The organism is Paenibacillus sp. FSL H7-0737 (genome assembly GCF_000758545.1).
Classification (GTDB): Bacteria; Bacillota; Bacilli; order Paenibacillales; family Paenibacillaceae; genus Paenibacillus_AQ.
In genome coordinates, this window is record NZ_CP009279.1 from 1,326,446 (window position 1) to 1,384,116 (window position 57,671).

General features: G+C 42.9%; 58 protein-coding genes, 5 tRNA genes and 1 pseudogene (2 of these 64 running past the window's edge). 53 read left to right on the forward strand and 11 right to left on the reverse strand.

The genetic code is table 11. The annotated features are described in order from the left end of the window. A protein-coding gene (locus H70737_RS29680; protein WP_052404182.1) for an S-layer homology domain-containing protein crosses the window boundary here: on the forward strand, positions 1–660 show its 3' end. It extends 6,168 nt beyond the left edge of the window; only the last 660 of its 6,828 coding nucleotides appear in the window; its start codon lies beyond the left edge, outside the window; it ends in the stop codon at positions 658–660. A 200-nt stretch (positions 661–860) separates the two neighbouring features. On the opposite strand, the gene H70737_RS05755 is transcribed toward H70737_RS29680, so the two are convergent. Continuing rightward, complete coding sequence (locus H70737_RS05755; protein ID WP_042185510.1) at positions 861–1,292, reverse strand: Lrp/AsnC family transcriptional regulator; 432 nt, start codon at positions 1,290–1,292, stop codon at positions 861–863. Positions 1,293–1,418: 126 nt separating this feature from the next. Between H70737_RS05755 and H70737_RS05760 the strand changes: the two genes are divergently transcribed. The 10 genes and pseudogenes from H70737_RS05760 to H70737_RS05805 all read left to right on the forward strand — a co-directional run bounded on the left by H70737_RS05760 (position 1,419) and on the right by H70737_RS05805 (position 6,559). Beyond that, positions 1,419–2,171: an MBL fold metallo-hydrolase gene (locus H70737_RS05760; RefSeq protein WP_042185512.1), complete on the forward strand. Its 753-nt coding sequence runs from the start codon at positions 1,419–1,421 to the stop codon at positions 2,169–2,171. 153 nt (positions 2,172–2,324) lie between these two features. Then, positions 2,325–2,400: transfer RNA gene (locus H70737_RS05765), tRNA-Asn, on the forward strand. A 7-nt stretch (positions 2,401–2,407) separates the two neighbouring features. After that, positions 2,408–2,496: transfer RNA gene (locus H70737_RS05770), tRNA-Ser, on the forward strand. A gap of 312 nt (positions 2,497–2,808) precedes the next feature. Further along, the gene (locus H70737_RS05775; RefSeq protein ID WP_042185514.1) at positions 2,809–3,270 is read left to right on the forward strand and encodes a CDI toxin immunity protein; all 462 of its coding nucleotides are present in this window, start codon (positions 2,809–2,811) and stop codon (positions 3,268–3,270) included. Positions 3,271–3,366: 96 nt separating this feature from the next. Then, positions 3,367–3,558: a hypothetical protein gene (locus tag H70737_RS05780; RefSeq protein WP_042185516.1), complete on the forward strand. Its 192-nt coding sequence runs from the start codon at positions 3,367–3,369 to the stop codon at positions 3,556–3,558. 645 nt (positions 3,559–4,203) lie between these two features. Beyond that, positions 4,204–4,629: pseudogene (locus tag H70737_RS05785) on the forward strand (GNAT family N-acetyltransferase). Positions 4,630–4,677: 48 nt separating this feature from the next. Continuing rightward, positions 4,678–5,283, forward strand: coding sequence for a class I SAM-dependent methyltransferase (locus H70737_RS05790; protein WP_042185518.1), 606 nt, complete (start codon positions 4,678–4,680; stop codon positions 5,281–5,283). A gap of 234 nt (positions 5,284–5,517) precedes the next feature. Further along, positions 5,518–5,976 carry a DinB family protein gene (locus H70737_RS05795; RefSeq protein ID WP_042185520.1) on the forward strand — a complete coding sequence of 153 codons (459 nt, stop codon included), beginning with the start codon at positions 5,518–5,520 and terminating at the stop codon, positions 5,974–5,976. Positions 5,977–6,398: 422 nt separating this feature from the next. Next, positions 6,399–6,470 (forward strand) — tRNA-Glu (locus H70737_RS05800). 6 nt (positions 6,471–6,476) lie between these two features. Further along, positions 6,477–6,559 (forward strand) — tRNA-Leu (locus tag H70737_RS05805). A 75-nt stretch (positions 6,560–6,634) separates the two neighbouring features. Here H70737_RS05805 and H70737_RS05810 read toward each other — a convergent pair. Next, positions 6,635–7,258 (reverse strand): nitrogen regulation protein NR(II), encoded by a 624-nt coding sequence (locus tag H70737_RS05810; RefSeq protein ID WP_042185522.1) that lies wholly within the window; start codon positions 7,256–7,258, stop codon positions 6,635–6,637. A 229-nt stretch (positions 7,259–7,487) separates the two neighbouring features. Between H70737_RS05810 and H70737_RS05815 the strand changes: the two genes are divergently transcribed. Both H70737_RS05815 and H70737_RS05820 read left to right on the forward strand, forming a co-directional pair. Beyond that, positions 7,488–7,853, forward strand: coding sequence for a helix-turn-helix domain-containing protein (locus H70737_RS05815; protein ID WP_042185524.1), 366 nt, complete (start codon positions 7,488–7,490; stop codon positions 7,851–7,853). An 83-nt stretch (positions 7,854–7,936) separates the two neighbouring features. Then, positions 7,937–8,019, forward strand: a tRNA-Leu gene (locus tag H70737_RS05820). A 176-nt stretch (positions 8,020–8,195) separates the two neighbouring features. On the opposite strand, the gene H70737_RS05825 is transcribed toward H70737_RS05820, so the two are convergent. Beyond that, positions 8,196–8,675: a glutathione peroxidase gene (locus tag H70737_RS05825; protein WP_042124801.1), complete on the reverse strand. Its 480-nt coding sequence runs from the start codon at positions 8,673–8,675 to the stop codon at positions 8,196–8,198. A 339-nt stretch (positions 8,676–9,014) separates the two neighbouring features. On the opposite strand from H70737_RS05825, the gene H70737_RS05830 reads away from it, so the two are divergent. The 14 genes from H70737_RS05830 to H70737_RS05895 all read left to right on the forward strand — a co-directional run bounded on the left by H70737_RS05830 (position 9,015) and on the right by H70737_RS05895 (position 21,968). Beyond that, entirely contained in the window at positions 9,015–9,293 is a 279-nt protein-coding gene (locus H70737_RS05830) for a hypothetical protein (RefSeq protein WP_042124803.1), read from the forward strand. Between the two features lie 93 nt (positions 9,294–9,386). After that, complete coding sequence (locus tag H70737_RS05835; protein ID WP_042185526.1) at positions 9,387–9,806, forward strand: thiol-disulfide oxidoreductase DCC family protein; 420 nt, start codon at positions 9,387–9,389, stop codon at positions 9,804–9,806. Between the two features lie 74 nt (positions 9,807–9,880). Further along, positions 9,881–10,789, forward strand: a complete 909-nt coding sequence (locus H70737_RS05840) for a copper amine oxidase N-terminal domain-containing protein (protein WP_042185528.1) — start codon at positions 9,881–9,883, stop codon at positions 10,787–10,789. Positions 10,790–10,825: 36 nt separating this feature from the next. Continuing rightward, entirely contained in the window at positions 10,826–11,260 is a 435-nt protein-coding gene (locus H70737_RS05845; protein WP_042185530.1) for a DUF6526 family protein, read from the forward strand. Positions 11,261–11,447: 187 nt separating this feature from the next. Then, positions 11,448–12,611 (forward strand): P-loop NTPase family protein, encoded by a 1,164-nt coding sequence (locus tag H70737_RS05850; protein ID WP_042185532.1) that lies wholly within the window; start codon positions 11,448–11,450, stop codon positions 12,609–12,611. Further along, positions 12,604–13,845 carry a TadA family conjugal transfer-associated ATPase gene (locus H70737_RS05855; protein ID WP_042185534.1) on the forward strand — a complete coding sequence of 414 codons (1,242 nt, stop codon included), beginning with the start codon at positions 12,604–12,606 and terminating at the stop codon, positions 13,843–13,845. The genes H70737_RS05850 and H70737_RS05855 overlap by 8 nt, the downstream gene beginning before the upstream one ends. A 22-nt stretch (positions 13,846–13,867) precedes the next feature. Beyond that, a complete protein-coding gene (locus H70737_RS05860; protein WP_042185536.1) occupies positions 13,868–14,671 on the forward strand; it encodes a type II secretion system F family protein in 804 nt (267 codons plus the stop codon). A gap of 10 nt (positions 14,672–14,681) precedes the next feature. Next, positions 14,682–15,557, forward strand: a complete 876-nt coding sequence (locus H70737_RS05865; protein ID WP_042185538.1) for a type II secretion system F family protein — start codon at positions 14,682–14,684, stop codon at positions 15,555–15,557. 13 nt (positions 15,558–15,570) lie between these two features. Next, the gene (locus tag H70737_RS05870) at positions 15,571–15,759 is read left to right on the forward strand and encodes a Flp1 family type IVb pilin (RefSeq protein ID WP_042185540.1); all 189 of its coding nucleotides are present in this window, start codon (positions 15,571–15,573) and stop codon (positions 15,757–15,759) included. Further along, positions 15,756–16,430, forward strand: a complete 675-nt coding sequence (locus tag H70737_RS05875; protein ID WP_042185542.1) for a TadE family protein — start codon at positions 15,756–15,758, stop codon at positions 16,428–16,430. The genes H70737_RS05870 and H70737_RS05875 overlap by 4 nt, the downstream gene beginning before the upstream one ends. A 60-nt stretch (positions 16,431–16,490) precedes the next feature. Beyond that, positions 16,491–18,749 (forward strand): hypothetical protein, encoded by a 2,259-nt coding sequence (locus H70737_RS05880; RefSeq protein ID WP_042185543.1) that lies wholly within the window; start codon positions 16,491–16,493, stop codon positions 18,747–18,749. 18 nt (positions 18,750–18,767) lie between these two features. Then, positions 18,768–19,760 carry a TadE/TadG family type IV pilus assembly protein gene (locus H70737_RS05885; protein WP_042185545.1) on the forward strand — a complete coding sequence of 331 codons (993 nt, stop codon included), beginning with the start codon at positions 18,768–18,770 and terminating at the stop codon, positions 19,758–19,760. A 24-nt stretch (positions 19,761–19,784) separates the two neighbouring features. Next, a complete protein-coding gene (locus H70737_RS05890; RefSeq protein WP_042185547.1) occupies positions 19,785–20,294 on the forward strand; it encodes an A24 family peptidase in 510 nt (169 codons plus the stop codon). Positions 20,295–20,312: 18 nt separating this feature from the next. Further along, positions 20,313–21,968: a DUF6382 and FHA domain-containing protein gene (locus H70737_RS05895; RefSeq protein WP_042185549.1), complete on the forward strand. Its 1,656-nt coding sequence runs from the start codon at positions 20,313–20,315 to the stop codon at positions 21,966–21,968. A gap of 28 nt (positions 21,969–21,996) precedes the next feature. Here the strand turns inward: H70737_RS05895 and H70737_RS05900 are convergent, their stop codons facing one another. Beyond that, positions 21,997–22,902 (reverse strand): TIGR01777 family oxidoreductase, encoded by a 906-nt coding sequence (locus H70737_RS05900; protein ID WP_042185551.1) that lies wholly within the window; start codon positions 22,900–22,902, stop codon positions 21,997–21,999. A 40-nt stretch (positions 22,903–22,942) separates the two neighbouring features. Then, positions 22,943–23,407, reverse strand: a complete 465-nt coding sequence (locus H70737_RS05905) for a DUF2621 domain-containing protein (RefSeq protein ID WP_042124904.1) — start codon at positions 23,405–23,407, stop codon at positions 22,943–22,945. A 172-nt stretch (positions 23,408–23,579) separates the two neighbouring features. On the opposite strand from H70737_RS05905, the gene H70737_RS05910 reads away from it, so the two are divergent. The 15 genes from H70737_RS05910 (at position 23,580) to H70737_RS05975 (ending at position 40,092) form a co-directional block, all read left to right on the forward strand. Further along, positions 23,580–24,689, forward strand: coding sequence for a deoxyribonuclease IV (locus H70737_RS05910; RefSeq protein WP_042185553.1), 1,110 nt, complete (start codon positions 23,580–23,582; stop codon positions 24,687–24,689). Between the two features lie 65 nt (positions 24,690–24,754). Further along, entirely contained in the window at positions 24,755–25,654 is a 900-nt protein-coding gene (gene purU, locus H70737_RS05915) for a formyltetrahydrofolate deformylase (protein ID WP_042193405.1), read from the forward strand. A 178-nt stretch (positions 25,655–25,832) separates the two neighbouring features. After that, positions 25,833–26,573 (forward strand): SAF domain-containing protein, encoded by a 741-nt coding sequence (locus H70737_RS05920; protein WP_042185555.1) that lies wholly within the window; start codon positions 25,833–25,835, stop codon positions 26,571–26,573. A 12-nt stretch (positions 26,574–26,585) separates the two neighbouring features. After that, positions 26,586–27,650 carry a CpaE/TadZ family protein gene (locus H70737_RS05925; protein WP_042185557.1) on the forward strand — a complete coding sequence of 355 codons (1,065 nt, stop codon included), beginning with the start codon at positions 26,586–26,588 and terminating at the stop codon, positions 27,648–27,650. Next, positions 27,647–29,092, forward strand: a complete 1,446-nt coding sequence (locus H70737_RS05930) for a P-loop NTPase family protein (protein WP_042185559.1) — start codon at positions 27,647–27,649, stop codon at positions 29,090–29,092. Before H70737_RS05925 ends, H70737_RS05930 begins: the two co-directional genes overlap by 4 nt. Before the next feature lie 12 nt (positions 29,093–29,104). Further along, positions 29,105–30,154 (forward strand): hypothetical protein, encoded by a 1,050-nt coding sequence (locus H70737_RS05935; RefSeq protein ID WP_042185561.1) that lies wholly within the window; start codon positions 29,105–29,107, stop codon positions 30,152–30,154. An 11-nt stretch (positions 30,155–30,165) separates the two neighbouring features. Further along, positions 30,166–31,035, forward strand: a complete 870-nt coding sequence (locus H70737_RS05940; RefSeq protein WP_042185563.1) for a hypothetical protein — start codon at positions 30,166–30,168, stop codon at positions 31,033–31,035. A gap of 56 nt (positions 31,036–31,091) precedes the next feature. Further along, positions 31,092–31,301, forward strand: a complete 210-nt coding sequence (locus H70737_RS05945; RefSeq protein WP_042185565.1) for a hypothetical protein — start codon at positions 31,092–31,094, stop codon at positions 31,299–31,301. A 7-nt stretch (positions 31,302–31,308) separates the two neighbouring features. Further along, positions 31,309–31,452 carry a hypothetical protein gene (locus tag H70737_RS30615; protein ID WP_156113062.1) on the forward strand — a complete coding sequence of 48 codons (144 nt, stop codon included), beginning with the start codon at positions 31,309–31,311 and terminating at the stop codon, positions 31,450–31,452. Positions 31,453–31,467: 15 nt separating this feature from the next. After that, positions 31,468–31,848, forward strand: a complete 381-nt coding sequence (locus H70737_RS05950) for a hypothetical protein (RefSeq protein ID WP_042185567.1) — start codon at positions 31,468–31,470, stop codon at positions 31,846–31,848. Between the two features lie 20 nt (positions 31,849–31,868). Next, positions 31,869–32,366: a hypothetical protein gene (locus tag H70737_RS29685; protein ID WP_052404183.1), complete on the forward strand. Its 498-nt coding sequence runs from the start codon at positions 31,869–31,871 to the stop codon at positions 32,364–32,366. Between the two features lie 35 nt (positions 32,367–32,401). Then, positions 32,402–33,055: a hypothetical protein gene (locus H70737_RS05960; protein ID WP_042185569.1), complete on the forward strand. Its 654-nt coding sequence runs from the start codon at positions 32,402–32,404 to the stop codon at positions 33,053–33,055. An 11-nt stretch (positions 33,056–33,066) separates the two neighbouring features. After that, complete coding sequence (locus tag H70737_RS05965) at positions 33,067–35,373, forward strand: PKD domain-containing protein (RefSeq protein WP_042185570.1); 2,307 nt, start codon at positions 33,067–33,069, stop codon at positions 35,371–35,373. 13 nt (positions 35,374–35,386) lie between these two features. Further along, positions 35,387–39,217 carry a PKD/REJ-like domain-containing protein gene (locus tag H70737_RS05970; RefSeq protein WP_042185572.1) on the forward strand — a complete coding sequence of 1,277 codons (3,831 nt, stop codon included), beginning with the start codon at positions 35,387–35,389 and terminating at the stop codon, positions 39,215–39,217. 95 nt (positions 39,218–39,312) lie between these two features. After that, the gene (locus H70737_RS05975) at positions 39,313–40,092 is read left to right on the forward strand and encodes a GNAT family N-acetyltransferase (protein ID WP_042185574.1); all 780 of its coding nucleotides are present in this window, start codon (positions 39,313–39,315) and stop codon (positions 40,090–40,092) included. A gap of 66 nt (positions 40,093–40,158) precedes the next feature. On the opposite strand, the gene H70737_RS05980 is transcribed toward H70737_RS05975, so the two are convergent. Next, positions 40,159–40,791, reverse strand: a complete 633-nt coding sequence (locus tag H70737_RS05980; RefSeq protein ID WP_042124922.1) for a hypothetical protein — start codon at positions 40,789–40,791, stop codon at positions 40,159–40,161. Positions 40,792–41,093: 302 nt separating this feature from the next. Here H70737_RS05980 and tkt point away from each other — a divergent pair, with 302 nt between their 5' ends. Continuing rightward, a complete protein-coding gene (tkt, locus tag H70737_RS05985; RefSeq protein ID WP_042185576.1) occupies positions 41,094–43,136 on the forward strand; it encodes a transketolase in 2,043 nt (680 codons plus the stop codon). 33 nt (positions 43,137–43,169) lie between these two features. Next, positions 43,170–43,487: a pyrimidine/purine nucleoside phosphorylase gene (ppnP, locus tag H70737_RS05990; RefSeq protein WP_042185578.1), complete on the forward strand. Its 318-nt coding sequence runs from the start codon at positions 43,170–43,172 to the stop codon at positions 43,485–43,487. Positions 43,488–43,677: 190 nt separating this feature from the next. Here ppnP and H70737_RS05995 read toward each other — a convergent pair whose 3' ends face one another. Continuing rightward, entirely contained in the window at positions 43,678–44,577 is a 900-nt protein-coding gene (locus H70737_RS05995; RefSeq protein WP_042185580.1) for an NAD(P)-dependent oxidoreductase, read from the reverse strand. A gap of 234 nt (positions 44,578–44,811) precedes the next feature. On the opposite strand from H70737_RS05995, the gene H70737_RS06000 reads away from it, so the two are divergent. From H70737_RS06000 to H70737_RS06010, 3 genes are all read left to right on the forward strand, one after another. Further along, positions 44,812–46,167 (forward strand): glucose-6-phosphate isomerase, encoded by a 1,356-nt coding sequence (locus H70737_RS06000; RefSeq protein WP_042185583.1) that lies wholly within the window; start codon positions 44,812–44,814, stop codon positions 46,165–46,167. Positions 46,168–46,298: 131 nt separating this feature from the next. Further along, positions 46,299–46,931 carry a YigZ family protein gene (locus H70737_RS06005; protein ID WP_042185585.1) on the forward strand — a complete coding sequence of 211 codons (633 nt, stop codon included), beginning with the start codon at positions 46,299–46,301 and terminating at the stop codon, positions 46,929–46,931. Positions 46,932–46,935: 4 nt separating this feature from the next. Beyond that, positions 46,936–47,517, forward strand: a complete 582-nt coding sequence (locus H70737_RS06010; RefSeq protein ID WP_042185587.1) for a TetR/AcrR family transcriptional regulator — start codon at positions 46,936–46,938, stop codon at positions 47,515–47,517. A gap of 141 nt (positions 47,518–47,658) precedes the next feature. On the opposite strand, the gene H70737_RS06015 is transcribed toward H70737_RS06010, so the two are convergent. Beyond that, positions 47,659–48,060: a secondary thiamine-phosphate synthase enzyme YjbQ gene (locus H70737_RS06015; protein WP_042185590.1), complete on the reverse strand. Its 402-nt coding sequence runs from the start codon at positions 48,058–48,060 to the stop codon at positions 47,659–47,661. A 206-nt stretch (positions 48,061–48,266) separates the two neighbouring features. Here H70737_RS06015 and cysT point away from each other — a divergent pair, with 206 nt between their 5' ends. The 5 genes from cysT to H70737_RS06040 all read left to right on the forward strand — a co-directional run bounded on the left by cysT (position 48,267) and on the right by H70737_RS06040 (position 53,332). Continuing rightward, positions 48,267–49,082 (forward strand): sulfate ABC transporter permease subunit CysT, encoded by an 816-nt coding sequence (gene cysT / locus H70737_RS06020; protein WP_042185592.1) that lies wholly within the window; start codon positions 48,267–48,269, stop codon positions 49,080–49,082. Further along, positions 49,079–49,876 (forward strand): sulfate ABC transporter permease subunit, encoded by a 798-nt coding sequence (locus tag H70737_RS06025; RefSeq protein ID WP_042185594.1) that lies wholly within the window; start codon positions 49,079–49,081, stop codon positions 49,874–49,876. Before cysT ends, H70737_RS06025 begins: the two co-directional genes overlap by 4 nt. A 1-nt stretch (position 49,877) precedes the next feature. Further along, a complete protein-coding gene (locus tag H70737_RS06030; protein WP_042124940.1) occupies positions 49,878–50,942 on the forward strand; it encodes a sulfate/molybdate ABC transporter ATP-binding protein in 1,065 nt (354 codons plus the stop codon). Between the two features lie 320 nt (positions 50,943–51,262). Further along, entirely contained in the window at positions 51,263–52,330 is a 1,068-nt protein-coding gene (locus H70737_RS06035; RefSeq protein ID WP_042185596.1) for a sulfate ABC transporter substrate-binding protein, read from the forward strand. A 210-nt stretch (positions 52,331–52,540) separates the two neighbouring features. Then, positions 52,541–53,332: an MBL fold metallo-hydrolase gene (locus tag H70737_RS06040; protein WP_042185598.1), complete on the forward strand. Its 792-nt coding sequence runs from the start codon at positions 52,541–52,543 to the stop codon at positions 53,330–53,332. A gap of 29 nt (positions 53,333–53,361) precedes the next feature. Here the strand turns inward: H70737_RS06040 and H70737_RS06045 are convergent, their stop codons facing one another. Beyond that, entirely contained in the window at positions 53,362–54,579 is a 1,218-nt protein-coding gene (locus H70737_RS06045) for a sugar efflux transporter (RefSeq protein WP_042185600.1), read from the reverse strand. Positions 54,580–54,861: 282 nt separating this feature from the next. Here H70737_RS06045 and H70737_RS06050 point away from each other — a divergent pair, with 282 nt between their 5' ends. Continuing rightward, positions 54,862–56,661, forward strand: coding sequence for an ABC transporter ATP-binding protein (locus H70737_RS06050; protein ID WP_042185602.1), 1,800 nt, complete (start codon positions 54,862–54,864; stop codon positions 56,659–56,661). 176 nt (positions 56,662–56,837) lie between these two features. Here the strand turns inward: H70737_RS06050 and H70737_RS06055 are convergent, their stop codons facing one another. Beyond that, complete coding sequence (locus tag H70737_RS06055) at positions 56,838–57,641, reverse strand: Cof-type HAD-IIB family hydrolase (protein WP_042124947.1); 804 nt, start codon at positions 57,639–57,641, stop codon at positions 56,838–56,840. A gap of 12 nt (positions 57,642–57,653) precedes the next feature. Beyond that, positions 57,654–57,671: the end of a DMT family transporter gene (locus H70737_RS06060; RefSeq protein ID WP_042185604.1), read on the reverse strand. It continues 930 nt past the right edge of the window; the window shows 18 of its 948 coding nt (coding positions 931–948); its start codon lies off the right edge, out of view — the gene reads right to left on this strand; the stop codon is at positions 57,654–57,656.

Below are 57,671 nucleotides of genomic sequence, written 5' to 3' on the forward strand. Positions count from 1 at the left end.
TATGTACCTGCATTATTCGAGATCGTAGGCGGGTTGACCAAGGTTACTGTTAAGAGCAGCAGTGCTAGCGGGATATTCGTCGTTGCACAACATCCTGTAACTTTTGGAGATATTTCTTCACACTGGGCAAAGAACGAGATCGAAACGCTTGCCAGTCGACTGATCTTGACCGGACAATCCACAGATAAATTTGCACCTCAGAATTCCGTTAGTCGTGCTGAGTTCGCAGCTATGCTAATTCGCTCTTTAGGCCTAGCCGCTGCGAACACAACGAAGACCTTCAGTGATGTGTCTGATTTATCATGGTATGCTGCAGACGCCAGAGCTGCAGCAGCCTTAGGACTGGTTCAAGGCTATGAGGATGGAACCTTCCGTCCGAACGCCCCTATTACACGGGAGCAAATAGCTGTTATGGTAGCTAGGGCACTGAAGCTGTTAAACCTTGGAGCAGGAGAATCGGGAGCTAACCCTGCGACAAATGTATTTACAGATTCATCTGCTATTTCTACTTGGGCTAAAGAGGCTGTGAATGTCTTAACAGCAAAAGGAATCATGAAAGGCCAATCGGCAGATAGCTTTGCGCCTGGCAGTGATACTAGCCGTGCAGAGGCAGCCATGATCCTAACAAGATTACTTAAAGCTGCCGGATTATTGAATTAAATTTCTACTAAAAGAGCAGCTATTCTCCAGTAATTGGAGAATAGCTGCTCTGCGTTTTTTGGACGAAGGCTGTCTGCCAGAACATATTTGGTTATTTTCATGCCAATAGCGACTAGAGGGTCCGTTAGTATGCCGAATATTCGATTATGCTGCGTAAAAGGTCAACTGGCTCCGATAGCGGCCTCATAGGCGATACAGCCTTATTTAAGCTTCCCCATCGACAAATTGACTCTGTAATTTCCGAACTTTAGCAGCTCGTCGAGAAAGATATTCAAATCCTCTTGGCTTCCGGCACGAACGCGTATCCAATAGCAGCCTTCTCCACTGACGCGATGCATTTCTTTTACGCTGTCATGCTGCTTTGCGAATGTTTGAAAGGCTGGATGTACCGTATTCGAACCTAGAAAGACCGTTATAAAGGCATTGATCGCCTCACCAACTTTATCTGGATTCCAGCGGACGGTGTAGCCTTCAATCACTCCGGTGTCCTGCATTTTGCGAATACGTGCGCCCACAGCTTGGCCTGTCATATGCACTTGCTGCCCAATGTCTCTGTGACTGATCGTGGAATCATCAATAAGAAGCTGTAGGATGCGAAAATCCACATCATCTATGGAATAAGAACTCGTCATTATTTAAAATCCTTTCTGCGTGAAAGTAGAACAGGCCAATCTCTTTCCAATCTCAATGTATTCTGTTTCAAGGTCCAACTATAATTAATTGTAGCAGAAGATATCTGAAAGAAAGAAGGGCTTACGATGAAAATACAGCATATTCGCAACGCGACCCTATGGATGGAGTATGGGGGAAGTACATTTCTGATCGATCCTATGTTGAGTGAGCAGGGCGCTAATCCTCCCATTTTTAATACGGAAAATGACCGTCGGAATCCGCTTGTATCGTTACCGGGATCAGTAGACAAATGGCTGAATCCTAATGCAATAATAGTCACGCATCTTCATCCAGATCATTGGGATGAAGATGCCGTTTCCTTGCTGCCGCATAATCTACCGTTATTTTGTCAGGAGGGGGACAAGCATACCCTAGTAGAGCAGGGATTTGAGAACGTCTCGGAAATCACCGATAAGCTGACATTCCAAGGAGTAACTATAACACGTACCGGTGGACAGCATGGAACCGGAGAGATTGGCAAGCTGATGGGGAAGGTATCCGGGTTTGTCTTTCAGGCGGAAAACGAACCAGCTGTATATTTGGCAGGAGACACGATTTGGTGTGATGAGGTGAAGATTGCACTCGATGTATTTAAACCTGAGGTAACGATCGTTAATGCTGGTGGAGCGCAGTTTTTAACCGGAGGTCATATCACAATGAATGAGCAGGATGTCGTAGACTTATGCGAATATGCTTCTTCTACTAAGGTGATCGCTGTACACATGGACGCCATCAACCATTGCCTTGTTACCCGGGATAAGCTAAAAGCTCACTTGGAGAAGGAGGAGCTACAGGATCGAGTACAGCTTCCGCAAGACGGGGAATGGTGTTACGCATAAACTAAAGGGGGGAGTGATCCCCTCTTATATCTAGCTAATGGCAGAAATAATGCATGAATTTGAAAACGATCACAAAAATTATTTTACCTGCTTGACTAGACCTTGAAATCATGATAAATTAATTCATGTTCACTTCTAATTTACTTCTAATGTTCCCTGATAGCTCAGTTGGTAGAGCACTCGACTGTTAATCGAGTTGTCACAGGTTCGAGTCCTGTTCGGGGAGCCATTTTTATGGAGAGATACCCAAGTGGCTATAAGGGGACCCTCTGCTAAGGGGTTAGACTGCGTAAGCGGTGCGTGGGTTCGAATCCCACTCTCTCCGTTCTGAATTACATAAGAAGAGCTTCCATTATGGGGGCTCTTTTTTTGTTGTGTAAAATTATTTTTTCGGTGGCTAAATTCGAATTATCAGTGATTATATTCTATATTTTGGAAGGTGAATAGAGTGAAAAAGGCGAAAGTTTACTGAAGTATACGCAAAATAGAAGACGTTTGAGAAATCGATTTTAGCATCAAATACATCAGTGGTATCCTGAATCTAGAGACTATTAGACTGTATAGGAACAGATGATTAGGTGAGTGGTAGTTTGGAGTTGTGGGAGATTGACGAAAAAATTTGAAATGAGGAAAATTCATGGATACCAAACATAGGCAGGATCGACTTCAATATCTATTACAACATCAAGACAAAAAGAATAAAAAGATTATAACAAGTTCTTTGTTTGATGAATGCATACAAACTCTTGGAAAGCAGACCCTTATATTTAGTTCAGAGAAATCAAAGGAAATATATAAAGATTTTAGTGCAGAGTATGAAATCACATTTTATGGTCGAATCGAATGGTCAAATTATGATTTTATAGAAATAACGGCAGAAGTAATAGAAAACAACACGAGATATATTGATAGATCAAAAGAGATGTATGTACTGTGGAGTCATGGCGAAGATCCAGTTATACAAACTACGTTAGAATCTGCATTAAAGAACTTAAATAATATAACTGCGGTCTCACCAGATATATGGTTTTATCGACCAAATGAATTTGTGATTGAGATCTTTCATGATGGAGTAATAAGAGGACATAAAAAATATTGAAATATTGTTTATGTGATTCATGAAGTCGTCAGCAAGACGAATTATATTCATGATCAAAAAGGCGATCATAAAAAAACATCTGTGGGAGCGTAATTAATGGATAATATATTATTGATAACATCTGGAGTTCTTCTTTTATTATTTAGTTTTTCAATGTTTATATTAATAATTCGAAGTGCAATTGATGGATCAAATATGTCAAAAAAAATGGATGTTTTAATTGATGAAATTAGAATGCTTAGAACAGAAATTAAGAACAACAAACATATAATTGATAAGAAAATTTGAGAGTGTTCCATTGAAGTAGAAACTTTCGATAGCATAGCGTCTACGCATCGTAGTCTTACTGATGGTCCACTCAAGGAATTTCGAATAGAGTTGAATCAGGAGAATAACCCTGCGAGGCTACCTACGTAAAACACATAAAGTTCATAGGATCTGCAAGGTGAAGTTTTTTTGTATGAATTCTATGCGTCTTTGAGCTTTGAAAAAAGGAAATAACCAAAAGGTGAACAAGCATTATAAAGGCGTAATCAAGGCAGAATTAACCTGCGGATAACGTCGCATTTCTGCTTCGTAAATTAACCGATGCTACGCACCTGAAGCGGCTTGGACGTCAGAAATGCATATGCATACGACTTAATCTGAAAGGGTTTTATAATGCCATATCATAATTTTATTGTTGGAATACAGTCACAAATTCATTTAGCCTTAAAACCAGAAGGTATTGATCGTTAAATGAATCACTTTGATCAAAATTCTGAGAATTCAATATCCTGGTTTGTTGAAAAATAAAGTTTGAGACAATTCGAGAGGCACAGGAATGGGTTTCTAGTGGTCACTTAAATGAGATAGGTTACTATTTATAATAGAGTGGTTAACCACTCAGAAACGTTAGTCGAAATGTTAGAGATAAACCATCAGGAGGAACTTATGTCGATTAATCCTAAGATATTTTATAGCACAAATGAAGAAACAGATTACGTCAGAAAAAAACTTATTGAATTTAACTCTAAACAAGTACCAAACGGCATTTATGAGGAGATAAATTTATGCTTGAAGGATGATAATGGAGATATTGTTGCCGGTATCAACAGTGCGATTTGTTGGAATTGGATGGAAATTGGTATTTTGTGGGTGGATGATAACTATCGTAGTCAAGGTTACGGGAAAAGATTATTGGAAGAAGCAGAGAAAGTTGCCAAAGCAAAGAAATGTACTTTTATCAAATTAGATACATTCAGTTTTCAAGCGCCCGAATTTTATAAGAAGTATGGATAAAAAGTAATTGCAACTATCGAAGATGCTCCGCTTGGAAGTAAACACTTTTACTACAAGAAGGATCTTAGCTATGATTAAGGTGGCTTGAGGAAGGCATAAACCTAAAATCAAAGGAGAGAAACAACTGTGGAGCTTTTTAAACAAATACCCTTGTACAGATTTTTGGCTTTATGTAATGAAAGTGGCATGGAAAAGACCATATTAGATTGTGGGGCAGGAGGGGATACTCCTCCACTAAGTTTGTTTGCGAATTATGGATACGCTACATATGGAATAGAGATGAATGTTGAACAAATGAACAGAGCTAATCAGTTCGCAGCAGAAAGAGGGCAGAATTTAAACATACATCAGGGTGACATGAGACAGTTGGCATTAAACGATGAGTCGATGAGTTTTGTGTATTCTTATAATTCTATTTTTCATATGAGAAAACAAGATGTGAAAGAAGCGATAAATGAATTGAAACGGGTGCTAAAACCTGGTGGATTATTATTTGTTAATTTTTTAACCCTTAAGGATTTTCGAGTCGGTGACGGAGTTGATTTAGGAGAACATCAGTATGAGCAAATGGAAGATGATGAATTAGTAATTCACTCTTATTATGATTATGATGAGGCGGACTCTATGTTTTCTGATATGCAATTAATATATAAAGAAGATCGAGTGCTTGAAAGAAAGTTTGAAGGCGAATGGATACGGCAAGGATTTATCGATTACATATATGAAAAATAGCAAATAATGCATTCACATTGCAGACCATAAGCTCTTGGATTGACAGCTTCGTTTATCTACGCTGTTCGAACGTCAGGAATGTGCAATGCTATGGGGAATTAGCGTAAATTAATAAGTACGATGGAGATCTGATAATGTCTAAATCATCTCTTGTAAAGCGGGTTACTAATATTGCTCGCAATTAAATGTGGATACTTTCAAGAGGGTTATGATGATAAAAAAGGAGATGTGCCAATGAATAACAGATCAGATTTGCTAAATCAGTTTAAGGAATGGAATGGATTTGTTCTAGAAATTATTGATTTAGATTGGAAAACATCCATCGCTGAAGGAAAATGGACAATTCATGATGTTGTTAGTCATATTATGTTATGGGATAAATACTTCTATGAATCGACGATAGAACCGATAGCATGTGATAAAGCGATAACACTTCAACTTATTGATTACGATCAATTCAATAATGATGCTGTTACATATGGTAAGACAAAAACCAAAGATGAATTAATAGAATTGACTATGAAGTATCGTAACTTACTATTAGATTGTATAAGTAGCCTTGAAGAGGGGAAATACTCGGGGAAATATGTTGACGGAAGGTTTTCCTTTGAGTCCTATTTAAAGGATTTTATATCGCATGACCGACATCATATGATGCAGATTAAAGAATTGGAATTAAAAGGGAGAATATGAACAACTTATTCTCCTTCCGTTTATCGGTTGGGAATAAGTTTTTTTTGTATGTACCAATGAGACAAATGTTATATCCAATCTAGTAGCCTCCTTAATATCTCTTGTTCTTACACAGACAGCTATACTTTCGTTTACACATCAAGGAGATATGTCTTATCATAACGGTCTTGCGGCGTGAATTTTTCTATTCGTTACGAGGATCATGGTCCTAGAAGGAAGCTTCTTTATGTTCATGAGATACACAGCGACTCCAGGGAACAATATGAGGAGATCAAGGCAAGGATTAGACGTGATTGGGATATAGAGATGATTGAAGAATCGAAGAATGCTACAGGCTGAAGTGATATGAAAAAAAGTGCTTGCCATGTCCTTATATTTCTGGTATCATAATTTTTGTTGTCACGTTAAGACAACCTTGCTAAGGCCCGTTGGTCAAGGGGTTAAGACACCTCCCTTTCACGGAGGTAACATGGGTTCGAATCCCATACGGGTCATATTATGCGGTAGTGGTGGAATGGCAGACACGCTATCTTGAGGGGGTAGTGGGTGTATACCCGTGGAGGTTCGAGTCCTCTCTACCGCATACAAATAAAAAAGTAAGAAATCCTTTGCTTCGCAGAGGTTTTCTTACTTTTTTTTATAGGGTTAGACAAGTTGATTAGTTCTTGAAGGCTCTTGCATATTGGGGATAGAGCTGTCTGACACAGTCTGGGCAAATATCATGGGTGAATTGCAGAGAAAGCTGATGTTTTAAAAAAAGTTCAATGTTGATCCATTCATCCTTAGAATTTCGAATGGATTTGCAGGAAGCGCAGATGGGGATTAACTCTTGTGTTGGCTGACATGTCGAACAGATGCTTGTGATCCCCGACATCTTAGTTCCTTCTATAAATACACCCAAATCATATAGAGAAATTATAAAAGCAGCTTCTAGATAATAATCAGAGAGCAGCGGATAGATTTCCAAACGAAAGATTCGCGTCCCTTTATAGGTGGTTTGTATGATGAACTCAGAGGTATAAATCTGTTGCTCTCTGCGGAGTATAATTTTCACCGAATCATAAAGCTTGGCCCATTGATCGGAATCGATGATCACATCTTGCAGAAGCTCCGAATAATAAGCTCCAATCCATTGTTTGTGAGGGGAGAGGCCATATTCATGACTAAATGCTTTCCACTTCCTGTTGGTGAACTGGATAACTCCTTGGCTGTTGATGACCACTGCATTGTGCGGCAGATATTCAAGTGAATGGATAATGGAAGATGATAAGCATTTTGACAAAAGTCACCGCTCCCTCCTAGAGATCCTTCGGGATGACATGTTAATTAAGGGGGTCAGACGGCATTACATCAGACACTTGTCACCTGAGCGCCTCTTATCGTCACTCTAGCCATATGATATAATCGGATAATACATAGTAACACCAATTATATACTTTTTTGCGTTATTTTGCAATAGGTAATTACTTAAATAAGTCTTTTTTTATTTTTTTGTGAAGGGCGGTTTACGGATGCAGACCATATACGAACGTATAGAGTACTTGATTAAGCAAAAAGGTCTCACCAAGAAATCATTCTGTGAGCAGTTAAATATAAGCACAGGTAATATGGGAGATTGGAAGCGTGGCAAGTCTACTCCGGGAACACATAAATTGATTGAGATCGGCGCTTTTTTTCATGTAAGTCTGGATTGGCTTATTTTAGGTAGAAATACATCTGAAATATTGAAAGAGAGCAATGAGGACTATGAATTCGGAGAAGTGAAGTTGAATGAAGGTCGAGTGGATGAATTGCGTCCAGAGGAAAAGGAATTCATTAAAGAATACCTAGCATTCACTGAATATCGTAAGCAGAAATGGGTCGACGAAAATTCTTGAATCAACGCCTTTACATTTTGGGGAAGTACATTTATAATAATGAATGTTGACCTCAAACAAAGTTTTATGTTTTATCACACCGCGCGGTAGTGGTGGAATGGCAGACACGCTATCTTGAGGGGGTAGTGGGTGTATACCCGTGGAGGTTCGAGTCCTCTCTACCGCATACAGAATGACGAAAGAAGCCTTGCGATGCAAGGCTTCTTTTTTATGCTTAACGAGCAATCGGAAAGCTGTATTTTCGTATATTGGATAATGACAAAAGGATACTGACCGCATATATCACCCAGTGGGCTGAGTGATGTGACCAGTATCCTTTTTTAAAATTTCATATTGAATGGATTATTTCAGAAGCTTGGAGATATAGGATTCGATCTGCTGAGGAGTAGTTTTAGGAGCAAAACGCTTAAGGACACGGCCTTCTTGATCCACCAGGAACTTGGTGAAGTTCCATTTCACGCTTTTTGAGCCTAGAACACCAGGTGCTTCCTTTGATAAGTATTTGAATAATGGATGTGCTTCATCACCTTTTACATCAATCTTCTCGAACATTGGAAAGGTTACCCCATAGTTAATCTCGCAGTATTCTGCAATTTCATCACTTTCGCCAGGCTCTTGGCCAGCAAACTGATTGCTTGGGAAACCAAGTACTTCGAATCCACGATCCTTAAATTTCTCGTACACTTCCTGAAGCCCTTTATACTGAGGCGTAAACCCACATTTGCTAGCTGTATTCACAACAAGGAGTACTTTACCTTTGTACTTGGACAATGATTCTTCTGCACCCCGAAGAGTGTTGACCTCAAAATCATAAATACTCATGGATGCCACCTCCTTTGTAATTCTTAATTTTAATTTAACACAATTTAATTGTACACTATTTATGAGGGTGAGCCAAATAAGAAAATTCTATGAACCATTAACGCCCATTCGGTTTATCAAATCACAGCAAAATGAATGATCATAAATTAAATGTATCTGTATATATTTTATGGAAATAATGACTGAATAAAGGCGTTGATCAGAAAAGAGCAAGAAATAGCCTCCGTGTTAGGCGTCTTTGGTTGACATCACTCTTAAAATTCTTTAATATGTCTAAGTATCTGAGAATATGTTGCGTGTGCAATTTACAACCAAAAATTTAAATAATGGGTGATGAAGATGTCTTACAGACCGAATATTACGAATGTGACCAAAGCCAGCAGCAACGATAAGGAAGGATTGTACGAGTTCATTATCAAGCTTGCTGATGGAACGGAGTGCCGTGCGTTTTATAATCGGTTTCCGGAATGGAAAATGACGAACATCAGCCGCCTGCTTAAAACTCCATGTCCAATTTGCCGCAAAGATTTCATCTGTAAATGCATGGAGGCATTCACTGCTGATTTCGAAGGACAAATGATCGGTGATCAATGGATTGAAAAGGCAATTGCTGAATAATTAAAGAACGGTACATGTTGGCGCGGGATTCTATCCCGCGTTTTTGTTTACCCAAAATATACGATACACTTATCTTTATAGGGAGGGGGAGCTATGAACGAGGAGCTGAACATTATGCAAAATAAGTCCATTGTGTTGATTGATGGGGTGTGTCATCTTTGCCAAGGTTTGATTCGTTTCATCATCCCGCGTGATCCCAAGGCTAAATTTCTATTCGCCCCTTTACAAAGTGAAATTGCCGCTAAGCTAATGAGTGAGGCTGGACTTCAACCTGGGCAGTTAAACACAGTTGTATTGCTGGAGAACGGTGTGTATTATACAGAGTCGGCTGCTGTACTGCGGATTGCACGTAGATTGAGATGGCCTTGGCCTGCTGCGTATTTCTTTATTGTAGTGCCGCGCCCAATACGGAATATCCTTTACCGCTATGTTGCAAGGAATCGTTACCGTTGGTTCGGGCGCGATGAGCAATGTCTGCTCCCAACACCGGAGATCAAACAAAGATTTTTGTAATCCGGGATTTGGCTAGATGTTATAATGTAACCATAATTTGGTATAATTAAGGACGTTTAGCGAGGGGGGAAGGGATGTTGCGAAAGGCAGGGCTTTATCTATTAATAGTTATGCTAGTTTCTTTAGGTACGATGGGAACGGTATCCGCTGATGCTAAGCTCAAGGTAATGGTGAATAATTCGAGCGTGAATTATGGCGTGCAAATCGTCTCTGGACAGACGATGGTTCCGCTGAAGGCTTTTGAGAGCTTCAAGAATACTTCTATTCAGTGGGAAGCCCGTACAAAGCAAGTAACGATCGTTAGAGACTCCATGAAGATTATGCTTGCTGTGGGTTCTCGAACGGCGTGGAAGAACTCCGAATCTGTACAACTGGATGCACCTGCTAGCATCATGGATGGAAGAGTTACAGTGCCGCTGAGATTTATTGCGGAAGCTCTTGGAGCAAGAGTAACGGTAGATGCTACTACGAATACTGTATGGGTTCAGGAACGTGCAAATGCGAAGCTTGTGCAGAATTATAATAGTAGGGACTTGGTAGTTTCCCGTATTGCTGCTTTACAATTCCCGGTTGAAGAAAGAGAACCGTCCCAATTAACGGGTGATAATGAAGCGTTGTCTATGTCGTATTATTTTCCTGAAGGCAGATCTGATGGATATTTCATAATCTATGGGCATTTTGTATCGTATTATGAGATTAAAGACAACATTAGAACAGTCGTATGGGAAGCAGATTTGGACAATTCGAAAGAGGCTGATAAAAAGGATTTTACCGCGATATTCGGACACCCCATTGCGAAGGAATATGGTAAAGCCCCTGTTTTAGCCCCATCCTATGCCTATTATTATACGAGTGTATGGGGAAGTCAGATTATTTGCGGAATCGTTAATGCGGATGGAACGACTAAAGTATCAGGGAAGTCGCTGAACTGGGAGAACAACAAGCCCTTTATTGTGGCAATTCCCGGCGAGACCAAGCTTTAAGCGCTATACAAGTCATATAAAATATGGAGATGAATTATGAATAAAGGGAAGCCCAAGGGATTTATGCGTTTTGATTGGCCTTTTCATTTTGTGACGATGCCGCTTGCTCTAATTTTGTTTGTGTGGTCGGCGATTTATGCTGTTCAAGAGATACGTGATGATGGTGCTTTAACGGTGCCATTGCTATTATTCGGGATGTCCTTATGCTTACTTTTTGCGATTACAAGAATTCGTATATATGCGACAAAAAATCAGGACCGCGTGGTGAGAGTGGAAGAGCAGTTTCGCTATTTCCGTCTGACAGGCAAAGCTTTGAATCCAGAGCTTGAAATAGCCCAAATTATAGCGCTACGCTATGCAGGTGATGATGAGTTTCCAGCACTGTGTCAGCGGGCGGTGAAGGAGAAGCTCAACCCTGCCGATATTCGGTCTGCCATTAAGATCTGGCGTGAAGATAAGATGAGAGTATAGTATCCAGCTAGTGTGCGAAAAAACTTATTGCTGCCTTCTTATATATATGCTACTATAGCTGTAAATTAAAGGAATAGTAACGGAAGCACCGTTCAATTACCGTATCCACGGTTATTGTCGGTGCTTTTTTTGCTGTCTTTTTTTGAAGAAATAATGGATTTCTTCTTATCGAAAGGAGCGTGGTTTCATGGCGGCAAGGATTGTGCTCGCAGTGCGTGAAAGTCAATATATCGAACCATTATTGCACTATCTTCATCACAGCGAGTACGGAGAAATGCTGCGTATTACGGCTTTTAGCCGAATGGATGCTTTTATCGAATTTATGAGGGGAGAGGACATCCCGGATGCTGTTGTGGGGGACTCTTCTTTTATCGAGGCTTGGCTAGTAGAGGGGAAAAGCACGGTTCCATGGGCAGTTTTGAGTGAGGATGGAGGTTATCTCGGTAAGAGTGTTAAGAGTCTGGGAGGGGGAGTGATGATTGCCAAATATCAGGCGCTTCCTTCCCTCCTTGAAGCATTTCTCCAGTTATGTGAAGTTCAGAGAGGTAGAGGATCTTCTGTGCTAGATGAAACGCTGTTGCTGGGGGTTGTCTCTGCCAGCGGCAACATGGGCAAAACAACGATAGCATTGAATATGGCGAAGCAGCTTGGTGAAATGGGCCTTTCGGTTTTCTATCTGAACCTTGAGAGTATAGACAGCAGTGGGTTGTTTCTCAGAATCCCTGCAGGTTATACGCCTGGACTAGAGCGGCTGCTATATGAAATAAAGGCCAATCGAGACAAGGATGAAGCGGATACGATCGAATTAGGACAATACTTCATTAGATATGATCACCTCCGAACTGCTGCTTTCAGACCAGTTATTAATGTGAAGGAAATGCTGCAGATGACTTTGCAAGATACGCTGGATTTGTTAGAGCGGCTGGTTGCGGAGAGAAACTTTGATGTTGTTATTGTGGACACCGGCAGCATCGAGGAAGAGCGTGCGAAAGCTGTGCTGCAGCGAAGTGGGATTTTACTTTGGGTCCTGAAAAATGATGATGTAAGCATGTATAAGACTATGAGATGGTTGTCGCATTGCACCGCTCCTAACTCTGGCATGCCCCCCTATGTGATGGAGAAGAGTAAATTTGTAGTGAATTTTGCAGTGGATCGTTTGGAAGAGTGGGTGCCTCCTGAAGGAATTATCATTGAAGGCGTATGTCCCTTTATCCCATCATGGACGCTGCAACACCGTGAGGAGCTCTTTTTGAACTCTCCACAATTTCAGCAGGAGATCATGCAGTTGTGCAAGCGGATTGTAGAGCCAGCACTCCCATTAGTTTTTACAGGGAAGAATATCCATGAATGAGGAGATGTTCAGGGCGCTGCGTAGTGAGATTCGTGCAGGGCTTGATGTGACTTCTGCAGTAGGAAACCGTGAACTTACTGGGTTTATCGAACGAACGATTCTAGAAAGTGAAAGCCTCCGTTACTTAACAGCACAGGAGAAGCATGAGTTAGTTAAGAGACTATTTGACTCCTTCCGAGGATTGGATGTGCTTCAGCCATTAGTGGATAATCCGGCGATCACGGAGATTATGATCAATAGTCATACTGAGATTTTTATAGAAGAGGAGGGTCAGATTCGTCGTCTTCCTTTGGAATTTGAGTCCAGTAGCAGGCTGGAGGACATTATCCAAACGGTAGTATCCGGTGTTAACAGGGTAGTAAATGACTCCTCTCCTATCGTTGATGCCCGGTTGAAGGATGGATCCCGTGTGAATATTGTACTTCCGCCAGTCTCACTGAAGGGACCAGCGATGACCATACGTAAATTCCCGGAGAAGCCGATGACGATGAATGAATTGGTGAGTCGTGAAGCTTTAAGTCAGGAAGCAGCAGAGCTACTGCAAATCTTAGTAGCTGCTAAATACAACATTTTTATAAGCGGGGGAACGGGCTCGGGGAAGACCACCTTTCTAAATGCGTTATCTCAGTTTATCCCTTCACAGGAGAGGGTCATCACAATAGAAGATTCTGCTGAGCTACAGATTGTAACGGTGCCAAATCTCGTTTCCCTGGAAACTAGGAACGCGAATACGGAAGGTAGAGGGGAGATTTCTATTCGAGATTTGATTCGTTCTTCGCTGCGGATGAGACCCAATCGAATTGTTGTGGGTGAGGTACGGGGAGCGGAATGCCTCGATATGCTACAGGCGATGAACACTGGACACGATGGTTCGTTATCAACGGGTCACTCTAACAGCGCGCACGATATGGTCAGTCGACTGGAGACGATGGTGTTAAGTGCTGCGGACCTACCGGTAACGGTTGTTCGTCAGCAAATCTCATCGGCGATTGATATATTCGTACACTTATCCAGGCTCCGTGATCGTTCTAGGCGAGTGATGGAGATTTGTGAGGTTGCAGGCCTGAAAGATGGTGAAGTGGTCTTGAACCCTCTATATGAATTTCGAGAGTCCGGTGAACGAGAGGGCCGGGTACAAGGAGGGCTGGTTTCTTGCGCAAACCCGCTTATGCATACAGCAAAGCTTAGAATGGCTGGTGTAACCTCCTATCCGTTATCACAGGCTGGATTCTGAATTCTAAAAGGGGGAAGAGGTAGTGTTTAAGATTAAGTTTGCTGCTGAAAAGCCTAAGAAAACTGATTCCAGAGGCCATTCATTATTGCCGGATTATACGGTATATGAGTTGACCTTGATACAGAAAACTCTGGCTATTGCAGTAGGTGGTTTGCTGCTGTTTGGAGTGGGATATCTTTTTTATCATCATTGGATACTGTCGTTACTACTTATGCCAGGTGGGCTGTATGCACCTCGTATGCTGCGTAATTATTTGCTGAAAAGACGCCGGAGTATGCTTAATTTACAGTTTAAACAGACGTTATTTTCATTGTCTTCCTCACTCTCAGCAGGGCGATCGGTCGAGAATGCTTTCCGGGAAGCGGTCCAAGACTTACGTATGCTGGACCCGGAGGGGGGCGGCGATATGATCTCGGAGCTAAATATTATCTGTACGCGCATGGAATACGGTCAGCCAGTGGAGGAAGCGCTTCGGGATTTCAGTGAAAGAGCAGGAATGGAAGATATTGAGCGGTTCGCTGACGTGTTCACTGTATGTAAACGTACAGGCGGTGATCTGGTAGAAGTAGTGCGCCGTACGTCTACGATTATTGGAGAGAAGCTGGATATTCAGCAAGATATTACTGTAAGCATTTCACAGAAGAAATTTGAAGCGAAAGCGCTGTTAATATCTCCACTAATTATGGTGATCTTTATGAGTTTGACTGCAGGAGACTACATGCAGCCCATGTACACAGGAGCGGGTATAGCCATATCGACGCTTGCATTAGTAGCTTTGTTTTTATGTTATCTCTGGACTACTAAAATAATGGACATTCCGCTGTGAAGGGGAAGAAATCATGCGATGGCTATGTGCAGTAGTCACTATATTTTTACTTGTTGTCTGGGCTCTGTTACGAATTAAATGCGGAAAAAGATATGACGGATTAAGAGAACTTCCTATGGAAGGATTACGACTTCGGAAGCTGGGTGAACCGCTGTTGCTGCTCATTGAGAAAACCGGCATTGTCAGTCGTTTTCCATCGTTGATGTTCAGGATTCAACGTTCCCTGCAGCGAAGTTATGGGATGCGTTACAGTGCAGAACGAACCCTGTTGTTCATGGGTGAGATGCTTAGCTACAGTTGGTTGCTGCTTGTGGGTGGAAGTTTGATCACAGGATTTAGCGGCGATCAGACAGGTCTGATTCTAGGTTTTTTCTTGGCGGTAGCTCTACCAGCTGCTATGGTGAGTGATTTACATAAAAAGGTGAGGGTGAGAGAGCAGAATATTATGCTCGAGCTACCAGAACTTCTGAACAGCATTGTATTGCTGGTAGGAGCAGGTGAGACCGTGCAACGGGCGATTATCCGCTGTGTGGAGAGCCACCGAGGTGATGTTAATCACCCATTGTATAAGGAGCTTAGGATCATGACCAGTGAATGGGAAGGAGGGTATTCATTTCAGCAGGCATTCGAGAATTTTAGCAAGAGATGTGCAGTGCAGGAGGTATCGTTGTTCACGACGACGGTTCTTCTGAATTATCGCAGAGGTGGAGCGGATTTTGTGTTATCGCTACGCGATCTCTCGCGGATGCTGTGGGATAAACGGAAAGCTATCAGCCGAACGCGAGGGGAGCAAGCTTCCTCTAAACTAGTCTTTCCGATGGTAGTTATCTTTTTAATAGTAATTGTACTGGTGGGAACGCCAGCATTCATGATGTTAAAAATGTAGGAGGGTGAAACTAATGATGACGACAATGTTGGGTAGCGTGAAGAATTTTTGGAAGGACGAGGAAGGCCTGGGGACACTGGAAATGATTCTGATTATTGCAGTGCTGATTGCGGTCGTTCTTTTGTTTAAGGACAAAATTCAGGAAGTAGTGGAGGCTTTGATTAAAACTGCAGGAGAAAAGAGCCAGGAAGTATTCGAGTGAAAAAGCTTAAGGACGATCGAGGCAGCTTTACTATTGAAGCTTCAATTCTACTACCAATGGTCATGTGTATTACAATGCTTCTTCTGTTCTTCTGTTTGTATAGCTACCAGAAATCTATGCTCCTGCAAGTGGCCTCAGGGGCTACTGAGCGTGCGGCTTACAATTGGGACAACAGCCACAAAGAGGTTTCTGGATCCTATGCTGCAGGTGAGTATGACTCCCTTTATTGGAGAATTGGAGACGATGCTTTACTAGCCTCTTTATTCGGCGGAGAAGCTGGAAGTGATGGCGCGACAATAGAGCTACCTGGTGAAGTGTCAGAGGAAAGTGATCTACCAGTGCTTAAACTCAGACATTCGTCCTCTATGATTCCGAATAACATGCCGGGAAATTTGAACTACGCATATTCACTTGCAGGACGGAAAGTAAGTGCTGAATTAAATCGTCTACTGCACTTACCTGGACTTGATGAAGTTTTGTCTGATGAGGCAAAGCCAACTGTAAAAACTCAATCTATCATCGCTGAGCCTGTTGAGTTTATCCGTACGGTCGACCTGATGCGTTACTTCGGGGCTAAGTTCAAGGGAGGTTCAGAGGGTACTAGTGGGTCTAGAGTCCACATGGAGAAGAAGGATGCATCCGCGATGATGACCAAGCTTCAGGATAAGTGAATATTTCCTTGCTAATGGATCTTGTATCTATTGAAGGTAGGGATAAGGAGGGAGGTTTTGATGAGGAGCATCTTTACCAGTTGCCTTGTTAGCGGTAAGAGTCGAAAGAAACAGAGGCAGGGTAAAGGCAAAACGGAAGGTTCAGTCTCAATTTTTTTAATTATGGTACTGGCTTTCGTCTTTTTATTTACCGCTGTGCTGATTGACTATGCGCGGATTGCTGCCTTCAATGTTCAGGAGGAACGTTTAGCGAGGGCTAGCGTTCGCTCTGTAATGTCATCTTACGATGTTGAGCTACGAGAAAAGTATGGTTTATTCGCCTTTGGAGAGAGTGACGGGGATATGCTGCTGTCTCAGGTACTCAATGATAATATGCATAAAAGTGGTAGGAGTGACGCGTTCAATCTTGTACCCTTCGCTTTGGAATCGTCGTCTTTGAAATGGAGCAGACCGCTGGGTAGCTATGATGTTGTGAGTCGACAAATACTGGAGGAAATGAAGTATAAGGCTCCGGTGGATTTCGCTTTGGAATTGGCAGGTAAATTCAAGCCGATGTCAGGAGTAATGGCAGAGGCCTCACGGGCTACTGAACTACTCAGTAAGCTACAGCCGTTATATGACGAGCGAGAAGAGGCTTTGGATCTTATGTTAGAGCAGAGAAGCCTGGCTGCGGAGAGTGGAAGAAGGTTACTTCAATGGATTATGAATCCGCCTGCAGAATCCATTTCTGCCAGTTCACTCGGAAGTATGCAATCGGCGGCGGATATTCCCGCACAGTATAGTGACTATCTTGGGAAATATTACGATGATCTTTATCGTGATAGTAAAAAGCCTGCAAAGTACACTTATCAATTGTCTCTCTACCGGAGTCGAACTACTGAAATGTTATCGCGGCTTCCTGCCTTATTAACAGCTTTTCGTGAAGACCATGAAAGATCAATGGAGGGAGCGAATAAAGCGTTAAAGAAGGCAGAGCAATTGAATGACGAGATGAGAAATATATTGGAACAGTCACGAATGGAGGGGGTGGATCTATCAAATGTTCCTGCTAATGACTGGGATATTCCGGCGAGCTCAGGAGAGATAAGCTCAGACCCGCTTAAAAAGCTGCGTGAGCAGGAAGATGCACTGATTCTCTCCTCAACTGATCTAAGTCAGATGGAGAATAGTATATCTATGCAGAAAAGTTCTTACGAGGCCATTGAACCTATCGTAACAGGAATGTCGGGTGTGCTGTATGAAGCTTTGAGTGAATATGGTGACTCCTATCAAATGATCTCTTCTGTTCTTGAAGCTTCACGCGTAGTGAATAACTATCTACAGAATTACGGTAAGAAGGGAAGTATTATCGTTAGTGATTTGGCTTTAATCGAACAGCACCGTAGCTCGGATAAAGAGCGTAAGCAATTGGAGAGAGAAGCAAAATCGAAGCTGGGTGAAGCGAAAGCGTTACTTGATAAGATTCGAATGATGGGTAACGGAGTGACGGATTCTCTGAAAAGCTATGATACACTTCGTCAATATTACGAGGAGAATATTGCTTTTAATAAGGAATTAGCATCAGATCCACTTGGTAAATCTGAAGTCAGCACTAACCCGTATACTGCTGGGAGTTCGGCGATGGAGGATATGGACGGAATCTATGCAGCGATGGGTGGCATTATGGGAGGGGCTAGAGATAGACTTTTTCAAACGGAGTACTCTGCTCTCTATTTTCAACATTTTGATGTTTCCAAGTTAGCTACTCTAGCACAAGGTTCTGAGGGCACAGCCGAACTTACAGACCAGCTTAATCCTAAAGCGCAAGAGCTGGAATACATTCTTTACGGATTTCATAATCCCGCTGGAAATGTAGCCGCAGCGTATGCTGAAATATTTGCCATGCGGCTGTCTATTCGAACGATGGAAGGTTTTATTGAGAGGGCAAGTTTAGGAAACCCATTGGCTGTTCTGGCCGCAGCACTGTTGTATGGGATCCAGCAAGCTATTCAGGACATGTTGTTACTCTGTGAGAAAGATTCCATACCACTGTCTAAATATTTACCGGCCCAGCTGACTTATCGTGATCATTTGCGTCTGTTCATGATGCTGCATGGAGGCGGGAATGTTCAATTATCTCGGATGCTGGCTCTCATTCGACTGAACACAGGAATAAATCCAGATGAAAGAAGTACGTATGTCTCATCGAATATTAAGCTTGGAATGCGACTATGGTTTCTACCGGGTGTTGTGAAGCTATTGGACTATAGCGCTGGGTATTCTGGAGAAGTGCAAGGCAGTACATATATGAGAGCAGTGCAGGCTGATTTTTCATACTAGCAGGAGGTTGGTAAGGATATGGGGGACGGGTACCGGATTAGGAGGAAGACGCAGGAAGAAGGCAGCATGGTAGTAGAAGCGGCGATGGTACTTCCGATCTTCCTACTGTTTGTTTTGTTCCTAATTTCTATCGTACAGATGACCTTGTATTCAACAGCCTTACAAAGCACAGCATCTGATACTGTGAAATCTATTTCAACGCATATGTACCCAGCAGCTTTGGCTGTGCAGAAATGGGGAGCAACAAGCGAAGCTGGCGCTAATCCAGTGAAGGATGGCACCGACCTATCCGCTGGCAATCAAGCCGAATCGAATTGGACGATTCCTCGCTTGTCACTTACAGATTGGGGCAGTAGTTATGCAATGTCATTACCTAAGCCGCTGAATGAGTGGGTCATGTCAGCTTTAGAGAAGGGCGAGGGACCTCTGCAGAAGCTACAGGCTGAGACCTCAGAAAGTGTACTGGATCTAGCGATAAAACCCCTATTAAAGCCGTATCTGTCATCAGAATTACTGGATTATGATCGAATTCATGTATCCAACATTATCGTGCCTGAGTTAAAGAAGGGTACCCGACCTTACTTTGGATTGGTGGTTAGCTATGAGCTGCCGATGAAGGTTCCCTTTCTAAACCAACGCATTGTACTTGAGGCAAGTGCTGTTGAACGTCTTTGGATCGGGGATACAGGAGAGGGTACAAATAAGGGCAATGACGGCACTGGTCAACCAGAGGATTTTATTAAGATTTTGGAGAAACCGAATCCAGCTGTAGCCAATAAGCAAGGCAAAGTTCGTGCTAAAATTCCGCCGAATGCTTCCGCTAGCTTATCCGTTTTTTATAAAAGCGGGGGAAGCACTGCTAAATATTTAGGCTGGAAACAAGCGGATGCGGACGGATATATCGAGTGGGAGTGGAAAATTGGTGTGAATACCACACCGGGCTCGTGGCCATTTGTAATTCAGCTCGATGACGGTAGATCTATTGAGGTGATGTTCACAGTAGTGAAATGAGTGAAGGGGAAAGGAGTGTAATCCATGGCGGAGTGGGCCTTCTGGGGATGTCTGCCGTTTCTGGCAGCTGCATTTATTACGGATATAAAGTCGATGAGAATACCAAACTGGATCACTGTCTCAGGCTTGCTTGCTGGTCTGCTTGCTCAAGCGCTGATGAACGGCTGGGATGGTCTGCTTAAGGCTGGTGTGGGTGCCGCTGCAGGATTTGCAGTGCTTCTAATTATGCATTTGATAGGGGCGGTTGGTGCAGGGGATGTTAAGCTTTTTGCCGGGATTGGGGCGTGGACAGGAATGCTATTTACATTGCAGGTCGTGATGTACTCCGTACTGTTTGGGGCCTTGATAGGCTGGCTAATTGTCTTAAAGAGACGGGAGACAGGCAGGCGTACGCGCAGGATATTTAACACAATTTCCGGATTCATATTATTGAAGAGTTCATTCCTATTAATAAATAAAGATGATGAGCTGTTGAGATTTCCCTTTATGCTGGCTGTAGTCCCTGGTACCATTTGCGCTTATCTTTATTTTTAAAATAGGAGGTGGTGATGCTTGTTGTACGGATTATCCCGTGACTTTATACAGCAGGACGGTATATATATGATGCTTGGCGAACCAGAAGGAATGCCGGTAGGTAAGCTTAATATGGTTCAAGCTCGTATGCTGATGAACACTGACATTCCTCATCATTTAAGGTTGTTACTTAGGGAAATTGATTTAAAGGTTACGATGGAATATGCTGTTCTGCGTAAAAAAATGCTCAGTCATTTGCTCAAAAGTGAGAAGTTGAGCATGACCTCATTTTTTGGATTACTTCTACAAATTGCGCAAGGGATGGAAGATGGCAGGTTATATATGCTTCGGGCGGATCAGTATGCTTTGCATGAAGATTATATTTTTATTGAAGGATCATTGCAGAGTGGTAAGGTATATCTCACCTATATCCCTGTTCAGGGGAATGAGCCTGTTTCTAGGCTGGGAGAGTCTCTCAAATCGCTGATCATGGTGATGATGGCTTCTATCACAGAGCTTACTGGCAGTGGTGTTCAAAGAGTGCTGCAATACTGTGGGGAAGAAGAATTTACACCAGCGGGCTTAAAGGGTCTTCTCTCAGAGCTGTTGACAGAGGGCGACTCTAGTAGAGGACAATTCAGTAATAACGCAGAAATGGCATACACATCACCTAAGTTGACAGAAGTACGTCCGGCAGAGCCTGAAGGACGAATGCAAGAGAGAGTAAGGGAACTGTTTGTGAATGAGGTACCTGCTCCCCAGAAAAAAATGAGTGAGCGGAACGAGGATAAGGGTCTGCGTACGCAGCAGAATTCAGCTCCGTGGTTAAATAGCTATTCCAGTCCGAATTTTAGGGTGAAAGAAGAGGAAAGGTTTCTTCGGTCTACAGACGATAATAAGTTGACGAATTCACAACCCTCAAGCTCAAGAACCTATATTATTCTAGGTTGCTTATTGGGTGATGCATTATTATGGAAATTCCTATATTTGAATAACCCAAAACCGTTATGGCTAGCCGTTTGTGGGATCGCAACGATTGCCTTGGCTACTTTTAGCTGGATGGTATGGAGCGAAAGAATTAGGTTTGGAAGTGACGAAGAAAAGGAACATACGAGTGAGGATTCTGAAGATACAAACCGGAGTCCGAATCGAAGAGAACTGGAGTGGGATTTCGGTAGGTATCCTGTGACCCCTGTGCGTCCAGCAGCATCGATTCCAAAGGGAGATCAGCATCCATCCGACCCTTTATCTAACATTCCGTCTGTGCGATCTGAATCAAGGAAAGAGGAGGATAGTTTTGTAATACCACCAGGTCCAATAGCCCCAACCGCTTTATTATCACGGGAGGAAACACCTGAGCAAGGCAAACGAAATGAGAAGCTAGCTCGAAATGTTCCTTATCTCAAAAGAAGCGATGAGGAAGAGGCAGAGTCGGAAACCATAGCGTTAAACCGAACTAGCTTTATCATTGGCCGATCGGCAGAAGTAGCTCAGTATGTAGAAAGATCGGAAGGAGCTTCTAGAGTACATGCGGAGATATCTAGGAGCCCTGGCGGATACGTACTAAAGGATCTCGACTCCAGAAATGGAACGCTTTTTCAAGGCGAAGCCATGATCCCTTACAAAGAGTACCCGCTGTCAGAGGGGACCGTATTTAAGATTGTAAAAGGAAGTTACACATTCCACATGGGATGAAGAGTACAAGCAAAGAATGTTAATTCTGCTATTTTTGGCTTTTCAAATCTTCTAAAGCGGTTTGAAGTGTGGGGAAGGTAAAGATAAAGCCATGTTCTAATGCCGCCGATGGAAGAACGCGTTGTCCTTTGAGCAAGATCTCAGACAATTCACCTACTGCTGTTTTTAACAGAATGGCGGGTAGTGGGAACCAATGCGGCCGTTTGTATACTTTGCCGATCGTTCTACCGAACTCTTCGTTCGTGACCGGATGTGGTGCAGTCGCATTAACAGGTCCGGCGATGGTGGGATTCTGAATACAAAAATCGATTAGACGGACGATATCCGTCAGGTGAATCCAGGATACCCACTGGTTTCCCGCGCCGATATTACCACCAAAGCCCAGTAAATAAGGTAGCTTCATTTTTGGGAAAGCACCGCTTTCATTGCCGAGCACAACCCCAGTACGCAACTTGATCATACGGATATTCTTGTATGCTTCATCAGTAGCCTCTTCCCAGGTCTTAACCACTTCTGAAGGGAAGTCCATGACATGGGCTGGTGATGATTCACTAAAGGTATCTTGCAAAGAGGTTCCGTAAATAGCTACAGCGGACGCCTGAATGACTACAGAAGGTTTGTGTTTCAAACGGTCGAGTAGCTTAGCAGCAGCGGAAACGGTTGCAAGACGGGATTGCATGATTGCCTTTTTACCACTTGGACTCCAACGCTGGCTAAGAGAAGCACCAGCAAGATTGACCAAGGCATCCGCATTTTCTATAGGCACTTGATCATTGTTAAGGCTGTCCCATGTGTGGTAACTCAGCTTAGGATGATAAGGTGCAGCCTTAGGTAGATTGCGACCGACGATTGCAACTTCATTGCCTGCTAGTAGCCAGTATTTTGCTAGTTCGCTGCCAATAAAACCGGTGCCGCCACATATTACATATTTCATAAGGTTGGCCTCCGTTCTGAACGCAACATCAGATTATCAATCACTTGAACAAATGCTGGTAAGCAGAGTAGTCGATTTTATTCTTTTCAAGAAAATTGACGAGGAAACGATTGTCACGCCGTGGTGTGGCGACTATGTAACCTTTAATGCAGTGATCACGAGTTACCTCTTTTGCATTACTTTCCACAGCGATCTTACCGATCTCGGCAGCAATGGAATGTTTGGCGATATCGCGAAAAGGGCTAGGCACAGGCTGAACAAGCTGGTCTAAGAAAGCTTTTGATTCATCACTCCAGAGTGAACGACTGCGTTCTACCCAGTAATTTTGCCAGTCCAGCTTTGATTTTCCATCAGCTTTCGGCAACACCTTTAGGAATTTCCGGAACATAAAAAAACCGCCGATACACATGGAACCCAGCAGCATAAATGTCCAGAAAGCGATAGAGTTCATGAACCAATTGCTCGGTGTTGCGGATAATAAACCAAGTCCTGATTGGATAGACATGCATACACCACCTTTTGGCAATGAGTATTCTCACATAATTTAATCTCATATTAAAGTATAGCTTATTTCCAAAGTTTTGCGAAGCAGAACCCAGCATATTGACCTTGTCTAGATTTATTTTTCTGATCACGGTAGAATAGGGGGTAATTCGTGAAGGAAAGAGGGAAGAAGTATGCTGAAAATAGGTTCACACGTGTCTTGCTCGGACAAGGGTCTTTTGACCGCAGCAAATGAAGCAAATGAGTATGGTTCCAGCTCATTTATGATATATACAGGAGCGCCACAGAACACGCGCCGCAAGCCGATTGATGCCATGTATCCGGTTGAAGGAAAGCAAGCAATGAAAGAAAACGGTGTGGAGGAGATTGTCGTCCACGCACCTTACATTATTAATCTCGCTTCCTATAAAGAGAACACGTATCAGTTGGCCGTTGATTTCTTACAAGAGGAAATCCGTCGTACGCATGCGCTTGAGGTCAAGCATATCGTATTACATCCGGGTGCCTTCACTGATAAGGATGCAGAATACGGTATTCAGCGGATTGCAGATGGACTTAATGAGGTTCTTGGGGGAACTAATGAAACTGAAGTTCATATCGCCCTAGAAACTATGGCTGGTAAAGGAACAGAGATCGGGCGCAGCTTCGAGGAGATTGCTTCTATTATTGATAAGGTTGAACATAACGAGCGTTTGTCCGTATGTCTTGATACTTGTCACATTCATGATGCTGGCTATGATATCGTTAATGATTTGGATGGCGTTCTAAACAAGTTTGATGAGATTATCGGCTTGAATCGTCTTGGGGTTATCCATATCAATGACAGCAAAAATCCATGTGGAGCAGGTAAAGACCGTCACACTCCAATTGGCTCGGGTTGGATCGGTTTTGATACGATTAACAAAATCGTCCATCATGAGAAATTGGCAGGTCTGCCATTCATTTTAGAGACGCCGTGGGTTGGTAAAGATGCAAAGAAACAGCGTCCGATGTATGAGGTGGAGATCGCTTTGCTCCGTGGAAACGTAGCGGAACGATTTGGACCGGAGTTTATAGAGGATGTTGAAAAACTACGTGAGTTTTTTGCTAATAAAGAGATCGATTCCCGTCAATTTGTGCTTAATGTCTGGGAGATGCTGAAGAACGATGCCAAAGCTAAAAAAGCTGATCCACGTGAACCGCTGGAGCGTCTATATGATGAAGTCATCGCTGCCGAGCTGTTCCCGCAATTGAGCGAGGAAGCCATTAATCATCGCTTGATTGCATGGTTAGCAGGCAAGTAAGTGCTCGTTCACGCATAAGTTAGACTTCAGATTGCACATGTAGATGAGGGGATGGGATGAGGATCATGGAATTACACGTAAAAAGAAACAATTCGTCAGGTGTTGAGTCTTATTCCAACCGGGCGCGTATGCTCATTTCTTGTCCTGACGGACCGGGAATCGTGGCGGCTGTATCACACTTTCTGTATCAGCATGGCGCGAATATTGTGCAATCGGATCAGTACACAATGGATCCAGATGGCGGAATGTTCTTCATGAGAGTTGAGTTTGACCTTCCCGAATTAGGAGATCGTCTGGAAGAGATACGTTCTTTGTTCGGTGGGGTGGCTGAACGTTTCAAGATGAACTGGAAAATTTTCAATGTTCGTCATAAGAAAAGATTAGCCATATTTGTCTCTAAAGAAGACCATTGTCTTGTGGAGCTGCTCTGGCAGTGGCAAGCTGGTGATCTAGAAGCCGACATCGCTCTCGTCGTGAGCAACCATTTGGATATGAAATCGTATGTCGAGTCCTTCGGCATTCCTTTTCACCATATTCCAGTTACAGCTGATACTAAGGCTGAGGCGGAAAAACGTCAGCTTGAGGTCATCGGAGACGACATTGATGTTATAATTCTGGCTCGGTATATGCAGATTATCTCACCGTCGTTTATTGAGCACTATCGCCACCAAATTATTAATATTCATCACTCCTTCCTTCCGGCCTTTATTGGCGGTAATCCTTACGCTCAAGCGTACCAACGCGGGGTAAAGATTATCGGAGCAACTGCTCACTATGTTACAGAAGAGCTTGATGGTGGCCCGATTATTGAACAAGATGTGCAGCGGGTAAGTCACGGTGATGATGTCATCGAGCTGAAGCGGATTGGACGCACCATTGAACGGGTTGTTCTGGCTCGTGCAGTGAAGTGGCATATCGAAGACCGTATCCTCGTCCATCAAAATAAGACCGTAGTGTTTAAATAAAAGGTTATTTTCCGGTGAGAGCCTATGGTATGAACCTGAGCGCTTTTACCGGAACTCTATAATCTAATAGCTCTCTAAATCTCTACAGGTAAAAAAGCATTTTACCAGCAGCTTGGCTATTTACGCCAAGTTGCTTTTTGTCGTTTTTCAAAACTGTGTTTTTGAGGAGGTGGAAGGCTTGGCTTTACAGCGTAGGCAACTGTTGAAACGCAATTATTTCTTCGCAAGTCTCATTTTGATTACTGGAGTCGGCGGATTGCTAGGCTATGATCTCTACTTCAAGCCCTACGTACTATCCCGAACTGTGGTCAAAATCAAGGTGGAAGGCGGGGAGCTTCTTCCAAAAAACTATGAGCTGAAAGCAAGTGATTTATATCTGGATTCTGTTCAGACCAAGGATATACCTTCGGGTGTAATTACAGAAATCGCACAAGTGGAGCATAAAATTACGAATGTAAATCTGACCAACGGAAGTATTTTGACGGCATCCTTAGTGGATGTTAGTGATTTAGAACCTCTCAAGGATGAAGGGATTTTCCCTATACCAAAGGAAGCGATCTATGCCATCAATGGTTCACTGCGCAGCCGGGATAAGGTAGATATTTATCTTGTTGATGGAGACCGAGAGAGGCGGAGTGAATCGCTTAGCCCAAACAAGAAGGAAGAGGAGGAACTGATCGTGCAGAGCTCAATTAGTGAACCTGCAAAGGAGGTGTTTATATCTGGAGTCACCGTGAATTATGTGCGAACAGAAGACAATAATGATGTGCTGGATTCAGAAAAGGGAAACAACAATAATCGGTTCACTTCGACTGGCAAGGTGGCGACACCAGAATTGAAGCTGAAGAAAAGTGATGGCGAGCGGCTCGGACAATTTTTGGAGCAGGGAAAAAAGCTGTGGATCGTACGGGTCGAGTAGGAGGGAAGAGTCTTGAAAATATTTAGTCTAGGCATAGATCAGTTAACCATTAATGATATCAAAAATGCAGGATTTATTGTAATTACACAAAGCGTACTTCCTGATCCGTCTCATGCAGAGGGCCATATGCTAATGGTTACCAGTGACCAGATTCAAGCTCAGTCACTTAGCGAACTGCGCCGGAATTATCCGAGCTCAATGATCCTATATGTATATTTGCAAAAGGGAATCAGTGGTTACCAAGCTGTACATATGCTGTGTGAAAGCTTAGGAATCTATTTTATCCCTCCTCGTTCTACCTCGTCAGTGGTGATAGAGAAGATTCGCTTTATTCTAGACGAGGAAGGGGAGGAACGAAGTAATCTGGTTGGTTTTTTTGGATCTGGTCCTGGGATCGGCTGCACTAGTGTAGCCAAACTGTTCGCAAGACGAATTGCCGCGGCAGGCCTTCGTGTTATTGTCCTTGGACTTGATTTATATGATCCCGGATATGACCGCAAAGCTACAATTAGTCTGGATAGGCTTCGATCAAGGCTCACAGGGAAGATGATTCATGATGAGGATTTTGAACAATTGATTAAGCAAGACGGTTACTCGTATCTCCCAGGCAATTACGATTACTTGAGTGCACAAGATTATCAGGAGGATGAGATTGAATATTTTTTAGCTAGAGCTGGGGCAAATGCAGATGTGGTTATTGCTGACTTTGGCTCTATTCCGGAAAGTGCTGCATGGTATGTCGGAATGCACAAATCGGCACTGCGTATGATCGTCACTCATCCAAAGCATGAATACAGACTCGAACCTCTTCTAGAGCTTGCTGGGCATATGGATCTACGTCCACATGATTTTCAACTGATTATTAACCGCAGTAATGTGGAAGAAATATCTTCTCCTAAAAATCTAGCGCTTCGCTTTGGGGCTGAAATATTGCTGGAGCTACCGTATTACCAGCCCTTGCAGGAAAGCTTACCTCTAGGCAAAAAAGAGCTGCAGCATGTGGATGATAAGGTACATTCTCTGCTCGTGTCCATGAGCCTGGCACCAGAAGCTAAAAAGAAAGGCATATTCCTATGAATGGAAATCAACCGAACCGTCCGTTGTTCTCTCTAAAACAAAGTATCCTACGCATGAGCAAACCGGGCAAGGAAGACTTTTATGCATTTTTGCAAAAAATGAAGAACGATATGAACGAAGGGCTGGAACGTGAGGATGATGCTTACTTCGAGTTAAATGCGAAGGCGCTAATTGGAGATCCGCAGGCGGTTAGCTTTTTTATGAATGAGATAGAGAAATACTTGCGGAAGACACCCTTTACGGGCAAGGTTCCAGAAGCATACAGAACGGCTGCAGAAGCGCTCTATCATGAGTGGAAGGGTTTTGGTCCGGCTTATCGTTGGTTTACTGATCGTGCATACAGTGAATCAACCGGGCTACAGATGATCGGAAAGCAGATCTTTTATAACCAGAAAGGTGAGTTTGTAGCTTATCCATATGAGATGCCTTCACTAGATCGGGTTGAACAGTTAAAGCGCTCCTTATTAAAAAGTGATCCCAACAAAAAGCTGAACAAGGACAACCCTTCAGTGGAGTTTAAAATGGATGACCCGCTCTGGCCTGGTCGATTTATTAGGCTTGCCATTTGGGTATCCCCGAGAGTATGGGATGGCTTCACCACAATATCGTTACGGCGGCAGGTTGTAGAGTTTCTGAGTCTGGAAGATCAGGCGGGTACAGAATGTATTCCTGCGGAATCGGTCGAAATGATTCGGGCGTTATCATCTACCTTTCGCAATACCATTATTGCGGGCGCTGTAGGCTCGGGAAAAACAACCTTTGCAAATACGATCGTCGGTGAGCAACTGCTCGGATCTTCATCCTGTATGGGTGTAGTGATGATAGAAAAGCATCCGGAGTCGATTTTACCTTACCAGATTAAAGGGCACCGAATTATTCCAATCCAGGCTGCGAACGAGGAATTGATGGAGGTAGGGGTAGAATCGCTGCGGCATGACCCAAACATTTTGTATATGACGGAAATGCGTTATAACGAATGGGAATTTTATCTGTGGAGTGGGGAAAAAGGGTATGACGGCATCACCGGAACCTTCCACACCGTTGATTCGGAGGATATTCCTTATCAAGGCTCTTTTGCCGTGTCGACAAGGATTGGCGGGAGCCTTAAGGGGCATTTGATCTCTGCACTGAAATCGTGCGAGCTGGTCTTTATTTTGGAAAGTGTTCCGAACGGGAAGAAGCGGTTAACGCGAATATCGGAAGTCTTTTATGACGAGGAAAAGAACTCTGTATTTGCGAATGATCTGATGCGCTGGGAACCCCAGAAGATGTGTTGGTCCTATAATGACAAGCTGACAAAGAACCTGATTCTGAAGATGACTAGGAAAAATGAGCAGGCAACACAGTTACTTCAAAAAGAGCTGGGACAGCTTGCAGCAGCAAAACCAATGGATCAGCCTATCAAAGAAAGCTTGAAATCTAAGATCATTCTTAACGAGTGAGGAGGTGAAACCGTGGATTTATTATTGTATATTCTTCGTTTTGTCCTTCATTTGTTAATTGTATGGGGAATTTGGCTGCTCATTAAACCGCTAATCGAAAGGCATTTACGACAAGTGGGTCAGAAATTCGATTTTCGTATCAAACATAAAATGAGTATTTTTGGCAAAAGAGTTAGCTCGGTAAAAAAAAGGCTATGGCTCTACCGTCATCTAGATAATCTTTTATATTTCGTACACCGAAAATATGAGCCGGGAATTAGCGTTATGCGTTTTATCATGCGTACAGCAATAGTGTTTATCGCGGTTTTTCTATCAGGACTACTGACGCTAAGCGAGCTTCCTGGACAATTAAGTTTTAACAATCCTTTTCTGGAAGGGATAACTTTTAACGAAGGGCGTTCGATTCAGGGGGCATGGAGATTTCCACTTTTTATGGCTGTGATTTCTGCGACGATTCCTTATTTTCGTATGAGATACATCTACGCGCAAAGGAAGGTGCATGGAAGCTATGATTTACTCGATGTAGTCAAAATCTCCACCAAATTCACTCACTTGTCGGTAGATTCCGTTCTCGATCGGACAGCGGATTTTCTTACGGATAAGAATGTGCTGAAGGGTCCTTTGAAGCTGCTAGGGGCTGCGTTTTCCAATTACAGTAATGAGAAGGAGCTTGTTGAGGAAGCAGGGAGATTTTCCAATGCGATTGGTACTACCTTCGCCCTAGAATTTATATCGGATTTGCTCTATGCCGAGAAGGAAGGAACCCGTTATTTAAAAAGCTCACTGATGCTGTTAAACCGTTCCATGGAGCAACAGAGAGAAACGATTTTGACTGTAAAAGCGGGAAGTAGAGATGCGATCAGCCTTGGCTTATACGGGAATCTTTTGGTGCTGGTATCAACGGTTGGAACCTTTATGTACATGCTGAAGCCTGATATCTATTTCCAATTGCAGTTTGAGACTACAGTAGGACTTTCTTTTTTGATGGTGATCGTCTCCGGTCTTTTTATTTCTTTTGTGATCAGCACTATTCTCGCCAGACCTAAACTGGACTACCACTAAGGTGATGAGCTATGGACAGATTGTTACTATTAGTTACTGTAATCGGGATTGTTTATGTCGCATTACTTGTCTTTGTAAGCAGTAGTAGTAAACAGGAAAGATATCTTGTCCGATTAGGACTACGGTGGAATGAGCTTGGGGAACGGGTGCAGGGGGATAGACTTCAGCAATTATTGAATGATTCTGGTTTATCGATTTCAGCCCGTAAAATTACGCTTTTCCGTTACTCAGCAGCGCTGATTTATTTAATAACTCAAGTCGTCAGTGATTTCATTCGTTCTAATTCTTTTTCTATTTATGACCCTCTAATTGCTCTTCTTATTCTCGTAATCAGCAGTCCGATGCGCTACCTTCCGTTTGGCTGGGTGCTTGCATGGCTTCATCAAAAAACGGTTATTAAAAAAGACGGTGAGCTGATCTCTTTCATCCGTCTATACGAGAATAATCGGCTACGCAAGCGCGGATATGCGCAATTTGGCACTTTTTGCGGGAGTACGGCTGGACATTTTCAATATATACGTCAGGATCTGTACGAGTTGTCAGAACGAGCAGTAGATGAGGGTGTGGAGGGGGCGATTGAATGGTTTTGTGCAAAGTTTCCGGATAATCATAGTTTTATTAATGACATTCGGTCCATTTTGCTGGCTACTGAGGGTATGGATGACGACACAGAAGCGGCGAATTATTTGCGTGAGCAAGGTAAGATTATCTCCAAAATCTCCAGCGATCAGTATTTGAAAAAGTGGTCTTTTATCGGTGATCTATCTACGATCATTAATGTTATCCCATCGATTGCTACTTTTTTGATGATCGTCGCGATGGCGATGCAGTACATTTTACTGATCAAAGGGAATTTTAATGGGGTCGGTATGTTCCAGTGAAAAATAGTATATTCAATATTATTTAAAAAATATAAAATAAAAGGGAGATTTTAACAATGAAAAAGGATGCTATTTCTACAGGTTTGTTTATTGCTATTGGATTTTTATGTGTGGCCATCGTAATTGCCGTTTTGATTCCTGTAGTTCGAGATGTAATTGATGCTACGGATGATAATAAACCGACGATTCCGGGTGTGACATTTATTCAACCGCTGGATTCCAGCCAAACGGCAACTGCTCGGGTCTTAACCCAACCTTCGGTTTAATTCGATTATGAAAAAAGACTCTATCTCTATAGCAATGTTTCTGGCTATTGGCTTTGTAATCGCAGGGATGTTTATCACAGTAGCTACGCATATCATTGGCAGCAGTCAAGACGATATCATCACACATACTAAGCAAGTAGAACAATATTAGAAGGAGGCGTTTCTATTGAAGGAGACCGTCCTCCGGGCATTATTCATGTGGCTTGTCCTGTTTATTATCCTGCAGCCCATATTCACCTATATTGATTATCTGCTAGATTTACAGGTCAAAGCTAATACATCCTACATCACACAAAAAGCTGCAACGGAGGGGATGGTCACAGCGTCTATGCGGAACGAAGTGATTTCAAATCTGAAGGCGATTGGGTTCTCAGAGGATTCTATAGAAATTACGAGCAGTACAGATACCATTCAAGAACGCAAGCAACGAATTGATGTGTATGTAACAGCACCACGGATAAATTTGTTTCCGTATAACTTTTCCACGGTTTCGCAGCCGACCCGATATTATGGACATGGGTCAATTATGAGTGAATATCTCGATTGATTAAGGGATGAGCCTAATTTATGGATTACATTATTAAGCTGGCATTTGTCCTACTGATCTTTATCTACTCCTGGTTCTTTCAGATCCAGAATCAGGAGTGGGACATGCTGCGCAGCATGCTAAAAGATGCAAACAATATCGCTGTTCATGATGCCGCGCAGGAATTAGATGAAACTGAACTCACACGAGGTCGTCTAATTATCGATCCCGCGCTTGCTTACGATACTTTTCAACATGTCTTGCAGGCGAATCTTGGGCTTGATAACGGCCTTTCTCCCCAAGTAGGCAGCCGTTTTAAGAATCAAGTAAAGATTGTGAAGTTTGATATTGTTGATGCTTCGGACGGAGTGACTTTTCCACTTTTATACGAGGATAGTGAATATGGCATTACCAAATACATAGAGGGTCCCTCGGTTATTGCCGTCATTGAGACGGAACATCCGTTGCTGATCTCCAGAGCCAAAACACAAGAGCCAATCAGAGTACCAGCAGTTCAGGAGTATAAGTTTAATAAGTAGGAAAAATCCAATTGAGACAAGGGAGAGATTTGGGGATGAAGAGAGTTGTAAAGGCGACTTTGGTAGCGGCAATGTTATTTAGTGTGGTTTTGGGGCAGGGAGTGGTTGCAAAAGCGGAAACGGTTACATCAGTAGTTACGGCTAAGCCAACCACATCCGCGGTACCCACAGCAACCGTGAAACCTATAGCAACGCCAGTGCCTATTATGAGGGATAATCTGAGTAAATTTGGATTGAAGAAAGACTTGGAGCTACCTGTGACAGTAACGGCGGGTGGGTTGAGTTATACGTTGGAGAAGATAGTGATCTATGATATTAATTCTATGGATGCAAAAGATCTCATTAAGAAATATGGATATTCACGTTATGGAAAATATTTTATCTGGACCAAAATTACGATTGAAAATAAAGGGGAAACAATAATAGAAGAATCAGCTAAGGATCTAAGTCAAAAGTGGAATTTAACTTTTTCTGATGGGGGTACACTTTATCCAGATATGCCAGAAGTAAAAGTCCGAGAAAACAATAGTAAAGAAGCTTTATGGAATTATCAATTGAATCCAGGGCAAAAATTAACTACATATCAGGGCTTCAATTATAGAGGGGAGTTTGATTATTTTGTAATAAGATTGTCCGTTAAGGGTACTAAGGCGAGTAAATCTATTGTTAATGATTTAAATAGTTTGTAGGTGATTAATCAATGTTAAAGTTAAAGCCAAAAATTATTTTGTTTCTTTGTTTGTTACTAATTATACCTATTTATTCTTTATCTCCCTACACTGCAAAAGCAGCTGCTACAAAAAATTCAGTTATAAGCATTCCTAATTCAAATCTATCGGGATCAGCTAATAAATCCAAAACTGTTTATCTTGATCTTCCGAGTGGTGTTTCCAGTTCATCAGTTAATACAGCATCCATAAAATATAACGGAAGTAACTCAGTTGTTGGGACGATCATAGTAGAAAATGGGAAAATCAAAATAACGCTAAAGGGAAATGAATCTACAAAAACAATTAATAATGTACAAGGATTCTCAGGGAATTACAAGGATTTTTACTCTTCAAATCCTGGAAATTCAATATGGTTATATTCTGATGGTAAGCGGTGGCAAATTAATGATTATAAATATACAACAGATACTATGCAATCATATGATAGGAATGCTACAGATGGTTATTATCCATCTCAAAAACCACCATTAACAACTTTGACTACTAAGAGTAATTTATCTAAAACTAATCTAACGTGGTATAACAATTCTTCAAGTAGCAAAATTGATAATGTAGATATTATACAATCATCTATTAAACCAATAGAATGGGTAACCGAACAAGACCCTAGAACACCTAATGTAAAATCAGTGAATTTTAAAGATGGGCGGTTGATTGTTGATCACGTTATACCTAATACATCTGATAAGACCTTTAATGCACCGTGGAGACCTGAACCACCAGATGGAAAACATGATTTAACGCCACCGGCAGAGGGAAGACTTTATTATATAATAGTAAATTACTATTATATTGCTGATGCGAAAGTTACTGAATATAGTTATGCAGGTAACGTCTCCTTCGACTACACTCTCCCTACAGAACCCACACTTACCGGTACGGTAACTCTAAATAAACCTAATCCCAATCCAACAAAATTGGGAGATAAAGACGAACCCGTTCAAATTTCGTTAATGGGGCAGCTGCAAGGCTACAATGATGCTTCAAACATTGATGAGTGGGTGTTCTATGCTAAAGAGAAAGACAGAAATAATACACTCAAAACGAAAAAGGAATCTGCAAAGACATTTAACGTAAACACTTTATTTGACTTTGAGATCAAAAAGTCGAGTGTAACGGGCGAACATTTTACTCAGGAATATGCTTTAACCGTCCTCGTCCGCTTTAAAAAGCCAATCGTCACAAAGAATGGAACCATCACCTCTCTGGAACAGCCTCTACAGATTTCAGCAGGTGTTTATAAAAACAATCCTCAAGTTACTTTTCCTCCAAATCCAACTATTCCAACAGAACCTGAAGGAAAGCCACCTATTGCGAGAATATCAACAGCTAGATACATAAAAGCAGGGTCTGATATGCTCGTTAGTGGAAATGCTTCCTATGATCCGGATGGATATATCACTGATTATGCTTGGAGCACATCTGGAGCGCAGGGAGAAATCGGAAATGTCCCAAGGGGGTATGTATGGTATACCATAGAGCAAGTTGGAGAGACATTTCCTATAGCTCTCACAGTCGTTGACAATGATGGACAAATAGGTAGTACAAGTACAGAAGTTACCGTCATTGAGCCGAAACCAGCAGCAATTATAGATATAGAAGGAATACTTAAACAAAATCGTAAAACGACATTGTTCAATAGAAGCCAGAGTCCAACACGCTTTCCGTTAATACCATCGAAAACACGAGTTATCATCACTGCTGTATCTGGCGGTACGAATGCAGATATTAAATATAGTGGTACTTTATCTGAACTTGAAAGCAAAGACATCTTATTTAAAAAACCTGGAAAATATAAGGCTACGATTTATGTGGAAAATACGCTTGGGTATTCTGATAGTGATGAGATTACTTTTGATATTGTGCCAGATGAAGCGCCGTACAACTATTTTACTCTGCCTAGAGTGGTATATCGAAGTCCTGATTACGGTAATAAAGCGGTGGTTTCATTGGATGATATCTCCTATTCGCCTGATAAAGATGTAGTGGGTCGGAGACTCTGGGAGTATCGCTATGATTCAAATAATGACGGGAGTTTTAGCGGAGAAGCATGGGTGATCTTCAGTAATGAGAACAAGGATCGCTTAAATTTAGAACTGAGCGAGGTAGGGAAATATGAAGTCCGACTTACTGTGTTTGAAGAGTTTGGTCAACCAACCATTGATGAGTTTGTGACAGAAGCTGATCGGAAATCTACAAATTCAGATGGACAAAAGTTAAGCTCACGGATTGTAGAAGTGAAAAACCGAGCGCCAGAAGTTGATTGGTCGTGGTAGGAGAGGTGCTTAAATGAAGAAGACAAAAGAAATACTTTCACTAGTAATTATAATCACTATCCTATTCGGAGTTTTCCCTAGTCAGGGAGTGGATCTTCAGACAGCAGAGGCTGCGACGGGTGATCCAAATTTCATTACTTATAAAGATATAAATATACCTGCTGATGGTTCTTTTTTTGATGCTGGTTGGAATTATGGCACTCTTAGTGGGACAATAAATAACCAAAAGCTAACGAATATTAAATTTAATCGTACCACTAAGCAACTTACGTTTGACATTAGTTCGGATGCAACATTGACTTTAGGAGTAAACTTGGTTCCTTCACAAAGTGCTCTAGATAAACGTGTCGTTCGAGCGGATCTCTGTGTAGCGGCAATTCCAGAGGGGAAACCATTAGATTTACCAAGTTACCAATACGGTTGTCCGAGTGACTGGACCAGTCAGTATACCAATTTCACCCCATTGTACAAGAGTTGGTTTGATGGACCGTTTTACCCGAATACATTTGAACATACATTTAATCTAGCGACAGATGTTACCTATTACAACTATACGGGGACTTTAGGGTACGGCGAACTTCCAATAGGGTTAGTAATTAACTACGGTTTTGGCGCAGGTCAACAAGATGGATGGCGTGGATATGGTCCAGAACATGGATTTGGAGGGCCGTACATTGGTCATAATTTTCAAAGAGTATTTCCTTTGATACCTAATAGTCCACCTACCATTTCGTTAAATACACCCAATAATCAAGTCCTGCAGAACGAGCCTGGACGAAACATGCTTAACATCGAGGGATATGTCCACGATCCAGATAATGATGATCTTATCGTAAGTGCGGAGATACCAAATGTATTTTATAGGAAGACGGTAGTATCTCAAACGAAAGGATATCAGTATTTCTCTATCCCTGTAGACGCTGTGGCTGATTCGATCCCGCCGGGCGACTATACGATGACTGTAAAAGTAGCAGATCCTTCAAACATGTCAGAATCCGCGAGTATGACCTTTAAAGTTACAAACAGACTGAAGCGAAACGCTTTTGTTCTCGTTAATAGTCCTATAGAGAATAGCGGCACCACCTATGAAGATTATGAGTGGGATGCTAAGTACGCTGATCGAGTGAGATATGATCATGATCCGAATTACTTTGATAACTCAATGGGGATTATAGGGGATTCGGGACTATGGAGGACGAGCCTTTACACTTCATTTCCGTATACCGGACAATATGTAGTGAGTTATCAAGCTAAGGATATACCGAAACAGGATGCTCGCTTTGCTGAATATCAGATGTGGAGTAAAGATGCCGCATCTACGATGAGTTTTAAAGTCCATCGCAAGCCAATAGCGCTTTTTTCAGCAAGGCTTATCAATGGAAATGTTCAATTAATAGATTCATCCTACGATTTAGATCATATTACAAGTGCTGATAAAGGGATTATGCAGTGGCAATGGCAATATAAAAAGAGTGTTGATGAGATGTGGATCGACGGGCAGCCGCCTGGGGGAGTTTTTGAAAAGGACAGTTACGATATACGTTTAAGAGTCCGTGATGTGGATGGAGATAATGGAGTCGGTGTATGGAGCGATTGGTGTCAACGTACTGTGGGGAATGCTGCCGTTAATCTACCACCCGTTGCATTATTTACCGTTAATCCGAATACCGTTTCTTATCGTAAATCTACGACCATTACAGACAAATCTTTCGATCCAGATAATGATCCATTAGATGTATATTACTGGACTGTAATCAAAGACGGATGGAATAAAGTATGGGAACATTGGGGTGGAGCGACAACACCGCCGAATATCGCATCATTCGGTGAAGGGAACTATCAACTCAATCTGCAAGTACATGATAATCGTGGCTTGTGGTCGGATTGGTACAGTCAAAATGTACAGGTAGTCAATCATCCACCGGCTGCAGCATTTACAATGCCTAACGAAATATACCGCGATACGATTATCACAATGGATAACTTAACACCAGATCCGGATGAAGATGGAGATGTTTTATCTTATGCCTGGAATGCAAAATTTAATGACTCTCCCTACTACTGGGCAGGAAACAACCGTTATCAATCAATGACCATTCGTGATCTTATTAATCGTAACGGTATATCACATAAAAAAGCCATTTCTGATGGCTGGGAAATGCAGCTCACAGCCTCTGATGGAAAATTAAGCTCTTATGCTACACGTACATTTATGGTTAAGAATCATGTCCCTGTTGCTAAGATTAACGGACCTTCATCCGTAAATCAGTATGATACGAAACAATTTACATCAGGGGATATCGATGAGGATACATCAGATCAAGGTTCTTTAGAATACTACTGGAAAGTAACGAACAGTAATGGTGAAGTGAAATCATATCTTACTCGCGATATTACGCTTACCTTCTCAGATCCAGGGGTATATACGCTAGAACATTGGGCAATCGATCAAATAGGAGATAAGTCGAATATCGCTGGATTGCAAGTCCAAGTGAAAGAGAATTTGGCACCTACTATGACTTTAACTAGCCCTTCAGGTACAGCAACAAACCCATCTGTGATCGACTCGGAACAAGGCGATCCATTAATTAAATGGACTTACGCAGATCCAGAAAATGATCCACAGGAGAAATATAGATTAGAGTTTTTTACGAAGGATGATCTATTAGTTTCCACTGTAGAAAATCCAGATCCTACTGGCCTACTCAGACAATATCAAATCCCAAATAATACATTTGAACGGTTTGAATACTTTACAGTGAAAGGTCGGGCGTACTCCAAATTTTCATGGTCAGATGTATCAAATGAAAAAACATTCATCATCGATAATGCACCTAAGCCGGGATTCACTCTGATCACAGATACTGGTAAAGATGCGACTAAGGTACCGATCTACCGGACGGACGTTCTGAACATTAAGAGTAACGCAACTGATCCGGACGAACCAAAAGGAGATACAATAAGCCACAAGTATTTCTTAAAACCATCAAGTGGAACAGAAGCCCTAGCAAGCATTCAAAAGGACTTCACGAAGCAGTTTAGTAGTAATGGTGTATTCACCTTTAGACAGCTTGTAACGGATTCTCTGGGGCTGTACCGTGAAATATCCCATAGTATAACAGTTGTGAATAGAATTCCAACAGTTAATATTACGTATCCAACCAGTACGGACTCGTCAAAACCGACAATCGCAAGTACACTTACACCGATCATTAAATGGGATTATCAAGATGAGGACGGAGATCTGCAGCAACGTTATAAGGTGCGAATTATTAACTTGGCCACCGGTGCAATCAAGGTACAATCTGGTGAACAAGTTTCAAGCGCAAAACAATGGCAGATTCCAGTCAGTTCACTGATTGAGAATGAAAAGTATGCCGTTGAAATGGAAGTCTTTGATGGTTACAACTGGAGCGATGTCTCTCCACGTAAATACTTCATGGTGAATTTACTGAGTATTAAAGGAGGCGTTAAGCACACCGAAGAGTGGAACAACAACCGTAAAGGCTACAATCTTAAAAAAAGCGGCAATGAGGAGAGTCCAAGAGGATACAACGTATTTTGGGCAGGAGAACGTTTTGTTCTGCAAGGTACAGCAACAGGTCTCCCGGATACTGTGCAAGTAACCATGAACGGAGGGTTCACTACGCAGCTCAGCCCAACTAACGACGATAAAACCTTCTGGACAGGTGAAATGTACGATAGCTCTTTTGAAAAGCTACCAGATGGACCTGTTACTTTTACCTTTACGGCTCAGAATGCGTATAACACCAAAACGGATACAGTTACCGTTGTTATATCATCGGATTGGTCGGAGTATTTCCAGAATCATCGAATTAAGTAGAGTAGGAGCCTATATCACCCTATCTTTTTTGCGTGACTTCACAGGATCATGTTAATGTTGAAGCATTGTATCAAACATTGATAGGGGTAGGGGACATGATTCGAGAGTTAACACCAGCGGAAATGAAATCAATCTTGAGTTCGATTAATAGGGAACAGCATTTTTTATACTATTCATACCTTACAGCTCGTAAGCATAATACGGTACACTATGGACAGTTTACAGAGCAGGGGGAGCTGCTCGGCGTATTGGCTTTTTTTAGAGGGCTTTCGTTCTATGCGTTTTCCGTATTCCCTGTGGAGAAGTCATTCTGTCTCCGGTCCGTGCTTGCAGTTATGAAAGATCAATTGAGTTTACCTGACAATGCTGTCGGTAATGTAATCGTTAATGAAGAAGTTATGGCTGTACTCGCTTCACAGCTTGAACTTGTTAAGTCACCCAAAAAACTGCTTCTAATGAAGCATATCCATCAAGAAGCGTTACCACCGGTGGATACAAGCGTTTTACATTTGGGTCCCCCTTATTTTGAACTCATTGAGTCGAAAATGGCCGATTTAGATACAATGGCGTTCTCAAAAGAAGAATTACAGTATCCGTTCTATGGTGTGATGGAACAACATGAGCTGATTGCGGTAGGTGGATACCATATTTATAGCGAAGATTACGTTGAATTGGGGAACATCGGAACGGATGTAAGATGGAGAAGGCAAGGCTACGGGAAAAAGATCTGTGCAGAGCTCACCCGAGCGGGGGGAAGGGTTACCTCTAACGTGTATTTGAATGTCCTTGAGGAAAATGTAGGCGCAATTTCTCTATATCAATCCATCGGTTATGAGCTCATGTGCAAACAGTACATGGTCCAATTTGTTATTTGATGGTTAATGAAAAAGGACTAAGCGGATTTAAATCCGCTTAGTCCTTTTTCACAAGCATAGAACCTTTTATACGACCCCTTCAGTCCGGTCTTCATTCATTCGCATCATTCGTGCGGCAACCGAAGTAGTATGTAATGGTAAAGAGGATGGGCGCGCAGAGGCTCTCTGAGCTCTACGTAAATAATAGGATAGCTTGCCAGTAAAAATCTTATGTGCACAGAGTGAAAGCGCGAAATCTTCCGGTGTAACGAAGCAGGAAGGCTTATTCACAGGCTGAACTGCAGTTTCTTCAAATAAAGAGGCAACGAAATGGGAACAAAAATAAGCATTTTCTCTATCGATTTTAATATTCAGAAGCACACCGATTAATCCTAAAAGATGGTATTTATAACGCTCCTGATTTTGCATCATCCCTTGGACGTGATTGTACATCGTATCGTATTCCTCAGCGCTAACACGCAACTGATAGATGGAACAATTAGCACTGCTATAAAAAGGGTCGATAAAGTTCTCCTGGATTAGTCCTGCCACAAATGGATTGTGCATTTTTTTTCTTCCGAAGCTGTATACCTCCCGCAGTTCACAGTCAAAGGCGATCGAAGCATGATTCAGATCGGCTTTTGTAAACCACTTAATAAAACCACTAAAGGCCGTACCTGTACCGGTAAGCACAATAAAGATGTCCTTATTCGAACTCATGTTCAAAGTTCCTTTCCACTAGGAAATGTTGGGTAATGAATGAAAATTATGCTTAACTAACTCCATCTTACTGTATATTTGAGCATTGTAAAACAATCTTTAGTCGCAATTAAAAACTAGACCATAGACTAGTGCAATTCTGGCTTGTCTCATAGTTCTTGTGTGTATATAAATACGTCGATATTGCAAAAGATAAGCTGTTCAAATAAAGAGTTTTTAAAAACAATTGGAATTGCTTCCACACTAATGATACAATAAGAGTCAAAATGACATTCTTGAGATTTCAGAGGAGGAACTATTAAATGAGTGAACAAGAACAAGCGATTCAAAAGGAAGAAAACTCAACTGTAGATAACCTGTCCATTACAACGATTCGTACTTTGGCGATTGACGCCATTGAAAAAGCAAACTCCGGCCACCCAGGTATGCCAATGGGTTCTGCACCAATGGGCTACCAATTGTTTGCAAAAACAATGAAACACAACCCTGATCATCCAACATGGGTAAACCGTGACCGTTTTGTATTGTCCGCAGGACATGGTTCTATGCTTCTGTACAGCTTGTTGCACCTTAGTGGTTATGATCTGCCTATGGAAGAATTGAAAAATTTCCGTCAATGGGGCAGCTTGACTCCGGGTCACCCAGAAGTAGGTCACACCGCTGGTGTCGATGCAACAACAGGTCCACTTGGACAAGGTATTGGTATGGCTGTTGGTATGGCTATGGCTGAAGCTCAATTGGGAGCTACCTACAACAAAGATGAACATAAAGTGGTTGACCACTATACTTACGCTATTTGTGGTGATGGTGACCTGATGGAAGGGATCTCTTCCGAGTCCGCTTCACTCGCTGGTCATTTGAAACTGGGCAAATTGGTTGTATTGTATGATTCAAATGATATTTCCCTTGATGGTAAATTGAACCTTTCCTTCTCCGAGAACGTGGCTCAACGTTTTGATGCTTATGGTTGGCAAGTACTTCGCGTTGAAGACGGAAATGATCTTCCGGCTATTGCCAAAGCGATTGCTGAAGCTCAAGCTGAGACTAGCAAACCGACTTTGATCGAAGTGAAAACTGTAATTGGTTATGGTAGCCCTAACAAACAAGGTAAAGGCGGCCATGGAGGTACTCACGGTTCCCCACTTGGAGCAGAAGAAGCTAAGCTGACCAAAGATTTCTACAAATGGGTATACGAAGAAGATTTCTATGTACCTGACGAAGTGCGTGCTCATTTTGCAGAAGTGAAGAAAAACGGAATCGCAGCTAATAAAGCTTGGGATGACAAATTCGCAGCTTACAAAAAAGCATATCCAGAGCTTGCTGCACAGTTCGAAACAGTAATCAACGGCGATCTTCCAGAAGGCTGGGATGCTAACCTTCCAACTTACACTACTGAAGATAAAGCAGTATCGACTCGTGTTGCTTCCGGTAGTGCGCTTAACGGTCTGACTGCTGGTGTTCCTCAGCTTGTGGGCGGTTCTGCTGACTTGGAAAGCTCCACTATGACGCATTTGAATGGTTTGACATCGTTCACACCAGAATCTTATGATGGCCGCAACATCTACTTCGGCGTACGTGAGTTTGGTATGGCTGCTGCAATGAACGGTATTGCACTGCACACAGGTCTTAAAGTATTCGGAGGAACATTCTTCGTGTTCACAGACTACCTGCGTCCAGCCATCCGTTTGGCTTCGATCATGAAATTGCCAGTAACCTATGTACTGACACATGACAGTATTGCAGTTGGTGAAGATGGTCCTACGCATGAACCAATCGAACAATTGGCTTCCCTGCGTATCATCCCAGGTCTGACTGTTATTCGTCCGGCTGATGCTAACGAAACTTCTGCAGCATGGGCTTATGCTATGGAAAACAAAGAGAATCCAGTTGCTTTGGTTCTGACTCGTCAAAACTTGCCAATTCTTGCTGGAACAGTTGATGGCGTTCGTGAAAACATCAAACGTGGTGGTTATGTTGTTTCTGATTCCAAGAATGGCACTCCACAAGCACAACTGATCGCTACTGGTTCTGAGGTACAATTGGCTGTTAAAGCACAAGCTGCTTTGGCTGAAGAAGGTATCGATGTTCGTGTAATCAGCTTGCCAAGCTGGGATCTGTTCGAAAAACAAGATAAAGAATACCGTGATTCCGTAATTCTTCCAGGAGTTAAGGCTCGTCTTGCAATCGAAATGGCACAAACCTTTGGCTGGGAACGTTACACTGGTGACCAAGGCGATATCCTCGGTATCACTACTTTCGGAGCTTCCGCACCTGGAGACAGAGTAATGAAAGAATACGGCTTTACTGTTGAAAATGTAGTTAGCCGTGTGAAAGCACTTCTGTAATTAACTGAATAATCATTAGGGGGAGAACAAGTAATGAGTCAGTTTAACAACGCAACGATTGAAAAAGCAGCCAATGTATATTATGGCGGACAAGTAACAAGCCGTACGGTAATTTTGCAGGATGGAACTAAGGTCACACTTGGTATCATGTTGCCTGGTGTATATGAATTTGGTACGGATGGTCCTGAAATTATGGAGATTCTGTCCGGCGATCTTAAAGTGCTGCTTCCCGGCACTGAGGTATGGCAGGAGATTAAGGGAGCAGCAACGTTCAATGTCCCTGGCAACTCAAAATTTGCGTTGGAAGTATTTGAAGTAACTGATTATTGCTGTTCTTACCCGGTTCTATAAAGAGATAACTAGAAAGCTCTGCTGAAAAGCAGGGCTTTTTCTTTTTTTTCTTGCACTACAAAGAATAATTTAGTATTATTAATGCAAACAAACGTTCGTGTATTTTAACTACATAAGTAATTAATTAGTTAAAAAAGACCGCCTCTCACATTGGAAGTCATGTGAGAAACGGTCATGAGTAAGTGAAATGTTATTCGGATACAGTAGAACCCATTTTTTGTCCGATCCACTCTTCATAGCATTTCACTACAGCGGAGAGGTCTTCGTCGCCATAGCCTTGGGTAAACCCAGCTTGAAACATGCTTTTAGCTAGTCCCAGCATTGGAGAAGGGACGCCTGTGAAATCGCTGTGGGCGGAGGCTAACTTCAAATCCTTTAACATTAATGCAAGGGAGAACTGATTGCTGAAATCATTTTCTATGATTTTACGGCCTTTAAGCTCTGCTTGTTTGCTACCCGCAGAACCAAGCTGCACTAGTTCAAGGAACTTGTCAGCTGGAACACCTGATTTTACAGCGATAGCGAATCCTTCAGCCAGGGCAATGTTGTGAATGCCGACCATAGCATTATGAGCCAGCTTGGCTACAGCACCACTGCCGTTCTCACCCATATGTATCAGCTTTTTGCCCAAAGTATCGAAGATATCGCGATGCTGTTCTATAACTTCAGCACTGCCGCCAACCATGAACACCAAGGTTCCTTCAATAGCTGCCGGCTTGCTTCCGGTCACTGGCGCGTCAAGGAAATGTCCACCTCGAGCTTCTACAGCAGTGGCAATTTCGTGAACTAGTCCTGGAGAAATTGTGCTGGAATCAATAATTAAGCCGCCTGGCTTAAGTGCATCAAGAATACCATCCTGACCATAAAACACTTCACGAACCGAATCATCATTACTGATCATGGTAATAATAACATCCTTACCTTCAGCGGCGGCACGTGGCGTAAGGGCAGTCTGGGCACCTTCTGCTTCAAGAGGTTTACATTTAGCTGCTGTACGGTTGTACACCGTCACCTGAAAGCCGCCACGAAGCAAGTTGGAAGCCATTGGCGCTCCCATTGTTCCAAGTCCGATAAAACCGATTTGTTTCATTTGTATAGCCACCTTCCGTTTTCTTCATTCTATCACGGCACTTAGGCTAGCACCACAGCTCAGCCATGCCTAATGATGCGGGAAACGCTTCCATGAAACTTTCGAAAACTTGGTTCTAAAGCCCGGGATGTGCCCTAAGACCTTGCCAGTCAAGGCAAATTAAAGTATCCTAATTATAAAGTTGTAACAAGCGGTTTCAAATTTAAAGAGATAAACAGGAGGTTTCCATTACCGATGTCTAAGAAGATTAATTTTGACTACACCAAAGCCCTTACTTTCTTCAATCAACAAGAAATTGACAACCTTGCCGCTCCAGTTAAGTTAGCGCACGAACAGTTGCATAATAAGACTGGTGTAGGTTCCGACTATCTTGGATGGATTGATCTTCCATCAGCTTATGATAAGGAAGAATTCGCACGCATTCAGCAAGCCGCAAAGAAGATCCAGAGCGATTCCGAAGTACTGATTGTAATTGGTATTGGTGGTTCTTATCTGGGAGCACGCGCAGCGATTGAAGCGCTCTCGCATTCTTTTTACAATAACCTTTCTAAAGATAAGCGCAAAACTCCAGAAGTTTATTTCGCTGGTAATAACATCAGTTCTACATACATCACGCATTTGCTTGATCTAGTAGAAGGCAAAGACTTCTCTGTGAACGTAATCTCCAAATCAGGAACTACGACTGAGCCAGCCATTGCTTTCCGCATTTTCCGCGCAGCTCTGGAGAAGAAATATGGTAAGGAAGAAGCTCGCAAACGTATTTACGCTACTACAGATAAGGAAAAAGGTGCCCTTAAGAAATTGGCTACTGAAGAAGGTTATGAATCCTTCATCATTCCAGACGATGTAGGCGGACGTTACTCCGTATTGACACCTGTAGGCTTGCTTCCAATCGCTGTAGCAGGTATTAACATTGAAGAGATGATGCAAGGTGCTGCTGCCGCTGCGGATGAGTTCAATAATCCAGATGTAGCTACTAACCAAGCTTATCAATATGCTGCAGTTCGTAATGCTCTGTATCGCAAAGGTAAGACAACTGAAATCCTCGTTAACTATGAGCCTTCCTTACACTTTGTATCGGAGTGGTGGAAACAATTGTTTGGCGAGAGCGAAGGTAAGGATTTCAAAGGAATTTATCCTTCTTCCGTTGATTTCTCTACGGATCTACACTCCATGGGTCAATTTATACAAGAAGGTAACCGTAATATCTTTGAAACGGTAATCCAAGTAGATCAAGTGGCTCATCATGTTACCATTGAGAATGATCCAGATGATCTGGATGGCTTGAACTTCTTAACAGGAAAGACTATGGATTTCGTAAATAAGAAGGCTTTCCAAGGTACAATGCTTGCGCATACAGATGGTCAAGTACCTAACCTTATCGTTACTATTCCTGATCAAACACCATACACATTTGGTTATTTGGTTTACTTCTTTGAAAAAGCTTGCGGCATCAGCGGTTACCTGCTCGGTGTTAACCCATTCGACCAACCAGGCGTTGAAGCATACAAGAAGAATATGTTTGCGCTGCTTGGCAAACCGGGTTACGAAAAAGAAAAGGCAGAGCTGGAAGCAAGACTTACAGAATAGTATTGCAGCAGTAATTTAGAGACCATTCATACTAGTGTAAGTCACCAGGAGCAGTCCATAGGTAATCCAATACCGGGGCTGCTCCTGACATTATATGAAGACATCATATGTATATAAGGACTGGAATAATTATGTTAGAACATTATCGAACGGTGCGCTCTTCCGGTTCTAAGGAAGTCGTAATCCGCAAATCTCGCTTCATTGGTCATGTTATGCCAGTTGAGAATGAAGAAGAAGCATTGTTGTTTATCGAAGACATCAAGAAGAAACATCGGGACGCAACGCATAACTGTTCTGCTTATGTGATTGGGGAGAGAGACGAAATCCAGAGGCAATCGGACGACGGGGAGCCGAGTGGAACAGCCGGCAAACCGATTTTGGAAGTAATTCGCAACCAGGGAGTTAAAAATGTCGCAATTGTTGTTACCCGTTATTTCGGAGGCATTATGCTGGGTGCCGGAGGGCTGATTAGAGCTTATACGGATGGGGCAGTGCTTGCGCTTGAAGCAGGAGAAGTAATCACCCGTGTGCTAAGACGAGAGGTATTCGTAGAAATTGATTACACTTGGCTAGGCAAGGTTGAGAACGAACTTCGGGGAAGAGGTATTCAGACCGGCGAGACTTTGTTCACCGATAAAGTAACGTTGTTATGTTTACCGCGAAATGATGAGGGAGACGCATTTATGGCATGGATAACAGATCTAACCCAAGGGCAAGCCTTGGTAACAGAAGGGCGGCGGATTTACTACAGCGAAGGGGATTAGGTATATGGCAAGGAGAGCAGTGGAGCAGGAGTTGTCGAGGGGAAGAATATTAGAGGCCGCTAGGCATCTGTTTATTACCAAAGGGTATCGAGCGATTTCAATGCGAAGCATCGGTCAGCATTTGGGATACAGCCACGGCTCTCTCTATTATCATTTCAAAGAGAAGGCGGAATTGTTCTACGCCATTGTTGTCGAAGATTTTAATCATGTGGCTACTTTGCTTGGTCAAGTAATGAATAAGCCACCTGAAGAGGGTATGACTCGAGTAGAGCAGCTAATTATGGAGTTTATAAGGTTTGGAATAGATCATCCTTATCAGTATGAAATTATGTTCATGATTCGTGATGAAGAGCTGCTGGCTTATTGTAGGGCAGAGCAGGGACGATGTTTTGATTTATTCTCAAGTATTGTACGCCGTCATATGAAGGAAGAGGGATATGTGTCCGAGGATTGGCAGAACGTGCCGCTAACCTTGTTCTTATCCGCTCACGGATTTATATCTTATTATATCCAAGATAAAGTATCATTTGAGGATGTAAAAGAGGCAGCATCAGCTCATATCAAGGTTTTATGTCGCAGCCTTTAACATGCTGTTTTTTTTATAAGTTCACACTTTAAAGCTGTGCATTGGTATAACGCTACTTCTCTGCTTGGTCAAAGTAATAATTAATTCTAGTTATATTTTAATGGCCGCTCCGTAGCAATAACGGAAGCGGCCATTCATCGTTTATCCCTCAATAATTTTCAAGAAACATTGTCTACGTCTAGGTCCATCAAACTCACAAAAATAAATACCCTGCCAACGTCCAAGTAATAGTTCGCCATCATGGATGATTATGCTCTGGGAAGGTCCGGATGTAATAGACTTAAGGTGGGAGGCAGTATTGCCTTCAGCATGTCGATACTTCGGATGCTCCCAAGGGTAGACTTCATCCAAACGCATCAGAACATCATGCCTCACATCAGGATCTGCATTCTCATTGATTGCAATTCCTGCGGTGGTATGTGGACAATAAACTACGATCACCCCGCTACGCACCCCGCTTTTTTTCACAAAAGAAATGACTTCACGAGTAATATCCCGTAATTCATCCCGTTTCGTTGTAGTAATCTCCAGTGTATGCAGCATAATCATTCCCCTTCCTGTGATGTGCCACTTTTTCCTAACCTTTGTTATATATATTTTACCCCAAATTCACTTGAAAGTAATTGACGACAACGAGAAGGATTTGGTAAAGTAGTAATAATATAAAACCAAGTATATAAATAGGAATAATTAATGGGGATGTTGGTTAGTATACCGACCGGTTATCCGGAGGTGGGAGGGCAAAATCATTGAATTCGCTGCTTAGACACAAAGGTTGGACTTGGGGTTTCCGAACTACAATTTTGCTCTATTTTGTAGTATTGATCGTGCTGCCTATACTTGGGGTCTATTACAACTCTTTTTCACTGGGTTTCGGTAATTTTGTGGAAAGCATAAGCGACCCGATTGCCTGGAAGTCGGTGCTGTTAACCTTAAAGCTGGCGATCATCGCTACTTTAATTAATGTCTTTTTAGGAACAATGATTGCCTGGGTTCTTATTCGTTATCAATTCATTGGTAAAGCATTGCTTAATAGTCTTGTGGATTTACCATTTGCACTGCCGACGGCAGTTGGTGGTTTGATGATTTTACTCTTGCTCGGACCTGGTAGTCTTATCGGCAAGGCTGCAGAAGCGCTTGGTTTTGAAATTGTTTTTCATCAACCGGCAATCGTAATTGCTATGGTCTTCGTAACCTTTCCCTTCGTGATTCGAGCGGTTCAGCCCTTGCTGGAGGAACTTGATCCTTCCGAAGAGGAAGCGGCATATACAATGGGTGCCAAGGGAACTAGAGTCTTCTGGCATGTTATTCTCCCCTCTATGGCTCCTGGGATGATCAGCGGTGGAATGCTTGCTTTCTCGCGGGCACTTGCTGAATTCGGCGCTGTAGTCCTCGTAGCAGGCAATATTCCAGGTCGTACACTCGTATCTTCTGTTTTTATTTTTGGTGAAGTTGAAAGTGATAATCCGGTTTCCGCAGCAGCGGTTTCTGTCATTCTCTTGACCTTATCTTTTCTCATTCTTTGGCTCATTAATATGCTGCAGATGCGGGGGAGACGCTCATGAGAAAATTTTGGATCGGACTCACCTACTTGGTGTTTTTTCTGCTAATCGCTGCACCGCTAGGGAAAATGGCTATAGGTGCTTTTAGTGAAGGATTTGGTGGTTTCTGGGATGCTCTGACTAGGCCTGAAGCGCTGCATGCGCTTATGATGACTGGGCTTGTTGTGATCGTAGTTACGTTATTAAATACGTTGTTCGGAATTATGATGGCGCTGTATCTTGTTCGAGCGAACTGGATAAATAGACGTCTAAAGGGCTTGCTTAACAGTATTGTTGATTTGCCTTATGCTGTGTCCCCTGTCATTGGCGGGCTGATGATTGTCCTGCTGCTGGGTCCGGATAGCGCCTTGGGTGCGATGTTTGAAGGGATTGGGCTGAAGATCGTCTATGCGATTCCTGGAATGATCATTGCCACCTTGTTCGTAACCTTTCCTTTAATGGTGCGTGAGGTAATGCCGGTGCTTCAGGAGATTGGTTCACAGCAGGAGGAAGCTGCTTCTACACTGGGCGCTCGTGGCTGGACAATTTTTTGGAAGGTGACTTGGCCTTCGATTCGTTGGGCGGTTGTGTATGGGGTCATCCTTACGGTGGCTCGTTCACTAGGTGAGTTCGGGGCGGTGCTCGTGGTCTCGGGTAACATTATGAACAAAACCCAGACGGCGACGACGCTAGTCTATCAGGATGTTGAGAATTTTAATGTAACGGCTGCTGGAGGAATAGCGCTAGTTCTGGCTGCATTTTCCGCAGGTCTACTGTTGTTGATGGAATGGACCAAGAGAAGAAAGGAAGTGCAGTAATATGCATGTGGAAGTGCGGGGATTAAATAAGCATTTTGGAGATTTTCATGCGGTCAAGGACGTCAATTTCACCATTACAAAAGGTCATCTGATCGGACTGCTCGGCCCGAGTGGTGGCGGTAAAACTTCGATTCTTCGTATGCTCGCAGGGCTGGAGACACCGGATAATGGCGAGATCATTTTTCATGGTCAGACAGTTAACAATCTTCCTCCTCAAGAGCGCGGGATCGGCTTTGTGTTTCAGAACTATGCATTATTTAAGCATATGACTGTTTTTGATAATATTGCTTTTGGATTAAAAGTAAAAAAAGCCAGCAAAACCGCCATTCGTGATCGTGTTATGGAACTGGTAGAGCTTACGGGGTTAAAAGGCTTCGAGAAGCGTTATCCGCATCAGCTATCTGGTGGACAACGCCAGCGTGTGGCCTTTGCTCGTGCACTCGCGCCTGAACCACAGCTATTACTCTTAGATGAGCCGTTCGCAGCTATTGATGCGAAGATCCGTCAGGAGCTGCGCGCTTGGCTACGTGAGCTGATTGAGCGTGTTGGCATCACTTCCATCTTCGTAACACATGACCAAGACGAAGCAATAGAAGTGGCAGATGAGATCATGATCATCAACCAAGGACAGTTGGAACAAAAGGGTACGCCTTGGGACATTTACAAGGAGCCTAAAACACCATTTGTGGCAACTTTTATCGGGGAGTCGACACTGATTGAAGATGCTTCTGAGGTGAAAGGCTTTAAAGGCGCTGGAGACGGTAAGCCTACCAAAGCACTAATTCGTCCTGAGTATATTGAAGTTGGTAACCTGCATGAGTTCAAGATGGCTTCAGCTACGGAAAAAGGTGTCGTAAAGCATCTGCATTTCCGTGGAAGTGAATGGCTCGTAGAGGTTGAAGTTAATGGTCATAAACTGGTCACTTACCGTTCTTTGGAGAAAGAAACATTGCAGCCGGGACAGGATATCTCAGTTCTTGTGCACCGCGCTTACCTGTTTAATGATGAGCGAAGCTGGATCCAGGAGAACAACCTGAAAGAAGATCCGATGCCGATATTTATTTAATATAAAATAAATAATATGATTTTCAATTTTTTTGAAGAGTAGCGAATGTGATGAGCTAGGATTAGAGGAACTGATGTGAAGGTATGAAGTAATGGAGTGGAAGTTTGGAACTGTAGGAGCGGTAGCAACCGCCTTTATGCTCTAATTTCAACCGTAATACGGTTCCAATCAAGAAATTAGAGCATAACAGCGGCCGAAAGTCCAAACATTCCGCGTAATTACGGCAAATACCGAACGTTGGTTACTTGAATTTTTAGTTCAGCCATAGAGCTACTTTCAAGGAAATATTAAAATCATTACCTCGAAGGATGTGGGCCGCAATGAATTTCAAAAGGAGCAGACAACTGCACGGATGTTTTGCTGCCCTAATGCTGGCCATACTCACGCTGGCGGCAGTCGGTTGCGGGAATGAGAAGGCGATTACGACGATGGCAGATCCTTCGAAGCAAGGGGATGTTACGCTAGTCGTTGGCGCATACAGTGTGGCTAAGGATGCGATGGAAGACATTTTGCCGTTATTTGCAGCGCAGTGGAAAGAGGATACTGGACAGGAGATTAGTTTTCAGCAGTCCTATGAAGCTTCCGGAACACAGGCACGTGCAATCGTAGGCGGGTTCGAAGCAGATGTTACACTGCTAGCCATGGAAGGTGATGTCGAGAAGCTGGTTAAGGCTGGACTCGTAGCGCCAACGTGGAAAGAGCAGGGTGAACAAGGCATGGTGACACGTTCGGTAGTCGCACTTGGTACCCGTGAGGGAAACCCCAAAGGAATTCACGATTTTGCGGACTTAGCCAAGCCAGGGATTAAAGTGTTATACCCAAATCCCAAAACATCCGGTGGTGCGCAGTGGGATATTAACGCGATCTATGGGGCTGGTCTGAAGCTGTCAGAGGAGCAAGAGGGCGTTAAGGATCCAGCAGCAGCGAAAGCTTTTTTAGAAAGTGTACATGCCAATGTGGAGTCTTTGGATAAGAGCGGACGCGCATCTATGGCTGCCTTCGAGTATGGAGTGGGTGATGTCATTGTCACCTATGAGAATGAACTGCTGGCCCGGATTGCTCAGGGTGTTAAATATGAAGTCATTATTCCTAAAAATACAATGCTGATTGAGAACCCGGCGGCTGTCGTAGAGAAGTATGCGGATAAGCATGGGACACGCGCGGCAGCAGAAGCATTAGTTGATTTCTTGATGACCCCACAGGCACAAGAGATCTTTGCAAAATATGGCTTTCGTCCCGTAGATAAACAGGTCTATGCGGAGAACAAAAGCCGCTACCCCGATCCAGCGGGTCTCTTCGATATTAATTATTTAGGGGGCTGGGCTGAGGTGCGAAGCACGCTTTATTCCAAGCGGGGAATTTGGTATCAGATACTTGCCGGAATATAGGTAGAGGTGTAAAAATAGAGTCATCCTAGCAGGGCTACTGCTTAAGGGATGACTTTTTTGACGAAAGTATATAATTGGGCCCCCGCAAAAAGTACCTGGGTACGCATCGAAGCAAAGCTTCACTTTGTGGGGATATTTTGGTGAGCATCTTTAAGATAGACATATGGTAATTTAAGACTTCCTTGATGGGAACTGAAGGAGAGATAGAATATGGATACGTTGGTGTTTTTGGGTACTGGGGATGCCATGGGTGTTCCACGGATATATTGCAGCTGCGAGACCTGCACAGAAGCAAGGGAGCATGGGAGCAATACAAGGCTGCGTTCCTCTGTACTTATAGATAATAGCAGTGACTTTCTAGTGATTGATTGTGGGCCAGATTGGCGACGTCAGATGGAGGCGCAGGGAGTTCGGAATATGCGAAGACTGCTGGTGACGCATGCTCATTTTGATCATATTGGTGGGCTACCGGAATGGGCAGATGCTTGTCGATGGACGGGCATTAAGGGTGAACTTTATACTCCAGCAGAAGTTATTCCTATTATCGAACGGCAATACCCTTGGCTGCGAAATCACATCGAGATGATTCCCTGTGATGAAGGGATAGAACTGGACGGCTGGAAGATAGATACCTGGAAAGTAAACCATGGTAAGAATGGATATTCGTACGCCTTTCGGCTAGAGAAGGAGGGTTATACATGGGTGTATTGTCCTGATTCCATATCTCTTGGGGCTGAGGAGACACGCCTGATGCATGGGGCGGACTTGCTGGTCCTTGGTACAAGCTTCTATTACGAAGCGGCGGAGCTATCCACCCGCTCTGTGTACGACATGACGGAGGCAGCGGAGCTACTGCAAATCGTGAAGCCTAAAAAGGCAGTGTATACCCATATGTCGCATGATGTGGATATGAGAGAAGCATATATTTTACCGGAGAACGTTACTCTAGCCCAGACAGGTATGAGAATTCCAATATACAAAAACCCATTCTCTTCACTTTAGAAGAGAATGGGCAAGTAGAAATAAACGGATTAAACAGTTAATTGTTCTGGTTCATTTAAAGGGTGACGTCCGCTTACCGCAAGCATGACTAAGGAAACAATGATGAGTATAAAACAGAGCACAAATGAATACCGGTAACCTACAATACTGGCTAAGCCCCCGCCAACAAGACTCCCAATCAGTCTACCGATCGTGGATGAATTAGAATAAAGCGTGGAAGCATACCCAGGCATGTTTGGGAGCAGATCTTGGATGTAACTAATGCCAATCGCTGATATCACAGCAACGAAAACGGCTAGTAGAACTTGGGCTGCAAGCATCTGCCACATCTCGCCTGAGAAAATGACAACGAGATAATATGCTCCTCCTAAAATGGCCCCACACATCATCAAGGCTCGGTTACTGTACTTCGCACTGAGTAGACCGAGCATAATCATAAACGGAATTTCCAGCGCAGCACATATACTGCTGACTAGACCGACATCGCTTGTCGATCCCCCTAGATTATTTGTAATAAAGAGGGCCGTATTGATGCTGCTCGTCCAGTGAGCTACATACATGAGTATCAGAATCAGAAAAGGAAGCAGAATATTGCGGTTCTGACTGAGCCGGAAAGTTTTCACTTTTACTTCAGCCTTGTTGCTGCTCAGCTCTGTAACTGTATTTGATTTGAGAAAGAAGAAAACGAGTAAGGCAACAAGCAGGAATACTCCGATCGTACCCGTGAAAATCCCCTTAAACCCAACAGCAGCGATTAGCAGGGTGCCGATTAAAGGACCTGTAATAAAGCCGAGAGAGAAAGCAGAACGCAAGGTAGAATTAGCAAACGCAGTATCCGTAAAATTGCTCTTATTCACTGCTTCTCTAGCAATGGCGAACAATTGAGGCATCCCTGGTGCACCGAGGGCGGTGAACACAATCATGTAGATGAACAAGATCGTGAAATCCTGAATGAGCAAGTACCCGCTATATGCCAGCGCATTACAGAGTGTGGCAACAAGGTAAATGTTTTTTCGATTTAAACCAAGGTCAGAGCGTCTCCCGATTAGTGTACTGATCCATATTCCGGCAATTAACGTGGTGGCTAGAAAAACACCAAACAATCCGACAGATACGCCAAGCTGTTCCGTGAAATAAATGGATAAGAAGGGTGAACTGAGTGAAATCCCCATTCCCTGAAGTAGCATACATAAAAAGAGTAAGGCATAAGAGGGAATTGAAAATAGTGCAGTAAGTCTTTTGATCATGTTGTGAAGTTACTCCTCTATTTTTTGTTAAGATAGTCAAACTGGTTCTAGTATACATGAAAAAGACAGCAACAATATATATGCGATTTGGCTAAGGGGCATCACTCGGGCAATCTCGGACAGTTGATGTTCCTTTTGTGATATCTATTGCATTCGGTATTCAGAATCATGTTTATCCTTTATAATCAGAAAGTATTGCCGTCTTATATTTACATATATAGAATATTTATCAACGACAGGAAGGGAGTAATAAGTAGCTAATAGGGGAGAGGGCTGATTTTTTTGAAGCAGAAAGGTGTTTTCTCAAGATTAAGTACATACATGTTAAGGCACAAGCTCTTATATACGGTTTTATTGTTTACGACTTTATTTGGGATTGTTCTGGATTTAACGATTGCTTGGCTGCTCTCAGTAATTACGGATGCGGCGGTTAGACTTGATGTGAAAGCTTTTAAAGGGCTGGTTATATTCGGATTAATCTACTTATTAGTGAGTGCAATCAACGGTTTTTTCGATCGCTATCTCAAAAATAAAATCTCAGCCAAGATCAGAAATGAACTGCGGCTAGATATGATGCGACATGCTTTAGCTCTTCCTCAGTCTTATTTTGACCGTAATCACTCCGGAGATTTGTTGTCCCGCTTCACTAATGATAATCAATCTGTGGGTAATGCTACCGGCGAGGTAATGATTGATTTAATCCGTAACCCTTTGCTTGCTCTCGCGGCTTTTGGTTATTTGCTCTATATTAACTGGCTACTGGCATTGATCTGTTTTGCAATGGGGCCTTTGATGTTCCTTACGGGAAAAATCTTCGGTTCAGCGATGCGTGAGAACAGTGTGAAGATTCAGACTAATATGAGCAAGATTACTTCCTTTTTACATGACATTCTAGGCAGTAGTATGGTATTTAAATCCTTTAGCATTGAACGCAGACTAATGAAGCAATATCAGGAACATAGTGAGAATATCACTTCCGAAGAATTAAAACGGGGAAGAATTGAGGGAGCTACTGGCTCATTCTCCTCTTTTTTGGGAAACTTTACGTTTCTTCTGGCGCTGGTCGTGGCTGGTTATTTTGTGGCAAAAGGATCACTTGAGGTCGGTGCGATGATTGCTTTCATCCAGCTCATGAATTATTTAGTGATGCCGTTCTCGGCATTGCCAGGACTGATCAATTCGATGCAGCAATCACTTGGGGCGGCGGGACGGATCTTTGAAGTGTTGGATAGCCCTGTAGAAGTGGAGGCTTTACCCGAAGCAGCTACGAAACAGCCTGAATTTGAGCGTATGGTCATGTCCTCGGTATCCTTCTCTTATCCGGGAGCGGAGAGACGTAGTTTGAACAAAGTCAGCTTAGAGCTTCACAAAGGGGCTCAAATGGCAATTGTGGGACCGAGCGGTGGAGGGAAATCTACACTATTTAAGGTACTCCTTGGGTTATATGAACCTGATGAGGGTGAAGTGTTTATAAATAATGAGAAGACAAGCGAGATGAGTTTAGCTAAACTTAGGAGTCACTTCTCTTATGTGCCGCAAGAGTCTGGGCTTTATACAGGAAGTATCCGTGATAACATCCGAAATGGAAATCCAGATGCAGATGAGCATGAAATTCTGGAAGCTTTGCGACAAGCGAACGCTTATGATTTTGTAATGGACTTACCGGAGGGCCTCGATACAGATATCGGTGAGGAAGGCTCGCGTCTGTCCGGTGGACAACGCCAGCGACTATCGATTGCGAGAGCGATTCTTAGGAACTCTCCAATTTTGCTGCTGGATGAAGCTACTGCTGCGCTTGATAATGAATCGGAGAAGCTGGTGCAGCAAGCGATTCGTAAATTAATGGGAGACAAAACCACGCTCGTTATCGCTCACCGTCTATCAACGATTCAGAACGCTGATGTCATTCTAGTGATGGAGAACAGTGAAATTGTGGAGAGTGGTACCCACGAGGAGCTACTTGCAGCAGAAGGAAGATATCATGATTTGTACTATTCTCAGCTGGAAGAGGAAGAGGCTGGGGAGGGTGAGCAAGAGGCATTAGAGTTTGCATCTACAGGAGTACCGAGCTTGCTGAAATAAGAAAAGGGTGCTGTAACGTCATAAAATATGGCGTAGCAACACCCTTTTGAACTTTAAAACATTCTAAAAAGGGAAAAGTGACGGAGGGGAAGTCCAAACATTCCCCGCAGTCACGCACTTACCTTAATAGAAAAATCTTAAGTTTAACGTATATAAAACTATTAAGTTCGACCGATTTAATTCACTTTATTGAGAATGAATTTATCAATCGCGTATTTTACGCCATCTTCATTGTTGCTCAGGGTTACGAAATCAGCAATTTCTTTCAGCGCAGGAATAGCGTTCGCCATAGCAACGCCAAGACCGGCAGCTTCAAGCATCTCATGGTCGTTCCAAGAGTCACCCATAGCCATAGTCTCGGAGAGATCACAACCAAAATGATTGGCTAGGAATTCAAGCGCAATTCCCTTGGTTCCTTCATGATGCATGATTTCTAGAAATTGTGGTTTGGATTTGGTAATATGCACGGAATCGCCGAGCAATTCACGTAGAATTGGAGCCAGCTCATCCAAGAATGCAGGATCATCGATAATCAGCATTTTTGGTGTTTTTTGTGGGACAAGCTTCTCCCAATCTGGTTCAATATAATAAGGCGTTTTGTTCAGGTCTGTATAATCTTTGATCTTCTGGTTGTCTTCACGGGCATACAGCTTGTCGTCAATGTAAGTTTGCAAGTGCAGATTATGCTCCACGCAGTAAGTGAACAGCTTGTGTACCGCATCTTGTGGCACGTAACGCTCATATAGTACCTTTTCATCGAGCAAGTTCTTAACGAGTGCGCCTTGGTAAGTGATGATTGGCACGTTAAGTCCAGTTTGACGGGCAATGGCTTGCGCAGAAGCATAAGCTCGGCCTGTAGCAAGGGTTACAACAACGCCAGCGGCTACAGCCTCTTCAAGCGCAGTCTGTGTAGCGGGTGTTACTTCCTTGTCATCGTTAATTAGAGTGTCATCAATATCAATCGCGATCAATTTGTACATTTGTCTCTCTCCTTATCTCTTTCTAAATAA

Bases quoted from the DNA above. Each gene is read 5' to 3' on its own strand.
- H70737_RS05755 (WP_042185510.1), bottom strand. From the start codon at position 1,292: ATGACGAGTTCTTATTCCATAGATGATGTGGATTTTCGCATCCTACAG.
- H70737_RS05760 (WP_042185512.1), top strand. From the start codon at position 1,419: ATGAAAATACAGCATATTCGCAACGCGACCCTATGGATGGAGTATGGG.
- H70737_RS05775 (WP_042185514.1), top strand. From the start codon at position 2,809: ATGGATACCAAACATAGGCAGGATCGACTTCAATATCTATTACAACAT.
- H70737_RS05780 (WP_042185516.1), top strand. From the start codon at position 3,367: ATGGATAATATATTATTGATAACATCTGGAGTTCTTCTTTTATTATTT.
- H70737_RS05795 (WP_042185520.1), top strand. From the start codon at position 5,518: ATGAATAACAGATCAGATTTGCTAAATCAGTTTAAGGAATGGAATGGA.
- H70737_RS05815 (WP_042185524.1), top strand. From the start codon at position 7,488: ATGCAGACCATATACGAACGTATAGAGTACTTGATTAAGCAAAAAGGT.
- H70737_RS05825 (WP_042124801.1), bottom strand. From the start codon at position 8,675: ATGAGTATTTATGATTTTGAGGTCAACACTCTTCGGGGTGCAGAAGAA.
- H70737_RS05830 (WP_042124803.1), top strand. From the start codon at position 9,015: ATGTCTTACAGACCGAATATTACGAATGTGACCAAAGCCAGCAGCAAC.
- H70737_RS05835 (WP_042185526.1), top strand. From the start codon at position 9,387: ATGAACGAGGAGCTGAACATTATGCAAAATAAGTCCATTGTGTTGATT.
- H70737_RS05840 (WP_042185528.1), top strand. From the start codon at position 9,881: ATGTTGCGAAAGGCAGGGCTTTATCTATTAATAGTTATGCTAGTTTCT.
- H70737_RS05845 (WP_042185530.1), top strand. From the start codon at position 10,826: ATGAATAAAGGGAAGCCCAAGGGATTTATGCGTTTTGATTGGCCTTTT.
- H70737_RS05850 (WP_042185532.1), top strand. From the start codon at position 11,448: ATGGCGGCAAGGATTGTGCTCGCAGTGCGTGAAAGTCAATATATCGAA.
- H70737_RS05855 (WP_042185534.1), top strand. From the start codon at position 12,604: ATGAATGAGGAGATGTTCAGGGCGCTGCGTAGTGAGATTCGTGCAGGG.
- H70737_RS05870 (WP_042185540.1), top strand. From the start codon at position 15,571: ATGATGACGACAATGTTGGGTAGCGTGAAGAATTTTTGGAAGGACGAG.
- H70737_RS05880 (WP_042185543.1), top strand. From the start codon at position 16,491: ATGAGGAGCATCTTTACCAGTTGCCTTGTTAGCGGTAAGAGTCGAAAG.
- H70737_RS05885 (WP_042185545.1), top strand. From the start codon at position 18,768: ATGGGGGACGGGTACCGGATTAGGAGGAAGACGCAGGAAGAAGGCAGC.
- H70737_RS05890 (WP_042185547.1), top strand. From the start codon at position 19,785: ATGGCGGAGTGGGCCTTCTGGGGATGTCTGCCGTTTCTGGCAGCTGCA.
- H70737_RS05900 (WP_042185551.1), bottom strand. From the start codon at position 22,902: ATGAAATATGTAATATGTGGCGGCACCGGTTTTATTGGCAGCGAACTA.
- H70737_RS05905 (WP_042124904.1), bottom strand. From the start codon at position 23,407: ATGTCTATCCAATCAGGACTTGGTTTATTATCCGCAACACCGAGCAAT.
- H70737_RS05910 (WP_042185553.1), top strand. From the start codon at position 23,580: ATGCTGAAAATAGGTTCACACGTGTCTTGCTCGGACAAGGGTCTTTTG.
- purU (WP_042193405.1), top strand. From the start codon at position 24,755: ATGGAATTACACGTAAAAAGAAACAATTCGTCAGGTGTTGAGTCTTAT.
- H70737_RS05930 (WP_042185559.1), top strand. From the start codon at position 27,647: ATGAATGGAAATCAACCGAACCGTCCGTTGTTCTCTCTAAAACAAAGT.
- H70737_RS05940 (WP_042185563.1), top strand. From the start codon at position 30,166: ATGGACAGATTGTTACTATTAGTTACTGTAATCGGGATTGTTTATGTC.
- H70737_RS05945 (WP_042185565.1), top strand. From the start codon at position 31,092: ATGAAAAAGGATGCTATTTCTACAGGTTTGTTTATTGCTATTGGATTT.
- H70737_RS30615 (WP_156113062.1), top strand. From the start codon at position 31,309: ATGAAAAAAGACTCTATCTCTATAGCAATGTTTCTGGCTATTGGCTTT.
- H70737_RS29685 (WP_052404183.1), top strand. From the start codon at position 31,869: ATGGATTACATTATTAAGCTGGCATTTGTCCTACTGATCTTTATCTAC.
- H70737_RS05960 (WP_042185569.1), top strand. From the start codon at position 32,402: ATGAAGAGAGTTGTAAAGGCGACTTTGGTAGCGGCAATGTTATTTAGT.
- H70737_RS05965 (WP_042185570.1), top strand. From the start codon at position 33,067: ATGTTAAAGTTAAAGCCAAAAATTATTTTGTTTCTTTGTTTGTTACTA.
- H70737_RS05970 (WP_042185572.1), top strand. From the start codon at position 35,387: ATGAAGAAGACAAAAGAAATACTTTCACTAGTAATTATAATCACTATC.
- H70737_RS05975 (WP_042185574.1), top strand. From the start codon at position 39,313: ATGATTCGAGAGTTAACACCAGCGGAAATGAAATCAATCTTGAGTTCG.
- H70737_RS05980 (WP_042124922.1), bottom strand. From the start codon at position 40,791: ATGAGTTCGAATAAGGACATCTTTATTGTGCTTACCGGTACAGGTACG.
- tkt (WP_042185576.1), top strand. From the start codon at position 41,094: ATGAGTGAACAAGAACAAGCGATTCAAAAGGAAGAAAACTCAACTGTA.
- ppnP (WP_042185578.1), top strand. From the start codon at position 43,170: ATGAGTCAGTTTAACAACGCAACGATTGAAAAAGCAGCCAATGTATAT.
- H70737_RS05995 (WP_042185580.1), bottom strand. From the start codon at position 44,577: ATGAAACAAATCGGTTTTATCGGACTTGGAACAATGGGAGCGCCAATG.
- H70737_RS06000 (WP_042185583.1), top strand. From the start codon at position 44,812: ATGTCTAAGAAGATTAATTTTGACTACACCAAAGCCCTTACTTTCTTC.
- H70737_RS06005 (WP_042185585.1), top strand. From the start codon at position 46,299: ATGTTAGAACATTATCGAACGGTGCGCTCTTCCGGTTCTAAGGAAGTC.
- H70737_RS06010 (WP_042185587.1), top strand. From the start codon at position 46,936: ATGGCAAGGAGAGCAGTGGAGCAGGAGTTGTCGAGGGGAAGAATATTA.
- H70737_RS06015 (WP_042185590.1), bottom strand. From the start codon at position 48,060: ATGCTGCATACACTGGAGATTACTACAACGAAACGGGATGAATTACGG.
- H70737_RS06025 (WP_042185594.1), top strand. From the start codon at position 49,079: ATGAGAAAATTTTGGATCGGACTCACCTACTTGGTGTTTTTTCTGCTA.
- H70737_RS06030 (WP_042124940.1), top strand. From the start codon at position 49,878: ATGCATGTGGAAGTGCGGGGATTAAATAAGCATTTTGGAGATTTTCAT.
- H70737_RS06035 (WP_042185596.1), top strand. From the start codon at position 51,263: ATGAATTTCAAAAGGAGCAGACAACTGCACGGATGTTTTGCTGCCCTA.
- H70737_RS06040 (WP_042185598.1), top strand. From the start codon at position 52,541: ATGGATACGTTGGTGTTTTTGGGTACTGGGGATGCCATGGGTGTTCCA.
- H70737_RS06045 (WP_042185600.1), bottom strand. From the start codon at position 54,579: ATGATCAAAAGACTTACTGCACTATTTTCAATTCCCTCTTATGCCTTA.
- H70737_RS06055 (WP_042124947.1), bottom strand. From the start codon at position 57,641: ATGTACAAATTGATCGCGATTGATATTGATGACACTCTAATTAACGAT.